The following is a 56,828-nucleotide window of genomic DNA, read 5'->3' as shown; positions in this document are numbered from 1 at the left end:
GCTGGCCGTGGTCGGCTATGTGTTTATCCCCAAGGGTTTCTTTCCGGTGCAGGACACCGGTTTTATTCTCGGCACCAGCGAGGCGGCGGCGGACGTGTCTTACCCGGACATGGTCGCCAAGCACAAGGCGCTGGCGCAAATCATGAAGGATGATCCGGCTGTGCGAGCGTTCTCCCACTCCGTCGGTGTAACCGGTAGCAACCAGACCATCGCCAACGGGCGCTTCTGGATTTCCCTCGTACCCCGAGGTGATCGGGATGTGTCCGCCAGCCAATTCATCGACCGCATCCGACCCAAGCTGGCCAAGGTGCCGGGCATCGTGTTGTACCTGCGCGCGGGCCAGGACATCAACCTCAGCTCCGGCCCAAGTCGTAGTCAATATCAGTACGTGCTCAAGAGTAACGACGGCGCGACGCTGAACACCTGGACCCAACGCCTGACCGAAAAACTGCGTTCCATTCCGGCGTTCCGCGACATCTCCAATGACCTGCAACTGGGCGGCAGCATCACCCACATCACCATCGATCGCCGCGCTGCCGCACGGTTCGGACTCACCGCCACCGACGTCGATCAAGCGCTGTATGACGCCTTCGGCCAGCGCCAGGTCAATGAGTTCCAGACCGAAATCAACCAATACCAAGTGGTACTGGAACTGGACACCCAACAGCGCGGCAAGGCCGAAAGCCTGAATTACTTCTACCTGCGTTCGCCGCTGACCAATGAAATGGTGCCGCTGTCGGCATTGGCCCGCGTCGAAGCGCCCACAGTTGGCCCACTGTCCATCAGCCACGATGGCATGTTCCCGGCCGCCAATCTGTCGTTCAACCTGGCGCCCGGTATTGCGTTGGGTGATGCGGTGATTCTGCTCAACCAGGCGAAAAACGAGATCGGCATGCCGGCTTCGATCATCGGCAATTTCCAGGGTGCGGCGCAGGCGTTCCAGAGTTCGCTGGCCAGCCAGCCGTGGCTGATCCTTGCGGCATTGGTGGCGGTCTATATCATTCTCGGCGTGCTGTATGAGAGCTTCGTGCACCCGCTGACGATCATCTCGACGTTGCCCTCGGCAGGCCTGGGTGCGCTGGTCATGCTGTGGCTGTTGGGCCAGGACTTCTCGATCATGGCGCTGATCGGCCTGGTGCTGTTGATCGGCATCGTCAAGAAGAACGGTATCCTGCTGATCGATTTCGCCCTGGACGCCCAGCGCACGCGTGGGCTGTCACCGCAGGATGCGATCTTCGAAGCCTGCATCACACGGTTCCGGCCGATCATCATGACGTCCTTGGCCGCACTGCTCGGCGCCCTGCCGCTGATGCTCGGCTATGGCGCCGGTGCGGAGCTGCGCCAGCCGCTGGGCATCTCGGTGGTCGGCGGGCTGCTGGTCAGCCAGGCGCTGACGCTGTTCACCACGCCGGTCATATACTTGTACCTTGAGAAGTTTTTCCACAGGCCCAAACCAACACCTGCGTTGGCGACCACACATTGAGGCTGGGGCCCCGCCCTAGAGCAAAAGGCTCATGCGCGTCCTGATTATTGAAGACGAAGAAAAAACCGCGGACTACCTGCACCGCGGCCTGACAGAACAGGGCTACACCGTCGATGTGGCCCGCGAAGGCGTCGAGGGTTTGCACCTGGCGTTGGAGAGTGACTACGCGGTGATTGTGCTCGACGTGATGCTGCCCGGCCTCGATGGCTTTGGTGTATTGCGTGCGCTGCGTGCGCGCAAACAAACGCCGGTGATCATGCTCACCGCCCGCGAACGCGTGGAAGATCGCATTCGTGGTCTGCGCGAAGGCGCTGACGATTACCTGGGCAAGCCGTTCTCTTTCCTGGAGCTGGTGGCACGTTTGCAAGCCTTGACCCGCCGCAGCGGTGGTCATGAGCCGGTGCAGGTAACCGTTGCCGACCTGTGGATCGACCTGATCAGCCGCAAGGCCAGCCGTAACGGCGTGCGCCTGGACCTGACCGCCAAGGAGTTCTCGCTGCTCAGCGTATTGGCGCGGCGCCAGGGCGAGATCCTGTCCAAGACAGCGATTGCAGAAATGGTCTGGGACATCAATTTCGACAGCGACGCCAACGTCGTGGAAGTGGCGATCAAGCGCCTGCGGGCCAAACTCGATGGGCCGTTCGATACCAAGCTGCTGCACACCATCCGTGGCATGGGGTATGTGCTGGAGAGTCGCAGTGTCAGCTAACTCCATTGCCCTGCGCCTGAGCGGCATGTTCACCCTGGTAGCGCTGGTGATCTTCCTGCTGATCGGCGGTGCGCTGTACCAGCAGGTGGATCGGGGGCTGGGCTTGTTGCCTGAGGCTGAACTGGATGCACGCTACAGCGTGTTGGAGTCGTCGGTGGGCCGCTTCGGGACGCCCGATCACTGGGCAAAGATTACCGCCAAGCTCAAGTTGCTCAGTGAAGAAGACAAGCGTATCCGCTTCTGGGTGGTCAGCGACGTCCCCTCCTATGAGTATGGCAACCCCGATGCCCAGATCCGCGCTTTTGCCAATGGGCACACCGGCAAACGCGATTTGCATCTACCGGGCCATCAACACCCGTTCAAGGCACTGGTGAGCCAGTTCCCGGCCAAGGACCAGCGCCCGCCGCTGCGCTTCATGATTGCCATCGACACAGAAAACTTCCACGCGACCCAGCACCAGTTGCTGGTGGCACTGGTGAGCCTGGCCTTTGTGGGTGTCATGCTCGCCGCGCTGCTGGGCTTCTGGGTAGCGCGCATCGGCCTCAAACCGCTGGGCAAACTGTCGGATGAAGCACAGAAACTTGCCCCGCCTAAGCTCTCCGGGCGCCTGCAGTTGTCGCCACTGCCGCCGGAGCTGAGCCAGTTCGTCAACTCGTTCAACGCCACTCTCGACCGCGTCGAGCAGGCCTATTCGCGCCTGGAGTCGTTCAACGCCGATGTAGCCCACGAGCTGCGTTCGCCACTGACCAACCTTATCGGCCAGACCCAGGTGGCGCTGACCCGCGGGCGTTCGGCCGAGCATTATTTCGAGGTACTGCAATCCAACCTTGAAGAGCTGGAGCGCCTGCGCTCGATCATCAATGACATGCTCTTCCTCGCCAGCGCCGACCAGGGCAGCAAGGCCACCAAGCTGATCGAAAGCTCCCTGGCCGATGAAGTGGCAACCACCCTCGATTACTTGGACTTCATTCTCGAAGACGCTCAGGTCGAAGTACAGGTAAGTGGCGATGCCACGGTGCAGATCGAAAAAGCCCACCTGCGCCGTGCGCTGATCAACTTGCTGAGCAACGCTGTGCAACACACCGCGCCTGGGCAGATCATCGTTGTGAACATCGAGGTGCACGAACATCAGGTGGCAATCGGCGTAACTAACCCCGGCGATGAAATTGCCAGCGAACATCTGCCGCGCCTGTTCGAACGCTTTTATCGGGTGGATGCGTCACGCAGCAACAGCGGCGCGAATCATGGACTGGGCCTGGCCATCGTCAAGGCGATTGCGCTGATGCACGGCGGCGATGTGTTTGTGCGCAGCGAGCACGGCGGCAATACCTTCGGCATCACCCTTCCCGTGTAGCCAACTCGCTCCCACAGTGTGTTCGATGTACACCAGAAAGATCAGGCAGTCCGACTGTTGCGGTTTGGGCAACAGTCCTTATCTTGTTACACTCTGTATCGTACCGCTCGCCTGCGTTAATTTGACGCATCGATGAGCGCGACGGCAAAGGCAGCTTCCGCTTACCCGAATTTCCCTCGACTTATTTCCAGGGCTCTACACTGGGAATCTGTCTTAAAGCCGCTGACTTCAGCGGCTTTTTTTTGCCGTAAAAAAGGCCAGGCACACCCCCACGACATTGGCCGTTCCAGATTGACCAAAGGAGCACCACCGGTGAAGAACTCGCTGACGTTCACCCCGTTATTCCTCGCGATTGCAACAACGATTGCCCCCCTTACCCATGCGGCAGACGCTCCCCCTGCCGATGGCTTTGTCGAAGGTTCCAGCCTCAAGCTAAACGCCCGCAATTACTACATGAACCGCGACCGTCGCGACATCCACACTGATGACAGCAAAGAATGGGGCCAGGGTTTCATTGGCACTTTTGAATCCGGCTACACCCAGGGCACTGTCGGCTTCGGCCTGGACGCTCACGCCATGCTTGGCCTCAAGCTCGACGGCGGTGGCGGCACTGATGGCTCCAGCATCCTTCCGTACGGCAGTGGCAACGGCAAGGCGCCCGGATCGTTTTCCACAGCCGGTGGCACCTTGAAAATGCGTGCGTTCGATACCGAGCTGAAAGCCGGCGACCTGTTTCTGAATAACCCGGTGATCGCCGGCGGCATGACCCGCATGCTGCCTCAGACCTTCCGTGGCGTGAGCCTGGCCAACCACAGCCTGGACGGCTGGATGTTCGAAGGGGGCCAGGCCAGCTTCACCAAACTTTACAACCAGAGCGGCCACCGGCGCATCGGCACCAGCTACGGCGCTCTGCCAAATAACGCGGACAGCCAGCACATGAACTGGGCAGGCATGTCGTTCAGCGGCATCGATGGGCTGACCAGCAACCTCTACGCCTCCGAACTCAAGGACGTGTGGAACCAGTACTACTACGACCTGGACTACACCTATGTGGTGAACGAGATGATCAGTCTCAACCCCGGTCTGCACTACTATCACACCCAGGACACCGGGCAGTCGCTGCTGGGAGATATCGATAACAATACCTACAGCCTGCATTTCACCGTGAACGCGGGTCATCACAGCGTCACCGCCGCCTACCAGCGAGTCAATGGCAACACGCCGTTCGACTACATTGCCCAGGGCGACAGTGTGTACCTGGACAACTCCCAGCAATACTCTGATTTCAACGGCCCCAATGAACGCTCGTGGAAGCTCAAGTACGCCTATGACTTCGGCGGCCTGGGCCTGCCCGGCCTGAGCACGGCCGTGTCCTATATCAGCGGCAAGACCGACCTGACCAAGGTCGATCCGCAAAGCCGTGGCTACAGCGCCTGGTACAGCGCTGACGGTAAGGACGCCAAGCACTGGGAACGGGATATCGATGTGAAATACGTGGTACAGGACGGCAAGGCCAAGGACTTGGCATTGCGCCTGCAATGGGCCGTCAACCGGGGCAGCAACGGTTACTCGGCGGTGGATCGGGATGTGGATGAATACCGGGTGATCGTCGACTATCCGATCAACGTGTTCTGACACCCTGATTTCTTTCGCGGCGATGATTTAATTTTCATCGGGTAGAACTAAACTGCCAGTATCTTCCCTGCTGAAGTCTGCGCGATGAGCCAACGCCGTACTCGTACCCCGCCTGCGCGCCCGGAGCTGTTACTGATTCTGGGCAGCGGTTTCACCGTGACCTTGATTGTGGTCATTGTCGCGGCGCTGTTGATTCGTGAACACGCCAGCACCTTGCAGGCCGCTCAACGCTCGACGAGCAACATCACACAACTGATCAACGCCGACGTGTTGCGTAATGTCGAACTCTATGACTTTGCCTTGCAGGGGTTGATCACTGCCAGGCAGCGTCAAGACTTGTCCCAGGCATCGGCGGACATCCAGCACCTGGTGCAGTTTGATCAATCCATCGCCGCGCCTTTCAAAGGCGAGGTCCTGCTGCTGAACGCCAATGGTTCAGTGATCGCAGACTCATCGACACTCACGCCGACACCGCGTAATTTCGCCAACCGTGACTATTTCCTGGCACACAAAAACGCTGTGCAAACGGGGTTGTTCATCAGTCGTCCATTCCGCATCCACTGTAACTGCGACCAAGTGTGGCGCATTGCATTCAGCCGTCGCGTATCAGGCCCCAATGGCGAGTTTGCCGGCGTAGCGGTAGCGACCATGCGCCTGGCTTACTTCGACCAGCTGTTCAGCCGCCTGACGATCGGCAACGGCAGCTCGGTCAACCTGCTCAACAACCGCGGCATTCTGTTAGCCCAGCAGCCACTGCTGGAGCGCGACATGATTGACAAGGACCTGAGCGACCGTCCCAACTTCAAACGCATACTCAATGAGGGCAGAGGAAGTTTTCAGGCCATCTCGGCCATCACCGGCAAGGAGCGCCTGTATACCTTTACCAATGTCGGGACATTGCCGCTGATCGTGGTGGTGGCGCTGTCCAGCGAAGACGTGCTCGCGCCATGGAATCGCGCCGCGCTGCTCACCAGTGGGGCCACCGGTATCCTGTGTGTTGGCCTGCTATGGCTGACTTGGATGCTGCGCCGGGAACTGCGGCGCCGTTATCGCGCTGAACGTGTACTGTCAGAACTGGCAGCCACCGATGCCCTGACCGGCCTGGCCAACCGCCGCATCCTCGACGAACGCCTGCGCCTGGAATGGGAGCGCGCCCAGCGCTCGGCCGAGCCACTGACGGTGGTGATGATCGACGTAGACCACTTCAAAGCCTTCAACGACCGCCACGGTCATCACGGTGGGGACGAAGCGTTGCGCACCGTGGCCCAAGTGATCGGTAGCAACATCCGTCGCCCCGCCGACCTGGCCGCGCGCTATGGTGGAGAAGAGTTTGCGGTGGTGCTGCCGCATACCGATGCCAAGGGTGCCAAGGTGATTGCCGAGCACATCCGCAGCAGCATCGAGCATTTGCCACGGGTGGCAGGGGATGAGCGGCCGATTACCGTGAGTATCGGCGTGAGCACATGGGACAAGCGCAGTCACATGTCGCTGGAAGCGCTGCTGCTGAGCGCGGATCGGGCGTTGTATGAGGCCAAGCATACGGGGCGGAATCGGGTTGTGGATGCCAGCACTTTGTAATGCCTGCGCCTGCCAGGCATCAGTTGATGCCAAGATATATCGCATCATCAACGCCACGCCCCGCTGCTACTAACCGCTGGCCTTATGCCTTGTCATCCTTTCTAACGGCTGCCTCCATATAGTTGTCCGAAAAGAAATGTTTAGCGACTTTTATCTCAGGACGATAGAGGCCATTAACAAGCTTATTGATTTCCACTTCCCCCCTACTTTCAAGCAAATTGTAATTTGACGTCGGTGAAAGTTTACGCAAATCCCGGATAATCGATAGCCCAATACCCGCCTTCATGTCACCCCTGGAAAAAACAGTTTCAAAGGGTTGAAGTTTCTGTTTTGAGAGCTTGCCATATTCAGTGCTGTCCAGGCCGTCTACATGCCTATCCAAATTAGGTGTCTGCGCAAAACGCATTTCAACCAAACTTAACCACGCGGCATCCTTGAAGGCAGGCGTGTCAAAATCGAAGCGATATGTCGTGCCACCAAAACGACTACTTGGTTTCTTCGGCTCCTTGCCTACCTCCAAAGCAAAGAATACAAAGTCATCATTTCCTAAAAGTTTTATATCTTCTTGAGGCGAATTTTGAGTATTAAAAATAATATGTCTATCGATCAATTTTTGACGCGAGAACAGTGCAACGCTGCCATCCTCTCGCTTTACGGGTGCGGCCGTACTATGGGTTGCATACAGGGGGACAGTAAAAAAATTGTCTAAAAAGCTACTTTCCTGCTCGGACAGCCTCCCCAGTTCTTTACGAAGCCCGTGAAGGTTGTTTCTCGACAGTTCATCAACGTGATTTCTCTCTGTACCGGCCGGTGCCCCCTTCCATATTGATCCGTTATGAATCATCCGCTCATGCGACTTTCCACTGATGAACCCCCGAAACGCCTTCACAATCTGTCGAGCCGCAACATCTTTGTAAAGCGCAGAGCCATTGCCCAGCGAGCCAGGCAGCCCCCCACCAAAGTGGCCTTTGGCATCACCGACTGTTACAAGGCGCTTTACACCGTTGCTTTCCAAAATGCCTGGAGCCTGTGCTTCGCGCAAAAGTGTTCCGGTACTGGGAATATGGGTTGGACTTATACTAGGCATGGTGACCTCTACGCAGGCTGTTGGCAGGTTGATAAGTGGGAGATGTCAGACCGATAAACGCTGCCCGTGATCTCATTGAAAACTGGTGGAACCATTCCAGCACCCATTCAATCAGCTCGTTCAATTCCGCGCAGAGCCGTGAAAGAGACAGCTCGTCATCAGCGATATGATTCATCGCGACCATTGCTCCCGACGCCGAGTTGAACCCGACGACAGGCGTGTCCTTATGCAAGAATTGAAATTGCGATTCAAACAGGAACTTTTGCCAGTCCTCGACCTCCCCACGACTCATTGAGCTGTCCGCAAGGTCACAGAGGATCGTCACACTTTTTCTGGTTCTATTATCATAAAGTGCTAACTTGAGACCCTCCACGTTCAACTGACAAACACGAGACGCATCAAACTTCAACCCGGGCAATCCGAGTTTCATTGCAAACGCCTGTAAAATATCATCCTCCCTGCTCATGTTCGAACACTCCCGGCATGGCCAATGAAGTACACATCGAACCCTTTACCCCACTCAACAATTTCCAACATAACAAGCACTCCGAAATTCGTGAAACCACAACTCAGAGCATCCATGCGGTAGATCGAAACACAGCGCTACATTACTCAGTCGCCTTGGGTAAAGAAAACAGCCTAACCATTACGAGAAAATTCACTACTTGGCTGCAGGAACTGAAAACCCCGTTTGACCACGAATAAAACTTCAACACACCATTCCATCGTGCAAAAAAACACTGATTAATTGAAATTAAAAGCAAAAAAAAGGCCACCCGAAGGCAGCCTTTCAAAACTAAAGAAAAGAGAGTTGTTACTTACACCGCCGCAACGGGACGCATGTAAGAGATCGGTGCGGTGCTGGCATCTTCGAAGGTCACGACTTCCCAAGCATCTGTCTGCTCAATCAACTTGCGCAGCAGCTGGTTGTTAAGGGCATGGCCCGACTTGAAGCCTTTGAACTCGCCTATCAGGCTATTGCCCAGCAGGTAGAGGTCACCGATTGCATCGAGGATCTTGTGCTTAACAAATTCGTCTTCGTAACGAAGGCCGTCTTCGTTCAGTACACCATCCGCGTCGACCACAATGGCGTTTTCAACGCTGCCGCCGAGTGCGAGGTTGTGCTTGCGCAGGTACTCGATGTCACTCATGAAACCAAAGGTACGGGCGCGGCTGACTTCTTTTACGAACGAAGTGCTGGAAAAATCCACGCTTGCACTTTGGGTGCGGTCACGGAATACCGGGTGATCGAAATCGATCTCAAAGCTCACTTTAAAGCCTTCGAACGGGACGAAGGTGGCGCGCTTGTCGCCGTCCTCTACTGTCACTTCCCGCAGAATGCGAATGAACTTCTTGGCTGCGTCCTGTTCTTCCAGGCCGGCAGATTGAATCAAGAATACGAAGGGTCCAGCGCTGCCATCCATGATCGGGACTTCGGACGCGGAGAGCTCGACGTAGGCGTTATCGATGCCCAGGCCAGCCATGGCCGAGAGCAAGTGCTCCACCGTGTCCACTTTGACGTCACCGTTGACCAATGTGGTCGACATCGTGGTTTCGCCAACGTTTTCCGCGCGAGCAGGAATCTGCACCACAGGGTCCAGGTCGGCACGAACAAACACGATGCCGGTGTCGACAGGTGCAGGTTTGAGGGTCAGGTATACCTTCTCCCCGGAGTGCAGACCTACACCTGTGGCACGGATAATATTCTTCAGGGTGCGTTGTTTAATCATGGCTTGGACCGCTTGAGCGCAAATTGCGAACTGGTATCAACAAAGGCTGGCGATAATAGCAGACCAGACCTTTGCTGAACACCAATCACCTTCATAGCCCTGATACATTCCATCAATCGGCCTGACGACGCAGGAAAGCCGGGATGTCCAGGTAGTCCAGATCATCTTGCGGATTCGGGCTACGGGACGCCGCAGCACCGGCCTGAGCCTGGTTGCGCATCACGGTCGGACGGTCCAGATCACGGTAGTTCACCGACGGCAGTTCCTGGCGCGAAGGCGCTGGAGCAGCAGCCGCTTGGCTGGCGTGGCTGTTGTGGCTGGTATGAACGGTATTGTCGATGACCTTGACAGGCTTCTCGATTTTAGCGCCAAGGCCGGTCGCAACCACAGTCACGTGCAGTTCATCACGCATGTCTGGATCGATAACGGTACCGACTTTGACCATCGCGTGCTCGGAAGCGAAGGCTTCGATGATGCTACCCACGTCGGAGTACTCACCCAGGGACAGATCAGGACCGGCGGTGATGTTCACCAGGATGCCGCGTGCGCCTTGCAGGTTCACGTCTTCCAGCAACGGGTTGCGGATGGCCGCTTCAGTGGCTTCACGTGCACGGTTCGGACCGCTGGCGCAGCCAGTGCCCATCATCGCCATGCCCATTTCGCTCATGACAGTACGTACGTCGGCAAAGTCGACGTTGATCATGCCTGGGCGCTTGATGATGTCGGAGATACCGCGAACGGCACCGGCCAGTACATCGTCAGCCTTGGCGAACGCGGACAGCAGGCTTGCGTCCTTGCCCAGGATAGTCAGCAGCTTCTCGTTGGGAATGGTGATCAACGAGTCGACGCTTTCAGACAGCAGACGGATGCCTTCGTCCGCGATCTGCATGCGCTTGCGACCTTCGAATGGGAACGGACGAGTGACGACAGCCACCGTCAGAATGCCCATTTCCTTGGCCACTTCGGCAATGATCGGCGCAGCACCGGTACCGGTACCGCCGCCCATGCCGGTGGTGATGAACACCATGTTGGTGCCTTGCAGCACTTCAGCAATACGCTCGCGGTCTTCCAGCGCGGCTTGACGGCCGACTTCCGGATTGGCGCCAGCGCCAAGGCCCTTGGTCACGGCTGTGCCCAATTGCAGGATGGTCCGCGCGCCGATGCTTTTCAGCGCCTGGGCATCAGTGTTGGCGCAGATGAATTCAACGCCTTCAATGTTGCTCTTGACCATATGGTTGACAGCGTTACCGCCGCCACCGCCGACACCGATCACTTTGATGACCGGGCTAGCGGGGATGTTGTCTACGAGTTCGAACATGTTCCCTCTCCTTTCATTTTCTCTAGTTTTTTCGCCTACTGCTTATTGCTGTGCTGCGGTGTCGCGGTAAATCTTTAAAAGTTGCCTTTGACCCATGCCTGCAAACGCTCGAACAACGGCGCTTTCGCCTCGTCGTCACTGCGGTAGCTGTCACGGTTGCTCGGGCCCGACAAGGAAATGCCGTCGGTCTGCTTTTGCAGCCCGTACAACAGCAAGCCCACACCGGTGGAATAAATCGGGTTGCGTACCACGTCGCCCAGGCCTTTGACGCCATGGGGCACGCCCAGGCGGACGGGCATGTGGAAGATTTCCTCGGCCAGCTCGACCGCGCCTTCCATCTTCGAGGTACCACCGGTCAGCACGATGCCGGCCGGGATCAAATCTTCGTAGCCGCTGCGGCGCAGTTCAGCCTGGATCAGGGTGAACAGTTCGTCGTAGCGCGGCTCGACCACTTCGGCCAGGGCCTGACGCGACAATTCGCGCGGTGGACGATCGCCCACGCTTGGCACTTTGATCGTCTCGCCGGCACCGGCCAGCTTGGCCAGGGCGCAGGCATAGCGGATCTTGATTTCTTCGGCGTACTGGGTCGGTGTACGCAACGCCATGGCGATGTCGTTGGTCACTTGGTCGCCAGCAATCGGGATCACGGCGGTGTGACGGATCGCACCCTCGGTGAAGATCGCGATGTCGGTGGTGCCGCCACCAATGTCGACCAGGCATACGCCGAGTTCTTTTTCGTCGTCGGTCAGTACCGAGTAGGCCGAGGCCAGTTGCTCGAGAATGATGTCGTCGATTTCCAGGCCGCAGCGGCGCACGCATTTCTCAATGTTCTGTGCAGCGTTGACCGCGCAGGTCACCACGTGGACCTTGGCTTCCAGGCGCACGCCCGACATGCCCAGAGGCTCGCGAACGCCTTCCTGGTTATCGATCACGTAGTCTTGCGGCAGCGTGTGCAGTACGCGCTGGTCAGCCGGGATCGCCACGGCCTGGGCAGCGTCGAGTACACGCTCAAGGTCAGCCGAGCTGACTTCGCGGTCGCGGATAGCCACGATGCCGTGGGAGTTCAGGCTGCGGATATGGTTGCCCGCCACGCCGACAAACGCCGAGTGGATCCGGCAACCGGCCATCAGCTGCGCTTCTTCGATAGCGCGCTGGATCGATTGCACGGTGGACTCGATGTTCACCACCACGCCCTTCTTCAGGCCACGGGACGGATGCGTGCCAATACCGACGATTTCGATCGTGCCGTCTTCCCCGACCTCGCCCACCAGCGCCACCACTTTGGAGGTGCCGATATCGAGACCGACGATCATTTTGCCGCTTTGCACGTTTGCCATGGGTCCTGCCTCTTCTTAATTCTTCGCGACAGCGGGTTGCGCTGCCGTGGGCGCAGCCGGTTCACGCCAGCCGACGGCAAGGCCGTTGGCGTAACGCAGGTCGACGCTCGCAATGTTCGTAATCTGTTCTTTCAAGGTCTTGTCATAGATGGCAATGAAACGGCGCATCTTTTCCACCAAGCGGTCGCGTCCCAGCAACAACTGGATGCCCGGGCCGGAACTGCCAGCCCCGGTCGTCAAAAACCAGCTGCCCCGTTCACGCAGTTCCAGGCGTGCAATGGAGAAGCCCAGTGGCCGCAGCATCTGGCTCAAGGCCTGGTACTGCTGCATCACTTGCTGCTGCGCCCGCTGCGGCCCGAACAACTGCGGCAGGTGCTCGTAGTTGGCCAGCTCACGCGGGGTGAACGCCTGGCCCTGGTTGTTCAACAGCGCTTCATCGCCCCAACGGGCCACGGGCAGTTGTTCTTCCAGTCGGATCGTGACCTGGTCCGGCCATACACGGCGGACTTCGGCGTGGGCGATCCACGGCATCTGTTCCAGCTCCGCGCGCATACCGGCCAGGTCGATGGTGAAGAAACTCGACGCCAGGAACGGGCTGATACGCTGCTGCACCGCCTGCTGGCTGATGTAGCTCAAGTCGCCCTGCACACTGATCTTGGTGATCGGCCGGTCGGCGTACGGCAGTAGACGCTGTGCGCCCTCGTAAGTGCCAAAACCCAACACCACTAGCAGCACCGGCCAGAACAGCGCCTTGAGGAAACCAAAATTGGCTTTCGGCAGGCGCGAAGACATCGGCTCTTTAGCCACCATTCGGCTGGCACCCCGAGGCACCGGCTTGCGGCTCGGTGCTTGTGGGGGCTGATGACGAAGCGATGCGCCTTTCATGTCTTAGCCTCTGGGCTCAATGCTTGCCGCGAGGATCGCCAGCACCAACTGCTGAAAATCCAGACCGGCTGCGCGAGCGGCCATGGGTACCAGGCTGTGATCGGTCATGCCCGGAGCGGTATTGACTTCAAGGAACCAGAAATTCCCTTGGTCATCCTGCATCACGTCTGCCCGCGCCCAACCGGCGATACCCAGCGCCTCACAGGCTTTCGCCGTGAGGTCCATCAATTCCTGTTCTTTGGTTGCATCAAGGCCGCACGGGATCCGGTACTGGGTATCGGAAGCCACGTACTTGGCGTCGTAGTCGTAAAAGGTGTGGGGCGTGCCCAATGCGATGGGCGGCAATACCTGGCCACGCAGGGTGGCGATGGTGTACTCGGGACCCTGGATCCACTGTTCAACCAATACTTGCGAATCGTAGGTGCTTGCCGCTTTCCATGCGTCGATCAATTCGGCGGCCGAGTTCACTTTGGCCATGCCGATACTGGAGCCTTCATGGGCTGGTTTGACGATCAAAGGCAGGCCCAGTTCCTTGGCTGCAGAAATACAATCGTCTTCGCTGCACAGCACGCTGTGACGCGGGGTCGGAATGCCCAGGCTGTGCCACACCTGCTTGGTGCGCAGCTTGTCCATGGCCAATGCCGACGCGAGGATGCCGCTGCCGGTATAAGGAATGCCAGCGCACTCCAGCAGGCCTTGCATACTGCCGTCTTCACCGCCACGGCCGTGCAGGATGATGAAGGCGCGGTCGATTTTCTCGGCCTGCAGGCGGGCGAGGAAGTCGTCGCCTACGTCGATACCAAACGCGTTCACACCAGCGCCTTGCAAGGCTTCAAGCACGGCGTTGCCGGACTTGAGCGACACTTCGCGTTCAGCGCTTTTGCCGCCGAACAACACCGCTACGCGACCGAAGTCGGCAGGCGTGATAGTGGAGAACAGGGAGCCGTAGCCAGTGGTCATTTCGACTTCCCCTTAGCGGCCGCAAACAGCGGGCTCGCGAGCAATTTAGGGGCGAGCCCGCCAATGTCACCGGCACCCTGGCACAGCAGAATGTCGCCAGCACGCAGCAGCGGCTTGACGATTGGCGCCAGGTCCACACCGCGCTCAATGTAGATCGGGTCCAACTGGCCACGCTGACGGATGCTGTTACACAGCTTGCGGCTGTCGGCGCCCGGGATCGGTTCTTCACCGGCCGGGTAGACTTCCATCAACAACAGCACGTTGGCGTCGGCCAGTACATTGACGAAATCGTCGTACAAATCCCGGGTACGGCTGTAGCGGTGCGGCTGGTAGACCATCACCAGGCGACGCTCCGGCCAGCCACCACGCACGGCCTTGATCACGGCGGCCACTTCGGTCGGGTGGTGACCATAGTCGTCCACCAGCATCACGTCGCCGCCTTCTACTGGCAGTTGGCCGTAGACCTGGAAGCGACGCCCCACGCCGGCAAAGCGCGACAGACCTTCGACGATGGCTTCATCGCTGACGCCCTCGTCGCTTGCAATGCAGATAGTCGCCAGGGAGTTCAAGACGTTGTGGTTGCCCGGCATGTTCACCGAGACATCCAGCGGCTCACGATCCGGGCGCAGCACGGTGAAGTAGGTTTGCATGCCTTCCTGGCGCACATTGATCGCGCGCACGTCGGCGTCTTCGCTGAAACCGTAGGTCACGGTTGGGCGTTTCACCGATGGAAGGATTTCGCGCACTACCGGGTCGTCCAGGCACACCACGGCCAGACCGTAGAACGGCAGGTTGTGCAGGAACTCGACGAAGGTTTTCTTCAACTTGTTGAAGTCACCGTCGTACGTCGCCATGTGGTCTTCGTCAATGTTGGTGACGACGGCGACCAGCGGCTGCAGGTGCAGGAAGCTCGCATCACTTTCATCGGCTTCGGCGATCAGGTAACGGCTGGTGCCGAGCTGGGCATTGGTGCCGGCTGCATTCAGCCGGCCGCCGATCACGAACGTCGGGTCCAGGCCACCGGCAGCGAACACCGAGGCGATCAGGCTGGTGGTGGTGGTTTTGCCATGAGTACCGGCAACGGCGATGCCGTGGCGATAGCGCATCAGCTCGGCGAGCATCTCGGCGCGTGGCACCACCGGAATACGGCGCTCAAGGGCCGTGGCCACTTCCGGGTTGGAGGTGTTCACGGCGCTGGACACTACCAATACGTCAGCTTCGGCGGCGTTCTCGGAACGGTGGCCGATGAAGATCTGCGCGCCAAACGTCTTAAGGCGATCGGTGACCGGCGACTCTTTCAAGTCAGAGCCGGACACCTGGTAGCCCAGGTTCAGCAATACTTCGGCAATGCCGCACATGCCCACACCGCCGATACCGACGAAGTGGATGCGACGGATGCGGCGCATTTCCGGCTGGGGCATGGCTTTCTGATTCTCAACCATGGGCCACCTCCAGGCAGATATCGACCACGGTGCGGGTTGCGTCAGGTTTGGCCAGGCGGCTTGCGGTGCTCGCCATGCTATTGAGTCGTTCCGGTTGCATCAAAACCTCGGTCAGGCGTGCGGCCAAATCGGCGGCGCCAGTCGTTCTTTGCGGCAGCAGGAAGGCAGCGCCCTCCCCGGCCAAATATTCGGCGTTGCGGGTCTGGTGATCGTCAATCGCGTGGGGCAGAGGCACCAGCAAGGACGGCAGACCGGCGGCGGCCAGTTCACTGACGGTCAGCGCACCAGCGCGACAAACCACCAGGTCGGCCCAGCCATAGGCTTGGGCCATGTCTTTGATGAAGGGCTGTACGTTCGCCTCTACACCGGCTTCGCGGTAGCGCGTCGCGGTGACTTCATCGTGATGCTTGCCGGCCTGATGGAAGATCTCCGGGCGCACGTCCACAGGGAGTTGCGCCACGGCTTCCGGCAGCAATTTGTTCAGCGGCTCGGCGCCCAGGCTGCCGCCCAGGATCAGTAGATGCGCCTTGCGCCCGGCCAATGCTTCGCGGGCGATGTCCATAAACAGTTCGGTGCGCACCGGGTTACCGGTAGTGCGGCGCTTGTCCGACGCTGCAAACGTATTCGGGAACGCTTCACACACCCGTGCAGCCAAGGGCACCAGCAGCCGGTTGGCAGTACCGGCGACGGCGTTCTGTTCGTGCACGATCACCGGCACGCCGGCAAGCTTGGCCGCGACGCCACCTGGGCCGGTCACGTAACCGCCAAAGCCGAGCACGCACACCGGTTTCAATTCGCGAATGACCTTGCGCGCTTGCCATACCGCCTTGAGCAACACGAACGGCGCCTTGAGCAAGGACAATTTGCCCTTGCCACGCAGGCCGGTGACGTTGATCAGGTGCAGCGGCAAGCCGGCATTCGGCACCAATTCGTTTTCGATGCCACGCGGTGTTCCCAACCAGTGCACGGTATAGCCACGGTTCTGGAATTCGCGCGCGCAGGCCAGGGCCGGGAACACATGGCCCCCGGTGCCGCCCGCCATGATCAGCACGTTAGCGCCCATGGGTCGGCTCCTCAGCGAAGTCGCTTTCGCTGAACTCCATCTCTTCGCTGCCCAAGTGGGTTCGACTCTCCCACTCGATACGCAACAACAAGCCCAGGCAGATGCAGCAAATCACCAATGAGCTGCCGCCGTAGCTGAGGAACGGCAGGGTCAGGCCCTTGGTCGGCAGCCGTCCGATATTCACCCCGACGTTAATCAGGAATTGGCCGATCCATAGGAATGCCAACCCATAGGCAACGTAGGCGGCAAAGTACTGCTTGGCTTTCTCGGCCCACAGGCCTATGTACATGGCGCGCACACAGACAAATACAAACAGCGCAACAGTGCACAGCGAACCCACTACACCCAGCTCTTCCGCCAGTACCGAGAACACGAAGTCGGTGTGGGCTTCCGGCAGGTAAAACTGTTTCTGCACGCTGTTCCCCAACCCCACGCCAAACCACCCGCCTCGGCCAAAGGCGATCAGCGCCTGGGTCAACTGGTAACCCGCGCCAAACTGATCGGACCATGGGTCGGTAAAGGTAATCAGGCGGGCCATCCGATAGGGTTGCGCCAGGACCAGAAGGTAGACCGCAACCACCGCCAGCACGACCATCAAGGCGAAACGTACGAGCCCAACGCCACCGAGGAATAGCATCGCCGCCGCCGCGCCCATCATGACGACGGTGGCACCGAAGTCGGGCTCCATCAGCAACAGGCCGGCCATGGGCAGCAGCACGATGAATGGCTTGAAGAAGCCCATCCAGCTTTCGCGCACTTCTTTCTGGCGACGTACCAGGTAGCCGGCGAGGTAGATCACCACGAATACCTTGGCGATTTCCGACGGCTGCACGTTGAACGCACCGAAGCCGATCCAGCGCATCGAACCGTTCACCTCGCGGCCGATGCCGGGCAGGATCACCATGATCAGCAAGCCAAACGCACCGATCAGCATCAGCCAACCCAGGCGTTGCCAGGTTGCGATCGGGATCATCATGGTCACAACGCAGGCACCGAGGCCGATCACCAGGTACACCAAGTGACGGATCATCATGTACAGGGTGTTGCCAGACTGCACGGCGGCCACTTCGGAGGACGCCGACGTGATCATCACCAGGCCCAGGCCCAGCAGCGCCAGGCAACCGGCGAGCATTGGGAAATCCAGGTCGATACCGCGCCCGGTAATAATCGGCGACGGGTACGGCTTGATGATGTTTCTGAAGTCGATACTCATGCCAAGGCCTCCACGGCGCGGGCGAACAGCTGGCCGCGCTCTTCGTAGTTCTTGAACATGTCGAAACTGGCGCATGCCGGCGACAGCAGCACCGCATCGCCCGGCTGGGCCAGGGCTTTGCAGTGGGCGATGGCGTCGTCCAGCGACGTGGCGCGTACTTGCGGCACGGCATCGCTCAGGGCGGCGGCGATCAAGTCAGAATCGCGCCCGATCAGCACCACGGCACGGCAATGCGCGGCCACTGGGCCTTTAAGGTCCTTGAAGTCGGCGCCCTTGCCGTCGCCACCGGCGATCAGCACCAGCTTGCCTTCGATATCGGCGCCAAGGCCCTCGATGGCAGCCAGCGCCGCACCGACGTTGGTGGCCTTGGAATCGTTGTAATAGCTGACGCCATCCAGGTCGCGGACCCACTGGCAGCGATGCTCAAGACCGCCGAAGGTGCGCAGGGCCGACAACATAGCGTCGAACGGCAGGCCCACGGCATGGCCGAGCGCCAAGGCCGCCAGGGCGTTGGACTGGTTATGTGCGCCACGGATTTTCAGCTCACGCACCGGCATCAGGTTCTGGAATTCGAAGGCCAGGTACTTCTCGCCGTGCTCTTCGCGGATGCCGAAGGCTTTGAAATCGGGTTTGCTCAGGCCGAAGGTCCAGCACGGCAGGCCCTCGCCCATCAGCGGACGGCTCAGCGCATCCTGGCGGTTGACCACCACTTGCTTGGCGCCGCGGAAGATTCGGTGCTTGGCCAGGTGATAGGCCGGCAGGCCGCTGTAGCGGTCCATGTGATCTTCGCTGACGTTCAAGACGGTGGCGACTTCGGCGCCAAGGTCGTGAGTCGTTTCCAGCTGGAAGCTCGACAGCTCCATCACGTACAACTCGATGTCGTCGCTGAGCAGGTCCAGCGCCGGCGTACCGAGGTTGCCGCCCACGGCCAAGCGCTTGCCGGCCGCAGCCGCCATCTCGCCAACCAGAGTGGTCACGGTGCTTTTCGCGTTCGAGCCGCTGATGGCGATGATCGGTGCCTTCGCGTTGCGTGCAAACAGGTCAATGTCGCCGGACAGCTTCACGCCACGCGCCGCTGCCGCTTGCAGGGCCGGTGTCGCCAACGCCAGGCCGGGGCTCACGTAGAGCTCATCGGCGCGGCACAGAAACTCGACATCCAGCTCGCCACAACGCACTTCCACGTGCGGGTAGTCACGGCGCAGCGTGACCAGCTCCGGTGGATTTTCCCGCGTGTCGGCCACGGCAAACGACGTGCCCCGGTTCGCCAGGAAGCGAACCAGGGACATGCCGCTCTTGCCGAGGCCGACAACGATGCGGAAGTGGTCTGAAGCGATCAGGGACACTCGTTTCTACCTCAGTTTCAGGGTGGCAAGGCCGACCAGGACCAGAATCACGGTGATGATCCAGAAACGGACAATCACACGCGGCTCGGGCCAGCCCTTGAGTTCAAAGTGGTGATGAATCGGCGCCATGCGGAACACACGACGCCCGGTCAATTTGAAGGAGGCCACCTGGATGACCACCGACAGGGTTTCCATCACGAACACACCGCCCATGATGAACAGCACGATTTCCTGGCGAACGATCACCGCGATGGTGCCCAGGGCCGCGCCCAGCGCCAGTGCGCCGACGTCGCCCATGAAGACTTGCGCCGGGTAGGTGTTGAACCACAGGAACCCCAGGCCGGCGCCGATCAGCGCGCCGCAGAACACGATCAACTCACCCGCGCCCGGTACGTAAGGAATCAGCAGGTATTCAGCGAATTTCACGTTACCCGACAGGTAGCAGAAGATGCCGAGCGCACCGCCGACCATCACTGTCGGCATGATCGCCAGGCCGTCGAGGCCGTCAGTCAAGTTCACCGCGTTGCTCGAGCCAACGATCACGAAATAGGTCAGCACCACAAAGCCGATGCCCAGTGGAATGCTGGCGTCCTTGAGCATTGGGATGATCAAGGTGGTCTCGACGGCGCTCGGCGCCGTCATGAACAGGAAAATTGCCGCGCCCAGGCCGAACACCGATTGCCAGAAATACTTCCAGCGGCTTGGCAGCCCCTTGGAGTTCTTCTCGATCACTTTGCGATAGTCATCCACCCAGCCGATGGCGCCGAACAACAGGGTCACCAACAGCACCGTCCAGACATAACGGTTGTGCAGGTCAGCCCACAGCAAGGTGCTGATACCGATAGACGACAGGATCAGCGCGCCGCCCATGGTCGGAGTGCCGGATTTGGACAGGTGCGACTGCGGGCCGTCATTGCGAACCGATTGACCAATTTGCAGGTTCTGCAGGGTGCGGATCATCCACGGCCCCAAAAACAGCGACAGAGACAGCGCGGTCAGCACACCCAGGATCCCGCGCAGGGTCAGGTACTGAAAGACCGCGAAGCCTTTGTGGAACTGTTGCAGATACTCAGCCAGCAGCAGCAGCATTAATGTTTCTCCGTACTTGAGCCACACAAGGCCGCGACGACGTTTTCCATCAGCGCGCTGCGCGATCCCTTGATCAAAATGGTTGTGTGTTTGTCTTGTTCAGCCGCCGTCAGCGCCTGGATCAGCTCGGCCTGGGTCGCGAAATGCCGCGCGCCGGAACCAAAGCTGTTTACCGCGTGAGCCATGTTCGGGCCGACGGCGTAGAGCGCGTCAACCTTGCCTGCGGCATACGCACCGACTTCACGGTGCGACTGTTCGGCCCACTCGCCCAGTTCGGCGATATCACCCAGCACCAGTACCTTGCGGCCATCAAAGCCTTTGAGCAGGTCAATGGCGGCGCAGACCGAGGACTGATTGGCGTTGTACGTGTCATCAATCACGCGCATGCCGTTGGTGGCCAACTGCGCCACAGTGCGGCCCTTGACCGGCTGCACCGCGCCCAAACCGGTGGCGATACCGAACAACGACACGCCCAGGGCGTAAGCAGCAGCGGCGGCGGCCAAGGCATTGGCGACGTTGTGGTTGCCCAGCAGGTTCAACTGCACGTGCTCACTGCCTTGCGGAGTGTGCAAGGTAAAGGACGGGCATCCACGCGCATCGACCGTGATGTTGGAGGCATGGAAATCGGCCGCTGCATTCAGCACGGCAAACGTCAGGACCTTGCGCCCGGCAGCGCGTACGCGCCAGGTTTCGAAAGCCTTGTCGTCAAGATTCAGAACAGCAGTGCCCGACGCATCCAGGCCTTCAAGGATTTCACCTTTGGCTTGGACGATTTTTTCCGGGCCACCGAACTCGCCGACGTGGGCGGTACCGGCGTTGTTGATGATGGCCACGTGGGGCTTGGTCAAGGCCACGGTGTAGGCAATTTCACCGACGCGCGAAGCGCCCAGTTCGATCACGGCCGCGGTGTGTTCCGGGGCCAGTTCGAGCAGGGTCAGCGGAGCGCCGAAATCATTGTTCAGGTTGCCACGTGTGGCAAGGACCGGCCCGCGCGTGCGCAGCACACCGGCAAGCAGTTCCTTGACCGTGGTCTTACCGCTGGAGCCGGTGATGGCGGCAACCGGCTTATCAAAGGCGGCGCGGTTCAACGCGCCCAACTGGCCCAGGGCCAGACGGGTATCAGCGACCAGCAATTGCGGCAAAGTGGAATCCGCGACTTCGTGCTGAACCAACGCGCCGACTGCGCCTTTGGCGGCGACGTCATTCAGGTAGTCATGACCGTCGAAACGCGGCCCCGTCAGCGCAACAAACAGTTGCCCCGGCTTGATGGCGCGACTGTCGATACTGACGCCGTCGAAACTGCAATCGCTCGACAACACGCGGGCCGACAGCGCCTGGGCGAGTTCGCTGAACTTCATCGCTTTAAGCATGAGCAACCTCCCAGGCCGTCAAGGCATCGTCAGCCTCGACCAGATCGGAGAAGGCATGCCGCTCGCCGTTGATTTCCTGATAGTCCTCGTGACCTTTACCGGCCAGCACGACCACGTCGTCAGCACTGGCGCTGGCGATCAGTTGGGCGATAGCCGCGCCGCGACCGGCGACGAAAGTGACCTTGGACGCCTCTTTGAAGCCAACACGGATGTCGTCAAAAATCTGGCTCGGGTCTTCGCTGCGTGGGTTGTCGTCGGTGACGAGCACGCCATCAGCCAGGCGTTCGACAATGTCGGCCATCAGCGGGCGTTTGCCGCGATCGCGATCGCCGCCGCAACCAAACAGGCACAGCAATTTGCCCTTGGCGTGTGGACGCAGGGCCATCAGTACTTTTTCCAAAGCGTCTGGCGTGTGGGCGTAATCGACCACCACCAACGGCTGTGTGCCGCCACCCAGGCGCTGCATGCGACCGGCTGGGCCTTCCAGCTTGGGCAGTACGCGCAGGATTTCGTCCAGGGCGTAATCCAGGCCGAGCAACGCGCCGATAGCGGCGAGTACGTTGCTCAGGTTGAAACGACCGAGCAAGGTGCTTCGCAAATGGTGTTCGCCTTGCGGCGTAACCAAGGTGGCGCGCACGCCTTCGTCATTGAATTGGGCTTCGCGGCAATACAGGTAAGCGCTGGAGTCTTCCAGGCTGTAGCTGATCAGGCGCGATTCACGGTCTTCGGCTGCCAGTTGGCGACCGAACGCGTCGTCCAGGTTCACAACCCGGCACTTGAGGTCATTCCAGGCAAACAGCTTGGCCTTGGCCGCCGCGTAGGCTTCCATGGTGCCGTGGTAGTCCAGGTGATCACGGGACAGGTTGGTCATCACCGCCACGTCGAACGCCAGCGCGGTGACGCGTCCCTGGTCCAGGCCATGGGACGACACTTCCATGGCAACCGCTTTGGCACCGGCCTTTTTCAGGTCGGCCAGGGTCGCTTGCACGGCGATCGGGTTTGGCGTGGTGTGCAGGCCGCTGTGCAGCGCGCCGTAGAAACCGGTGCCCAAGGTGCCAACAATGCCGCAGTGCTGGCCAAGCAGGTCAAGGGCCTGGGCGACCAATTGGGTCACGCTGGTCTTGCCGTTGGTACCGGTGACGCCGACCAGATTGAGCTGGCGGCTCGGGTCGCCATAGAAGCGCCCGGCAATGTCAGACAGTTGTGCGGCCAGGCCCTTGACCGGAATCAATGGCACGTCGGTGATCGGCAGCACGGTAGCGCCTTCCACTTCGTAAGCCACGGCGGCAGCACCACGCTGCAACGCGTCTGCGATATGCGCGCGGCCATCGAATTTACCGCCAGGCACGGCCAGGAACAGGTCACCGGCACGCACATTACGGCTGTCCAGGCTCAACTCGCGAATCAACAGGTCGCGACCAGCGTGGGCAAAAATCTTGTTCAGGCTAAGAGACATCAGCCGCGCCCTCCATTGGCTTTTACAGCAGCGGCCGGTGGTCCGGCGTTCGCTTGTTGAGTCGGCGGCAGGTTGTCCGGTGTGATGTTCATCAGGCGCAGGGTGCCGGACATCACTTTGCTGAACACCGGCGCCGATACCAGGCCACCGAAGTAGCCCGCTTTACTCGGTTCATCGATCACGACGACGATGGCGTAGCGTGGGTCGCTCATCGGACCGAAGCCGGCGAACAACGAACGGTAGGAGTTTTCGGCGTAGCCCTTGGTGCCAACCGATGTCTTACGCGCGGTACCCGACTTGCCAGCCACGTGATACGCCGGCACCTGGGCACGGAATACGCCGCGCGGTGCTTCGATCACTTGTTGCAGCATGCCCTGCATGGTCTTGGCGACGTTTTCCGGGATAACCTGGGTGGCTTTCGGCGCTTCGTCGATGTGGATCAGGCTCAGTGGAACCATCCGGCCATTATTTGCCAATACAGAGAAAGCATGGGCCAGTTGGATCGCCGTCACCGACAGGCCATACCCGTAGGAAAGCGTGGCGGTCTCGGCCTTTTTCCAGTCGCGGTAGTTCGGCAGGTTGCCCACACGCTCGCCAGGGAAATCCAGGCCGGTGGGTTGGCCCAAACCGATCTTCTGCGCCAGGTGGTAAATGGTTTCGCCGCCGATATCGAAGGCGACCTTACTCATGCCCACGTTACTGGAGTTGATCAGGATACCTGTCAAATCCAGCACCGGACCTTCGGTGCGAGACACGTCACGAATGGTGTATTTGCCCAGCTGCAAGGTGCCTGGGTACACCTCGACCTTGTCGCTGGGTTTCCAGCGTCCGGTTTCCAGGGCGGCACTCATCGAGATGGCTTTCATGGTCGAACCCGGTTCGAACACGTCGATCATCGCGCGGTTGCGCATCATCGCCGGCTGCAGGTTGCGACGGTTGTTGGGGTTGTAGGTCGGCTGGTTGACCATGGCGAGGATCTCGCCGGTCTTCACGTCCATGATCACCAGGCTGCCGGCCTTGGCGCCGTTCTCGATGATCGCGTTACGCAGCTCACGGTTGGCCAGGTATTGCAGGCGCAAGTCAATCGACAACGCCAAGGGCTTACCGGCCTTGGCGTTTTTAGTGACTTGAACATCCTTGATCAACCTGCCGCGCCGATCCTTGATGACTTGTCGTTTGCCGGGAACTCCGGCGAGCCATTCATCGTAGGCGAGCTCCACACCTTCGCGGCCGTGGTCATCGATGTCGGTAAAACCCACCATGTGCGCGGTGGTTTCACCCGCCGGGTAGAAACGACGGAATTCCTCGATGCCGTAGACACCGGGGACTTTAAGATCGAGCACTTGCTGGCCCTGTTCGGGGGTGAGGCCGCGAACCAGGTAGATGAATTCTTTGTTGGCTTGCGCTTCCAGACGCTCGGCCAAGGCTTTCGGGTCTTGGCCGAGGGCAGCGGCAAGCGCTGGCCAACGGTCCTTGGCCACCTGCAGTTCCTTGGCGTTGGCCCACAGGGTCGTCACCGGAGTACTGACGGCCAAAGGCTCGCCGTTACGATCTGTGATCAGGCCGCGGTGCGCAGGAATCGGAATATGCCGCAGGCTACGTGCATCGCCCTGGCCGATCAGGAACTCACGGTCGACCACTTGCAGATCAATGATCCGCCAGGCGATCGCACCCACCATCAACGCCAGCAGCCCCACCATCAGGCGGAAGCGCCATGGGTAGAGTGCGCCTTCGAGCTTCATCATGGCGCCACCATGCGGACTTCGGCCGCGCCGGGGATGTGCATTTTCAGCTGTTCGGTGGCCAGCACTTCGATACGGCTATGGGCGGTCCAGGTGCTTTGCTCCAGGATCAGCCGCCCCCACTCCGCTTGCGCCTTGTCGCGCACACTCAACTCCCCGTACAGGGTGTTGAGCAGTTGACGGTTGTAGTGGGCGCTGTAGGACACCGCAATCGCGGAAATCAGCACGCCGACAAACAGCAGCAACATAAAGAAGCTGCCGCCCGGGAGGGGCTTGGCGAAAAGCTTGCTCACCGCAACTTCTCCGCAACGCGCATGACGGCGCTACGGGAACGTGGGTTGGCCTTGAGTTCAGCTTCGGAAGCGAACTGCGCTTTGCCATGGACTTTGATTTTCGGCACAAAGGCTTCGAAACGTACCGGCAGGTTGCGCGGCAGGTTGTCGGACTCACCCTTGACCAGGCGACGCATGAACAGTTTGACGATACGGTCTTCCAGGGAGTGGAAGCTGATCACAACAAGCCGACCGCCCACTTCCAGCGCCTCGAGGGCAGCTTCGAGGCCGGCCTCCAGGTCGCCCAATTCGTTATTGACGTGAATACGCAGGCCCTGGAACGCACGGGTCGCCGGGTTCTTGCCTTTTTCCCACGCGGGGTTGGCGACTTTCAGCACTTCGGCGAGATCAGCAGTGCGCTCGAATGGCTGGATTTCGCGGCGCTCGACCACGGCACGCGCCATGCGACCGGCGAAGCGTTCTTCACCGTATTCCTTGAACACACGGGCGATTTCTTCCACGGGTGCGGTGGCGATGAACTGTGCAGCACTGACGCCACGCGTCGGGTCCATGCGCATGTCGAGCGGGCCGTCATTCATGAAACTGAAGCCGCGCTCCGGGTCGTCGAGCTGTGGCGAAGACACGCCGAGGTCGAGCAAAACCCCGGCCACCTTGCCCGCCATGCCGCGCTCGGCGACTTCAGCGCCCAGCTCGGCAAAGCTCCGCTGCACAACGACAAAGCGGCCGTCTTCGGCCGCTAGCGCTTGCCCGGTGGCAATCGCTTGGGGGTCTTTGTCAAACCCGAGGAGTTTACCGTCCGACCCAAGCTGGCTGAGGATCAACCGGCTGTGCCCGCCCCTGCCGAAAGTGCCATCCAAATAGCAGCCATCCGCGCGTACGGCGAGAGCCTCAACGGCTTCGTCAAGCAGTACGGTGATGTGGTTAAAGCCGCTATCAATAGTCACAGGATCAAATCACGCAGTTCATCAGGCATGGCGCCCGGTTGTTGAATAGCAGCCAGGTCTGCTGCAGAAACAGCATCCCAGGCATCTTCGTCCCACAATTGGAACTTGTTCAGTTGGCCGACCAGCATTGCGCGCTTATCCAGCTTGGCGTACTCGCGCAAACGCGGAGGCACCAGGAAGCGACCGCTGCCATCGAGCTCGAGGTCGACGGCATTACCAATCAGCAAACGCTGCAGGCGGCGGTTTTCTTCACGCAATGAAGGCAGGGCGCGCAATTTGGTTTCAATCAACTCCCACTCATCGAGCGGGTAAACACATAAACAAGGGTCAACGGCATCGATGGTGATGATCAACTGCCCGGAACTTCGCGAAATCAGCTCGTCACGATACCGGCTCGGCATAGCGAGACGGCCTTTTGCATCGAGACTGATTGCATTAGCTCCGCGAAACACAGATGCGTTTCTCCAAATTTTAGCGTTTTACGTTCAAAAAACCCACTTTGTGCCACTTTCCGCCACTTGCGCACACTATAGGAATGCGCCCACCACACCGTCAAGGCGCGGATTCAAGGAAAAGCCTTACAGAACGGAGATTTAGGAGCGTAAACGGAGGAGAAACCAGAGTTCGTCGGTATTTTTGGCTCAACAAGCGCAGATAGCTCAAAGAGCTATGGCTTAAAGTTAAAGTGATTTATTAAGAGTAAGATTTTTTTGGTATTACGAAGATGCATCTGCCAATGATTTGGCAGGGAGGGATTCTTGCGTTACTACCGGTTTTCTGCCCGAGATTCAGACAGAAGGAAAAAGGTGGAGAGTCGATCTGTAAGCCGGGTTCTGTCTTGAACAGTCATTCGTCTACGATGGCCATCACTGGACACCTTTAGCAACCTACCCGGTCCCAGCGCGGGCCACGCCTTGGGACCCTATTTGGTCTTGCTCCAAGTGGGGTTTACCTAGCCACGAACTGTTGCCAGTCGTGCGGTGCGCTCTTACCGCACCTTTTCACCCTTACCGGCACCGAAGCGCTTAGGCGGTTATTTTCTGTGGCACTTTCCGTAGGCTCACGCCTCCCAGGCATTACCTGGCACTTCGCCCTATGGAGCCCGGACTTTCCTCCCCCTCCTAATTTTCATAGAAGGCAGCGACTGTCCAATCGACTCTCCGCCGCGCAGGTTAACGGCACGGCGGACTTAGGACAAGTAATAAAAGTTCAGAATTACCATCACGCTCAGACGGAATACAGGTTTATCCCGGAACTATTCGGCTTTCTGTTTATCCAGCGCAGCCTGGTACAAGAGGTTCTTGCGAACGCCGGTAATTTCCGCCGCCAGGGCCGCAGCACGCTTGAGGGGCATTTCCTTGAGCAGCAGGTCGAGTATGCGCATCGCCTCGCTGCCCAAGGCGTCTTCATCCTCCGGCGCCGTCCAGCCCGCCACCAGCACCACGCACTCGCCGCGCTGTTGATTGCTGTCGCCTTCGACAAACCCGCGCAACTCTTCCAAAGGCAGGCCCTTGAGTGTTTCAAAGGTCTTGGTCAGCTCACGGGCCAGCAGTGCCAGGCGTTCGCCGCCAAACACCAGCTCCATGTCTTGCAGGCATTCAAGGATGCGATGCGGGGCCTCGTAAAAGATCAGGGTGCGCGGTTCTTCCTTCAACGCCTGAAGACGCGCGCGACGACCCACGGCCTTGGCCGGCAGAAAACCTTCGAAGATAAAACGGTCGGAGGGCAAGCCTGCCGCCGACAATGCGGCGATCAGTGCGCACGCCCCCGGAACAGGCACTACATTGATACCAGCAGCCCGTGCCTGGCGCACCAGATGGTAGCCTGGGTCGGAAATCAGCGGGGTGCCCGCGTCGGAGATCAGCGCCACATCGTCGCCGGCCAGCAGACGCACGATAAAACGACTGCCCTCTTCGCGTTCGTTATGTTCGTGGCAGGCCGCCAGTGGGGTGCTGATACCAAAATGCTGCATTAATCGCTGGGAGTGCCGCGTGTCTTCAGCCGCAACCAATTTGACGTCGCGCAACACCTTAAGCGCCCGAGCGCTGATGTCGTCCAGGTTGCCAATGGGCGTCGCCACGACAAAAAGCGAGCCTGCAGTGGAATTCAAAGGACCTGGAGCAGTCAAAACGCACACCTCGATGGTTGGCAAAAGCGACATTGTAACGCGTAGGCGCCTTGAAAATATGCCATCACGGTAGATGCCGTTTCAGCCGTTAGTAGCTAATAGCAACATTTGCACGATCTAAATCGACAGTTTCACGCCACTGACATCGCGCCTGAGCCAGTGCTTGGGTACAATTCCACGCTAATTTGATCGGTATCAGGAACACTTACATGATCGCTTGCCTGCGGCTGCTCTCCGCCCTCTGCCTCGCTGCCTTGTTGGCCGCTTGCGCCAGCTCGCCCTCGTCCAGCCTTGGCGACCTTCCACGGACTCCGGACGCCAGTATCGAGCAACTGCTCGAACAGGCCACGACCGCCAACACGCCAGAAAAGGCCGCCATGCTGCGCCTGAGTGCGGCAGACATGGCCTACAAACAGAACAACCCAGGCCGCTCAGCGCAGATTCTTGCGCAGGTGCCCCTGGATGTCCTCAAGCCAGCCCCGCAGGTTTTTGCGAGCACCCTGGCCGCCGAATTGGCCATGGCACGCAACCAGCCCAAGGCCGCGCTGACCGCCCTGAACCACCCGAGCCTGCAAAGCCTGAAGGACCTGCCGCCTGAACAGCAGATCCGCACCGGCAGCGTGCACGCCCGTGCTTATGAAGCCGACGGCCAGACCCTGGCTGCTGCGCGTGAGCGTGTTGCCATGGCCCCGCTGCTCACTGGCGATGCCGCTAACAGCAACCACGAAGCTATCTGGGCACTGATTGCCGCCCTGCCGGCCGAACAGCTGCAAGCCAGCGGCAACCCAGTGCTGGACGGCTGGATCACCCTCGCACAGTCGGTCAAGGGCGCCGGGACGCTGGAGCAACAACAAGCCGCGATCGACACTTGGCGTGCACAGAACCCGGGCCACCCAGCCGCCGTGCAACTGCCGTCGCCGCTGACCAAACTCAAGGAGCTGGCCAGCCAGCCCCTGACCAAGATTGCCCTGCTGCTGCCACAAGACGGCCCGCTGGCCGCCGTCGGCAAAGCACTGCGCGAGGGCTTCATGGCTGCGCACTACCAGGCTGAACAAGCCGGGCAGAAGCCGCCGGTCATCGAGTTCTATGACAGCTCGCGCCTGACGTCCATTGATGAGTTCTACGCCAAGGCCCAGGCCGCCGGCGTACAACTGGTGGTCGGCCCGCTGGAAAAACCACTGGTCAAACAACTCAGCGCACGTGCGCAGTTACCGATTACCACCCTGGCGCTGAACTACAGCGAGACTGACCAAGGCCCGCCGCAGCTGTTCCAGTTTGGCCTGGCTGCTGAAGACGAAGCCCGCGAAGTGTCGCGCCGCGCACGGGCCGACGGCCTGCATCGCGCTGCGGCGATGGTGCCGCGTGGTGAGTGGGGCGAACGTGTCTACAAGGCCTTCCGCCAGGATTGGGAAGCCAATGGCGGCACGGTGATGGGTGTCGAGTATGTCGACCAGCCAGTCGCCCTCGCCCAGCAAATTGCCGACCTGTTCCAACTGCGTAAAAGCGAAGGCCGCGCCAAGAGCCTGCAAAGCACCGTCGGCACCGACGTCGCCGCGCAACCCTCGCGTCGCCAGGACATCGAGTTCATCTTCCTGGCCGTGCCCCCCCAGTTGGCCCAGCAGATCAAGCCGACCCTGAACTTCCAATACGCCGGTGATGTGCCGGTGTACGCCACGTCCCATGTGTTCAGTGCCAGCGGCGACAAGAACCAGTACCTGGACATGACTAACGTGATGTTCTGCGAAACCCCTTGGCTGCTTAACACCACCGATCCGCTGCGCAACCAGGTTGCTGCCCAATGGCCGCAAGCCAATGGCAGCCTGGGTCGCCTGTACGCGATGGGCGTCGATGCCTACCGCCTGGCGCCGCGCCTGGGCCAGCTCAAGGCACTGCCGGATACCCGTATTGACGGCCTTTCGGGCAACCTGGGCATCAGCACCAACCAGCGCGTTGATCGTCAGATGCCATGGGCCAAGTTCGTCGGTGGCGAGATCCAGCGCCTGCCGGACACCCCGCGCTGATGCCCGAGCGGTCCAGCGCACAAAGCGGCAAGGACGCCGAACTTCAAGCACTGAAACACTTGCAACAGCAGGGTCTGCGCCTCCTGGCGCAGAACTGGTTGTGCAAACGCGGCGAGCTTGATCTGGTCATGCTTGACGGCGATACAGTAGTATTCGTCGAAGTCCGCTACAGAAAACACGCACAATGGGGTGGCGCACTCGCCAGTATCGACGGGCGCAAGCGTCAGAAACTGATACTCGCAGCGCAGTTTTTCCTGCAAAAAGAGCATCGCTGGGCCGACGCCCCCTGCCGTTTCGATGTGGTTGCCATAGAAAGCACGCCGTCTGGTCAGGCTGATCTGAACTGGCTTAAAAATGCCTTCGACAGTTGATTCGCCGGACATCTTCACCACACACTTTTGCTCTTTGCTTTGCGGGCTACACATTCCTGTGCCAAACAGCCGCGCTACTTAAGGTCACACAGATGGACATGCAATCCCGAATTCGCCAGCTTTTCCAGGCCAGCATCGACACCAAGCAACAGGCGATGGACGTACTTGCACCGCACATCGAGCAAGCCAGTCAGGTCATGGTCAATGCCCTGCTCAACGAGGGCAAAATGCTTTCGTGCGGCAACGGCGGTTCGGCCGGCGATGCCCAGCATTTTTCGTCCGAGCTGCTCAACCGTTTCGAACGTGAGCGCCCGAGCCTGCCGGCCATTGCCTTGACCACCGACTCGTCGACGATCACCTCGATCGCCAACGATTACAGCTACAACGAAATTTTCTCCAAGCAGATCCGCGCCCTGGGCCAACCCGGTGACGTGCTGCTGGCGATTTCCACCAGCGGCAACTCGGCGAATATTATTCAAGCGATCCAGGCCGCACATGATCGCGAAATGATTGTCGTAGCATTGACCGGACGCGATGGTGGCGGCATGGCCTCGCTGCTGCTGCCGGAAGACGTGGAGATTCGCGTCCCGGCCAATGTCACTGCACGTATCCAGGAAGTCCACCTGCTGGCGATCCACTGCCTGTGCGATCTGATCGACAGCCAACTGTTTGGGAGTGAAGAATGACCGTTAACCGCCTCAGCCTTTTGGCCATTACCCTGTGCCTCGCTATCAGCGGCTGCAGCACGGCCATCACCGCAACACGCGACACCCCTATTCAGGACGACAAGGGCACCCGTACCTTCGGCAGCAAGATCGATGACTCGCTGATCGAAACCAAGGTCGAAGTCAACGTCGCCAAGGCCGCGACCGATCTGGGCAACGGCGCATCGCGCATTGTTGTGACCAGCTTCAACGGCGTCGTGCTGCTAGCAGGCCAGACGCCACGCGCCGACCTCAAGGCCCAGGCCGAACAAGCTGCTGCCGCTGTGCAGCGCGTGAAGAAGGTGCACAACGAGTTGCAGGTGATGGAACCGATCACTCTGCTCGCCATCAGCAATGACGCCCTGCTGACCACCAAAATCAAGGCGCAGATGCTCACTGATAACGCGATCCCTGGTTCGCGCATCAAGGTCGTCACCGACAACGGCATCGTTTACCTGATGGGCCTGCTGACCCAGGCTGAAGCAACCCGTGCATCCAATCTGGTGCAGGGTGTGTCCGGCGTGCAGAAAATCGTCAAGGTCTTCGAGTACATCGATTGATGTAATCACGCAGCCACAAAAAAGGGCGCCGCATGGCGCCCTTTTTTGTTGACGATTGTTTATTGGTATTGAGAGTACGGATTGCCCTGGAACTGGTTGTTCTGCTGTGGCGCCTGTTGCTGGGCACCTGGTTGGCCATACTGCTGGCCTGGGATTGGACCGAGGTTCACTTCCACGCGACGGTTCTGGGCGCGGCCGTTGACGTCGGCGTTGCTGGCAATCGGGTTATCCGGGCCGGCACCGCGTGCAGTCAGGTTGGCACCATTGACACCCTGGGACGTCAGGTAGTTGGCCACGCTCTGCGCCCGACGCTGGGACAGGTCCATGTTCAACTGGCGGCTGCCGGTGCTGTCGGTGTAACCAACGATCTGAATGGTATTCTGGTTGAACTGCTTGAGCGAGTTGGCCAGGTTGTTCAGCGGCTGATAGAAGCTGCTGGAGATCGCATCCGAGTTGGTCGCGAAGGTGATGTTGCCCGGCATGATCAGCTTGATCTGGTCGCCCTGGCGCTGAACTTCAACACCGGTGTTGGCCATGCTTTCACGCAGTTTCTTTTCCTGTTGGTCGGCGTAGTAGCCGTAGCCCGCAGCACCGGCACCCGCAACCACGGCACCGATCAGTGCGCCCTTGCCACGGTTGTTATGGTCGATGGCCGCACCCGCCAATGCGCCCGCCAGGGCACCCAGGCCACCGTACTTGGCGGTCTTGCTCATACCGCCGGATTCGTTACTCGCCTGTCCCTGGCTGCTGCCGTCATAAGGGTTAGGGGATGCGCAGCCGGACAACAAGGCTACGGCGGTAGCAACAACAAGCAGACGACGCGAAGTGAACATGAAGGGAGCTCCTACTTTTGCATTCTGAGGTGCAAAGGACATTGGCAATGGACCTGTGCCGAGTTTGGAACGCGACAAACGGTAAAAATTCCGTGGCTACAAAAACCGTAGCAGACGCACGCTGAACACGACCTGAGTTTTTGCTACAAGGCGTGCCCGCTATAGAACAGCACCTGCGTGGCAACTATTCCGTTACGCCCGCACAAAAGGGTTCTCGCGCATTTCATCCCCCAACCGGGTATCGGGGCCGTGACCGGTTACCACCGTTGCGCCCTCATCCAAGGTATACAAGCGCTGCTTGATCGAACGCACAATGGTCGCCTGGTCCCCGCCCCACAAATCTGTACGCCCGATACCGCGACGAAATAGCGTGTCACCCGCAATCAGCAGCTTGGCATCGGCAAACCAGAAGCTCATCGACCCCGGCGTATGCCCCGGTGTGTGCAACGCCACACCGCAGCCGCAGGCCAATTCCTCATCATCTTCCAGCCAGCGATCAGGCGAAGGCACCGGGGTGTAGGGAACGCGAAACATCTGGCATTGCATTTCCAGATTGTCCCAGAGGAATTGATCCTCCTTGTGCAAGTGCAGTGTGGCGCCGGTCTTCTCTTTCAACTGCCCGGACGCCAGGAAGTGATCGAGATGGGCATGGGTGTGGATAATGCTCACGACCTTGAGGCCCAATGCATCAAGGCGCGCCAGGATCAGCTCATGGTTGCCACCCGGGTCGACCACGATGGCTTTTTTGCTGATCGGGTCGCCGATGATGGTGCAGTTGCACTGCAGCGGGCCGACGGGAAAGGTCTCGCGGATGAGTGCGGCGTGTTCAATATTCATCGGTGCTCCAGCAGGCTCTATGGCATATTCGGCACAGAGTATGGTTGACGATACCCCTGACCCGAAAGGGAGCATTGCGTCCCGAGTACCAACGGCTAAGCTTTCCAAGCGCCATTGAAGAACAATCCAAGACCGCAACCGCGCCGCGCTGGAGCGAGCCCCATGGCGAATCAGCTGATCATCTGCGAGCACTGCGACTGTGTGTACGAAAAAGTCACGCTCGCCAAACATCAAAAAGCCCATTGCGTGCGCTGCGCGGGCGTACTCCAGCGTTACAACGGCCTGTCAGTCCAACAGCGTCTTGCCCTGACGCTGACCGCCGCCGTGTTATGGACTTTCGCCAATTTCTATCCGGTGATGAGCATCAGCCTGCAAGGACTGAAAAACAGCGCCACCCTGTGGGATTCAGTGGTTGCGCTGAGTCTGGGGCCGATTACCTTTATCGCCTTGGTGGCCGCTATTTCCATCATCATCGCACCGGTGTTTCAGCTATTGCTGCTGACCTGGGTGCTGAGTTTTGCCCTCTCGGGCAGACGTTCGCCCGCCTTCAAGCTATGCATGCGCTGGCTGGAAGCGCTCAGACCTTGGAGCATGCTGGAAGTGTGCCTGCTTGGTGCGATGGTGGCCGTGTTCAAGCTGGCCGGTATGCTGGATGTGATCCCCGGCACCGGGCTTTTTGCCCTGGCGGCGCTCAGCCTGTTGCTGATCCGCATTGCCGGTCGTGACGTGCGCGACCTGTGGGACGCCGTATGAACCCGCCACCGACTGCCAGCGAGCTTAACCTGTGCCTGTGCCACAGTTGCGGCCTGTCTGCCGACATCAGCACCGGCGCGCCGGAATGCCAGCGCTGTGACGCCCCCCTGCACCGGCGCAAAGTCAACTCGCTGACCCGTACCTGGGCCTGTATGCTGACGGCGCTGGCGTTTTATGTGCCGGCCAACCTGCTGCCGGTGATGAACACCACCATGCTCGGTTCAGGCGCAGACAGCACCATCATGAGCGGCGTGCTGGAGTTCTGGCAGCATGGCGCGTGGGACATTGCGCTGATTATTTTCATCGCCAGCATCGCGGTGCCGGGCATCAAGTTTGTGTCGTTGACGCTGCTGCTGGTCACCGTGCAGCGCAACAGCCGCTGGGCGCGCAAGGAGCGCTCGAAGCTGTTTCGGTTTGTCGAACTGATCGGCTACTGGTCCATGCTCGACGTGATCGTGGTTGCGCTGGTGGCCGCGTTGGTCAAGTTCCAGGCCCTGGGCACTATCGAGCCACGCCTGGGCATTCTGTTTTTCGGCCTGGTGGTGGTGTTTACCATGCTGGCCGCCATGAGCTTCGACCCGAGGCTGATCTGGGAACCCCCACACACCAAGGATACCTCGGATGACGTCACCCACCCCTGACACCCCGCAATCCCCAGGCTCGCCGGCCGTCAAGACTCGGCGTTTCAGCGTTTCGCTGGTTTGGATCGTACCGATCGTTGCGGTGTTGGTGGGGATTTCGCTGGTGGTTCACAGCGTGCTTCAGCAAGGCCCGACCATCATCCTTAACTTCAAGACCGGCAGTGGCCTGACCGCGAATAAAACCGAGGTCAAATACCGCAACGTGGTGATCGGCCAAGTGACCGAAGTGGCCTTGAGTGACGACCAGAAAAGCGTCAACGCCACCGTGAAGCTGGCCAAGCAGGCCGACAGCTTTACCCGCGCCGACTCGCAGTTCTGGGTGGTACGCCCGCGCATCGGCGCCGGCGGCGTCTCCGGCATCGACACCCTGCTCTCTGGCGACTACATCGGCGCCGACATTGGTCAGTCTGAGACCCGCGCCAAACAGTTCACCGGCCTGGAAAACCCGCCGCCCATCACTTACGGCGAACCGGGCAAGCGCTTCACCCTGCACACGCAGAACCTGGGTTCGCTGGATATCGGCTCGCCGGTGTATTACCGCAAAATCGAGGTCGGCCAGGTCGTGGCGTACAAGCTGGATGCCGAAGGCAAGGGCGTCGATATCGAGGTGTTCGTGCACGCGCCCAACGATGTCTACGTCACCGAAAACACGCGGTTCTGGAACGCCAGCGGCATCGACCTGAGTGTGGGCGCCAATGGCTTCGCGCTGAAAACCGAATCGCTGTCGTCCATGCTGGTCGGCGGTATCGCTTTCCTCGCACCGCCTTACAGCCCCAACGACAAGCCGGCCGGTGAAGAACGCACGTTTGAACTGTTCGACGATCAGCTCGCCGCCCTCGCCCCGCCCAACGGCCAGGGGCAATACATGAGCCTGCGCTTCGACCAGGCTCTGCGCGGGCTCAAGGTCGGCGCACCGGTGGAATTCCTCGGCGTCGAGTTTGGCAAGGTGGTGTCGATCAACCTGGATTTCGACGCGAAGAAGCGCAGCTTTCCGCTCAACGTCGGCATCGTGATCTACCCGCAATTGCTCGGTCAGGCCCATACCAAGTTGCTCAAGACGATGAACCATGACCCCAATGATGAAGCCGCCGGTGTGCGCCTGATCGGCTCGTTTATCGAAAACGGCCTGAGGGCCCAGGCGCGCAGCGGCAATTTGCTGACCGGCCAGTTATACATCGCCCTGGACTTCTACCCGAAAGCCGAGAAGGTGGCGTTTGATCCCAAGGCGCGTCCGGTCAGCATTCCCACGATTCCTGGCAACCTGGAACAGTTGCAGGAAAAACTCGAAAACATCGTCAACAAGATCAACCAGCTACCGATCGAACGTATCGCCGGCAACCTCGACAGCAACCTCGTGGAACTGCGCAAAGGACTGACCCAGTTCAACGCCAAGACCTTGCCCAGCGTCCAGAACACCCTGGCTGACGTGAGCAAGACGTTGCAATCGGCCAGCTCGACCCTGGCCGAAGACTCACCGCAACGCGAGCAACTGACCCAGACCCTGGATGAGCTAGGTCGCATGTCGCGTTCCTTGCGCGAGCTGTCGGACTACCTGGGCCGACACCCGGAATCACTGATTCGCGGCCGCCCAGACAACGCCGCCCCATTGGACCTGCAAGGACCGCCGCGCAAATGAACCGTGGAGCAAGCGCCATGACGTTACCGTTGAAAATCACCCTGCTCAGCGCATTGCTCGCGCTGGGGGCATGCAGCAGTACACCGATTACTTTTCATACCCTGACCCCGGCGCAGTGGAGCAACACCACCGGGGCCGACGCGGGTGGGATAAAAATCGAAAGTATCAGTGTGCCACCACAAGTCGACCGCCCGCAGATTGTGGTTCGCCAAGGCAACAGCGGCGTCGCGATCCTGGACACCCAGTGGTGGGCTGCCAGCCTGGTGGATGAGTTGAGGAGCGCGCTGGTGGACCAATTGGCTAACAGCAACCCTCGACAACCCATGCTGTTGCGCCTTGAGGTGCAGCGCTTTGACTCCGTGCCCGGCCAGTACGCACTGCTCGACGTCAAATGGCGTCTGCGGCCGGCCAGCGGCAGTGATCGCGTGCCGCTGACCTGCCGCACCACCTTGCAGTCGCCGGCCGGCGCGAGCATTGACGACTTGGTGCTCGCCCACCAGAACAATCTCAAACGCTTCGCGGCGCAGATTCGCCAGGCAGTCGACAGGCCGTCCAACCAGTGCCCAAGCGCGCCATAGACTTCGGAGGGTCTACGCCAGCAGTCCCATTGCCTTGGCACGGGCCACCGCCTGGGTCCGCCGCTCCACCCCTAACTTGCTGTTGATGTGGCTGGCGTGGGTCTTCACGGTGTGCAGTGAGATGAACAGCTGGTTACTGATTTCCTGGTTCGAGCAGCCTTGGGCAATCAGTTTCAGCACTGCCAACTCACGCGCGCTCAAGGTTTCGTGAGCCGGCGCTACCTCGGGTGTCACCACCGTCGGCAGAAGCACCAGCAAACTCTGGTTCAGCAGGCCATGCGCATCCTTGCCCAATTGCTCGCGCATCCAGCCAGGGTGCCCTTCCAACAAGCGCTGGAAAGGTTGCAGCGCGCCCCCGGCGCCGGCCTCAAGGGCCTGGACCAGAACCGCGCGCGCCTTGGCTTCCTGGCCACTTTCCAAGAGCAACTGGGCCTGCTGCGTCAGCGCCATCAGGGCAATCATCTGGCGGCCGCTGTTGTGCGCCTGCTGCGCCAACGCTTCAAGCCGTTGCAATGCGGCAACAGGTTGATGGCGAGTGGCATCCAGCGCCGCTTGTTGAAGCTCGATATGTTGTGGCAGGTGCGGGTGAAATTCCGGCGCGGCGGCGGCCTGCTCACCGTTGTAGGTCTGCCCCAGGCGGGTCAGCCAGGCGTCGGCCAGATCTGTACGGCCCTGGGCCAGCCACAGTTCGCATTTGATCAGGGTGATCATTGCCAGGTAGTAGATCGGCGGCACGTCCCAGATATGCATCAGGCGCTCGGCCTCGGCGAGTTCAGCAAAGGCTTTGCCGAAGTCACCACGGCGGCCTTCGAAATTGGCGATCACGCAATGCCCGATCAACACACTGATGTCGCGGCAGGCACGGGCTTCGACGAGCCCGGCGCGTAAGCGGGCGAGTCCGGCTTCGGGTTGTAGCCGCACCAGCAGCAAAAAACCTTCGTAGAGTGACAACCGCGCGCGCACCGCGTACAACCGCTGCGGCGCTAAGCCCTGCAGGCGTTGCAGGCCCTGATGCACTTCATCCAGGGAACGCAGGATTTCACCGCGGGCCTGCAACACACGCGCACGGTCGTAATGGGCCAGGGCCTCGAACAATGGGTTGCCGACGCGCTGCGCCAACTCCAGGGATTCGCGATTCAAGCCACGCGCACGCCACAGGTCGGCATCGACAATGGCCAGGTTGGAAAGGGTCGACAGGCACATCAACCGCTGGCCGTAACGCCGTTGCGGCAGGCTTTCCAGCGCCTCGCTGCAATAGCGCTGGGTCAGCTCGCGATCGCCCCGGCCCCGGGCGATGATCCCGCTCAGCGCCAGCCACTGTGCCAGCATCGATTTTTGCGCCGTGGCCGACGGTGCTGGCAGGAAGCGGCTGAGGTAGCTGGATAATTCTTCCGCCGCATCCAACTGGCAGGCCAGGCCCAAGGCCCAGCTGTAGAGAACAATCAGGCGCGGCGTACTGATCAGCAAGCTGTCGGGCAAGTCCATTTTCCAACGCAGCAGCATGCCCACGTTCTGCTCGGCCAGCAGTTGCTCCTCGGACAGGTTCTGAACCAGGTTGGCGGCGACATCCAGATGGCCGGCGCGCAACGCTTGCTCCACGGCCTCATCGATCAAGCCCTGGGCATTGAACCAGCGGCACGCGCGCAGGTACAGGCTGGCCGGCGGCAGCACATTGCTGCTGGCGCGGCGGGTGCGCAGCAGGTCTGAAAACAAATGGTGATAACGGTACCAGTGGCCCTGCTCGTCCAGAGGCACCAGGAACACTTGGTGGGCTTGCAGGTAACGCAGGATTTCAGCGCTGTCATGGGCTTCGCGCACCGCGTCGCAGAGTTCGCTGCAAAACCGATCCTGAGGGGCTGTGTCGTACAAAAACGCCTGCACTTCGGCGGGCAGGCAGTCGATCACCTCTTCAAGCAAATAATCGCCGATCAGCCCTTCGCCGCCGTGCAAGCTCTGCGGCAATGCCCCGTCGTTGCCGGCCTCGGAGGCGGCGAGCAACCAGAAACGCAGCCCGGCAACCCAGCCTTCGCTGCGGCGGATCAGGTTGTCGAGGGCTTCGCCGCGCAAGGAACTGCTGTGGCGATCCAGCACCGCCAGGGATTCGCTGTGCGTCAGGCGCAAATCCTGTTCGTGCAACTCCAGCAGGTGGCGCGATAAACGCAGCCGCGCCAGATGCCAGTCCGGGCGCTGACGGCTGGTGACCAGCACCACCAGGCCATCGGGCAAATGGTTGAGGAAAAACTGCAGGCACCGGTCGAGCACCGGCCCCTGGGCCAGATGGTAGTCATCCAATACCAATAACAACGGCGCGCGCGGGGACAGGTGCACGGTCAGCTCATCGAGCAGTCCGTCCAGCCATTCTTCAAAGGCAAAGGGTTGGTGACGCTGGCGCATTTTCAGCAGGCCCAGGGATTGGGCGCCGAGTTGCGGGAAAAATTGCTGTAAACCGTCGAGCAGGCGCTCAAGGAAACGGCCGGGGTCGTTATCCCGTGGGCTCAGGCCCAGCCACAGGCTTTGCCAATGGGCCGGCAGGCTCTGGCAGAACTCCACCGCCAACGAACTCTTGCCGAACCCTGCCGGTGCACTGACCAGCAGCAGCCGCCCTTGCAGGCCAGCACTCAGGCGTTCGCACAGGCGCGGACGCAGCACGTAGCCGTCAGGCAGCGGTGGCCTGTAGAAGCGACCTTCCAGGGTGGGAATTACCGCACTGGCAGGCCCTTGGATTCGGGACAAATCAGTCATCGCCGGGCTCTTGTAGAAGGCTGTTGTCGGCATTGCAGATGTCCGCAGACTAGCGGTAAAAGCAGCAGGTTTGTAGATCTTTGCAACATTTGTCTGAAAAAGAACTGCGACAAAAAAATTCGCCACATAAAAAAGCCCCGAACGGGTCGGGGCTTTTTTCCGAGGATGCGGCCTCGGTTAACTCAGCTTAGCGCACGCCATCCTGGCGCAGGGCCGCTGGGGTGAAGTCGCTGGTGGTGGCGGTGAAACCGAAGTCATACGCCTGTTTCTCTTCGTTCTTCATGCCCAGTGCAAGGTAGCGGCCGGACTGCAGGTCGTAGAGGGTTTCCAGGGCGTACCACGGCACTTGCTTGTCGTAGTAGTTCTCGGCATGCGCTTCAGCCACGCGCCACAGTTGGCCACGGCCGTCGTAGTGGTCGATGACCGCTGCTTGCCAGGTGTCTTCGTCGATGAAGAAATCACGTTTGGCGTAGATGTGGCGCTGACCTTCTTTCAAGGTGGCGACTACATGCCAGACGCGGCGCAGCTCGTAGCGAGCCAGGTCCTGGTTGATGTGGCCGGCCTTGATGATGTCGGCGTACTTGAGCTTCGGATCGTCGATCTTGTAGCTGTTGGAGGCGATGTAGATTTCTTTCTTGCCTTCCAACTTCCAGTCGTAGCGGTCCGGTGCGCCGTTGTACATGTCGAGGTTGTCGGAGGTACGCAGGCCGTCAGCGGCGGTACCTGGGCCGTCATAGGACACTTGCGGCGCCCGGCGCACACGGCGCTGGCCGGCGTTGTAGACCCAGGCCGAACGAGGCTCCTTCACCTGGTCCAGGGTTTCGTGCACCAGCAGCACACCACCGGCCAGACGGGCCGGCGCGGTCACTTGCTGCTTGAAGTAGAACAGCACGTTGCCCGGGTTTTTCGGGTCGAAGTCTTTCATCTTGTCACGGAACACAAACTGGTCGCGGAAGTACACCAGGCTGTAGGAACCGTTGGTTTGTGGCGTAGCCTGGGTTACCAGGCGGGTCACGCTGCCACCGCGATAACGGGTGATGTGGTTCCAGATGACTTCAACGCCGCTTTTTGGAATCGGGAACGGCACGGCGGTTTCGAAGTTTTCCAGGCCGTTGCCGCCGGACACCAGGTTGGTGGTGGTGGCGTTCTTCTTGATAGCGGCGAACACATCAGCCGGCACGGTAGCGCCGCGATGGGTCGGGTAGACCGGCATCTTGAAGGTCTCGGGGTAGCGCTTGAACATCGCGTACTGACCCGGCGCCAGCTTGTCTTTGTACTGCTCGACGTTTTGCGCGGTGATGGTGAATTGCGGTTGTTCACTCGCGTAAGGGTTGGCCAGGAACCCACGGGCGTCGACGGCACCGGCGTTGGTAGGCAGCGGCGACCACTTAGGAATGGTGCCTGCAGCGTTACCGGCCATCTCGGCGCCCATCGGGGTCAGACTCGTGCCCAGCTTGGCGGCTTCATCCGCCGACACTGCCGCCATGACGTTGCTCGCCAGGATCGACAGCCCAAGCACACCCACGTGCAACAGACTTTTGGTTATTTTCATGTTCTGGTCTTCCTGAAATGCAGTGTGCTTAGAAGTTCGCGCCGAAGCTCAAAGCGACAAAGTCGCGGTCATTCACTGTGCTGAAATCGCCGCCGAAGAAGTTCGTGTAGTTCAGGCTGGCGGTGTAGGTGTTCTGGTACTCGGCGTCCAGACCCAGGCTGACAGCCTTGCGACCTTCTTCGAAGTTAGCGCCAGGACCAGGGGAGTAACCCTTGACGTCATGGGACCACGCCACGTTTGGCTTAAGGTTGACGCCGGCGAAGACATCCGGGTATTCCCAGATTGCCCGAGCGCGGTAGCCCCAGGAAGTGGCCGTGGTAAAGCCATCGTTGTTGCAGTTGGTATTCAGCCCATTGGCATTACCCAGGCCGGCACCTACGGCGGTCGAGTTATTGAGCGTATTGCAGAAACCACCGGGCAACGTACCTGGACCAAATACCGGGTCGCGGCCATAACGAGCCTCTGATTTGCTCTCCAGGCCGCCCACGTGAGTCACCCCAATCTCGCCCACCGTGGTCAAGCGGCTCGCGCCCATCACCTGATCAAAGAAGTGCGTGAATGTGGTCTGGAACTGCGTGACTTCCTTGCGGTTGTAACCATGCAGGTCTTGACCAGGCGAGCCTTTGAGCACCGAAGCGTTGCCAAAGCCGGTAATAGGCGTGACGCCCGCATAGAGTATGTCGGTGGTGCTCAGTTGCACCGGTGCGTTTGGCCGGTAGCTCAACTCACCGCTCCATGCGGTACCGGTAGGCAGCGTGGTGGAAAAGCTCAAGCCGTAAAGACGGATGTCTTCCGGGTATTCGACGAAGTAGTTGGAGCTACCCGCCACAATCACCGGGCGTAGCGCCGCCAGCCCACCCAGAGGACGGTTGTACGCTGACGCTGGCGCACCTTGTGCACTGAAAATCGGCGCACGGCTGTGATAGTTCATGAAGTAAGCGCCGAACTCGGTGTCCAACGGCTCGAAGTTGTAGTGCATGGCAACGCCAAACTGACCGCTGTCGCGAGCATCACGGTCAGGACCACGGCGCACCAATACGCCCTCTTCGTTCACATCAACACCCAAAGTATTGAGGGTTGGATAAGCAAGAGGCGAGATGCGAGAGCGCTTGTTCAACACCCGTAGGTTGTTGTCGCAACCATCAGAGATGACGTCCGGCTGAGAGAAGAATGTCCCGCAGTTATCGGTAACCGTCTGGTCCCATTCCAACTGATAGAACGCTTCCGCCGACAAGTTATCGGTCAGCGTCTGCGACACATAGAACATGTTGACCGGAATCAAGCCTTCCTTGACCTCAGCCCCCGGACGACGGAACGCAGACACGTCGATCGGGTTGATGGAGTTGATGCCCCCACCGATGAAGGTACTTTCACCCCAGCTCACCACTTGCTTACCGAGCCGCACGCTGCCGGGCTGATCAGCAATCGAGTAGTTGTGGTAAACGAAAGCATCGAGAATTTGCCCGCCGGAGGACTTGGCGCCCTCTTTGCGATTGCTGTTGCTGATGTCCTTGAACTCGCGACTCTCGTCCTGGAGTTCGAAGTCATACCAGTACTTGCCACGCACAAATACGCCGGTGTCGCCGTATTTCAGCTCTAGATCATGGATGCCCTTGAAGATTTTCGAGAACGTCTCGCCACGCTTGAAGTTCAGGTGGCCGTCATCGGACGTCTGGGACAGGCCATTGCCACCGTTGTTAACACCGATCAGATCCTGATTGGGCTTGGCCGTCGACCAGCTCGCCCCCACGGAAAGAGACGAGTCAAAACTCCCTTCGATTTCACCGATATTGAAACTGACGCCGAATGCGGGCCCGGCGAGCGTAGAGGCGAGACTGACGGCCAGGGGCAATTTAGCCCGGCGCCAGAACTGGTTTACTGAGGTCATCGACGCTACTCCATGTGCATTATTGTTATGGCAGTGAGTTCGTTCTGTGATGCTTGTAACGGCCGGAATACAACGATTCCAATGCCGGACTGCAACTGAACCTCCATGGTCCGCAGCACCGCATCCTTGAAAAACTCTGGAAGGGACTATAGCCAGCAGGGGGTAGTGCTTGATCCCTCTAAAGTGTGATTTGCATCAGCAACCCGTCTGCCACGACCCTTTCGCCACGTCGACGAAGGCCGACGCGGGAAGGATGGCTGAAAATTGGCAAATCACAAGTGAAGGCGCGAGATAGAGCATCGCCGTGCAACAAGGGCACGGCGAATCAGCTCAGAGGGTGGACAGGAACGTGCTGTTGTTGGCCTGCCATTCGATGATGTCAATGCGGATACGTTTTTTGTCGAGCTTGCCGACGCTGGTCTTGGGAATTTCAGTAACAACAGCGATCTGGCTTGGAATCGCCCACTTGCTCAAGTGGCCCAGCTCCACGAACGGCTTGAGGTGTTCCTTGAGCTCGCGGGCCCCTATCACATGGCCATCATGCACCACCAACAACGCAAACGGGCGTTCCCCCCACTGCGGGTCGGCGATGCCCACCACCGCTACTTCGCGTACCGCCGGGTGACGGCTGACCAGGTCTTCGAGGGCCAGGGAAGAGATCCACTCGCCGCCGGTCTTGATCACATCCTTGATGCGGTCGCGAATATCGATCACGCCAAAGGCATCCAGCGTCGCCACGTCGCCGGTGTGCATCCAGCCGCCCGCCCACAGCTCGGCGCCCTTCTGCGGCTCGTTGTAATAACCTTCGGTCAGCCACGGTGCACGCAATACCAGTTCGCCCTGGGACTCACCGTCGGCGGGCAGGAAATGGCCGTCGCTGTCGATGATCGCGGCTTCCACCAAGGGCCCTGGCACGCCGGCCTTGATGCGGTAGGTGGTGCGCTCATCCTCGGTGCCCGCCATCAGCTCTTCGTTGAGGTGCGCGCAGGACACCAGCGGCCCGGTCTCAGACATGCCATAGGCTGCGGTCAGTTGAATGCCACGGGCCTTGGATGCTTCATACAGGGTGCGGTTGAGCGCGCTGCCGCCAATGACGATTTTCCAACCGCCAAAATCCACGTCCTGGGCGGCTTTTGCATTGAGCACCATTTGCAGGATGGTCGGCACGCAATGGGAGAAAGTGACCTTTTCCTTGCGCCACAGCTCCACCAGGTATTCCGGGTCGTAGCGGCCGGGGTAGACCTGCTTCAAACCGAGCATGGTCGCCACGTACGGCAGGCCCCAGGCGTGCACGTGGAACATCGGCGTGATCGGCATGTACACGTCATTGGTGCCGAGCAGGCGCACGCTGTCGACACTGCCCATGATGGTCGCCACGCCAATGGTGTGCAGCACCAATTGGCGATGAGTGAAGTACACGCCCTTGGGGTTGCCGGTGGTGCCAGTGGTGTAGAAGGTGGTGGCGACGGAGTGTTCGTCGAAGTCCTGGAAGTCGTACTTCGGGCTGGCAGCGGCCAGCAGGGTTTCGTACTCGCCTACCAGGTTTGGCAGCTCGGCGGTCTTGGCCTCGCCATCGGTGAGCAACAACGTCTTGTCAACGGTAGTGAGTTGCCCGGCAATGGCCTGGTAGAGACCCACGAACTCGCTGTTGACCAGCACGAAGCGGTCCTCGGCATGGTTCATGGTGTACAGGATCTGTTCCGGCGACAGGCGCACGTTGATGGTGTGGATCACCGCACCAATCATCGGAATGGCGAACATACATTCCAGGTAGCGATGGCTGTCCCAGTCCATCACCGCCACCGTGTCACCGGCCTTGACCCCGGCTTCTGTCAGCACATTGGCCAGGCGCGCGACCCGTTCGATCAGGGTTGGATAGGTGTAGCGCAATTTATCGCGGTAGACGATTTCCCGGGTTTTCTCGTAACGGGTCCCGGACATCAGCAGGCGCTTGATCAGCAGCGGGTATTGGTACGCACCTTCGGCGGGCGGAATGACACGGGTCTGCAACATACGAATCCCTTTTATGACTGCACGGTCTTGGCTTGAAGACCTGCACTTTAGAGACCTTATGTTTCAGCCAAATCAGCCAAAGGAATGATTTGCAGCGCCCAATGAATGCTAGCTTTGCGCCAGCATCGGGGACATGCAGCGCTCCAAGGTGGGAGCTGGCTTGCCTGCGATAGCAACGCCTCGGTACATCGGAAATACCGAGGCGCCTGCATCGCGGGCAAGCCCGGCTCACACATGGACCGTGCCCACTTGCATTCGGTCTTACTTATCCAGCCTTACTTCATGCTGGTAAACGCCAGCTTCACCCCAATCGCAATCAACACCGCACCCATGGTCCGATCGAACCAATGTCCCATCCGCGCAAACCCGGCGCGCACGCGTTGCTGGCTGAACAGCATCGCCACCAGGCAGAACCACAGCGCCGTGGCCACCGCCAGGTACACGCCGTAACCGGCCTGGACCGCCAGTGGCGTGTGCGGGTTGATCACCACGGTGAACAACGACAAGAAGAACAACGTGGCCTTGGGGTTCAAGCCATTGGTCACAAAACCTGCGGTAAACGCGCCACGGGGCGTGCGTTCGCCCGCTTCGCGATGCAACTCACCCTCGGCCGCAGGCTTGGCCGGCTGCGCGCGCAAAGCCTTGAAGCCGATGTACAGCAGGTAGGCCGCCGCCGCCCATTTCAGCGCGTTGAACAGCACGATGGACTGGGAGACGATCAAGCCGATACCGAGCAACGAATACCCCACGTGCAGGAAAATAGCCGACCCCACGCCCAACGCGGTCCAGGTCCCTGCACGGCGGCCGTGGGTCACACTTTCACGCACCACCACCGCGAAATCCGGGCCGGGGCTGGCCACCGCCAATAAGTGAATCAGCGCTACGGTCAAAAACTCGGCGACGTACATACGCACTCCATTAAGTAACTGATTATTTCATCTGATAGGCTCGGCAGATTACGCCTTCGAACCCTGTCGCACAAAGGTACAGTTGATGACGAACAATCGCCGCGCCGTCTTCCTTGATCACCCGTCCCTGGACTTGGGGGACCTCGACCTCAGCGAACTGCGCAACAGCTTCAGCGACCTGCACTTGTTCAGCGACACCACGCCGCTGAACGTGATCGAACACCTGCAAGGCGCCCAGGTTGCGATCAGCAACAAGATCGCCCTCAACAGCGAAACCCTGGCGGCCTGCCCGGCGCTCAAGCTGATCCTGGTGTCTGCCACCGGCACCAACAACGTTGACCTCGAAGCCGCCCGTGCCCGTGGCATTACCGTGAGCAACTGCCAGGGCTACGGCACGCCGTCGGTGGCGCAGCACACGATCATGTTGTTGCTCAACCTGGCGACGCGCTTGAAGGATTATCAACGGGATGTGCGCGCCGGCAAGTGGCAGGAAGCCAAACAGTTCTGCCTGCTGGACCATCCGATTGTCGAGCTGGAAGGTAAAACCCTTGGTTTGCTCGGCCACGGCGAATTGGGCAGCGCAGTCGCGCGCCTGGCTGAAGCCTTTGGCATGCGCGTGTTACTGGGCGCCATTCCGGGCCGCCCTGCCCGCGCTGATCGCGTGCCGCTGGATGAACTGTTGGCGCAGGTTGACGCGCTCACCTTGCACTGCCCGCTCAACGACCACACCCGCGACTTTATCGGCGCCCGCGAATTGGCGCTGCTCAAGCCCGGCGCGTTTGTGGTCAACACCGCGCGCGGCGGATTGATCAACGAGCAAGCCCTGGCCGATGCATTGCGCAACGGCCACCTGGGCGGCGCGGCGACCGATGTGCTGAGCGTTGAGCCGCCGGTGAACGGCAACCCGCTGCTGGCCGGCGATATCCCCCGGCTGATCGTCACCCCGCACAATGCCTGGGGCAGTCGCGAGGCGCGCCAGCGCATTGTTGGTCAGTTGGCGGAAAACGCCCGGGGCTTTTTCAGCGGCGCCCCGCTGCGCGTCGTGAGTTGATAAACTGCGCCCCTTTTCAAGGAGCAGACCATGGATCCGCGCAGTGAAGTACTGCTTCGTCAGGCCGAACTTTTTCAAGGCAACCTGCTGTTGGTAGGTTTGCCCGCCGACGACCTGCTCGGTCGCCTGCCCAACGCGCGCGGCTGGTGCTGGCATGCCGGCGACCAGGCCGCGCTGGACGCACGCTTCCCCGAGCGCAGCCAATTTGGCGTGAATGTGCCAGAGCGCGAATTCGAGGCGGCGGTCATCTTCCTGCCCAAGTCCAAGGACCTCACCGACTACCTGCTCAACGCCGTAGCCGCGCGCTTGCCCGGCGCTGAGGTGTATCTGGTAGGGGAGAAAAAAGGCGGTATCGAGAGCGCCGCCAAGCAGATGATCCCCTTCGGCAAACCGCGCAAGCTCGACAACGCGCGGCATTGCCAACTGTGGCAAGTCACCGTGGCCAATGCCCCGCAAGCGGTCGAGCTGGAGAGCCTGGCTCAGGTGTTCGATGTGCCTTTGGCTGAGGGGCCACTCAAGGTGGTGAGCTTGCCCGGTGTGTTCAGCCATGGTCGCCTGGATCGCGGTACCGAGCTGTTGCTGGAGCACCTGGATAAACTGCCGAGCGGCCATCTGCTGGACTTCGGTTGCGGTGCAGGTGTGCTGGGTGCTGCGGTAAAACGCCGCTACCCACACAACACCGTTACGATGCTCGACGTGGACGCGTTTGCCGCCGCCAGCAGCCGTCTTACTCTGGCCGCCAACGGCCTGGAAGCCGAGGTGCTGACCGGTGATGGCATTGACGCAGCGCCGATGGGTTTGAACGCGATTCTGACCAACCCGCCGTTCCATGTCGGCGTGCACACCGATTACTTCGCCACAGAAAACCTGCTGCGAAAAGCCGGCAAACATTTGGCAAAAGGCGGCGAACTTCGCGTAGTCGCAAACAGTTTCCTCAAGTACCAACCCTTGATTGAAGAGCATCTGGGTATTTGTGCGGTCAAGGCTGAAGGCAATGGTTTTCGCATCTACCGTGCCAAGCGCGGCTGACGGGCGTTTGAAAAAGAAGGCTTGCCGAATGGAATTTGCCTAGGCAGAATCCGCTCCGTCCTAGGGGAGTAGTCTCCCACGAGCGCCACGCTCGTCCGGCATACGTCAACATACTTGGTCAACAGACCATGGCGTATGCGACCCAGGAGTCCGCACAGACGGACCGGGGTTTGACAAGACCTATGACACGCACACCTTACCCGGGGCGGGAAGGCTGTACGTGTCATAGCCGTGTCGACCCGCCCCTGGAAACCTACCTGATGCTGGATTCATTACTCGTTCCTACCGCAATCGTTGCCTTGGCCGAAATCGGCGACAAGACGCAACTGCTCGCGCTCATCCTTGCTGCTCGCTTTCGCAAGCCCTGGCCGATCATCGCCGGCATTGTTGCCGCGACCCTGGCCAACCACGCGGCCGCCGGTGCCGTTGGCGCCTGGTTCGGGAGCTTCTTCTCCGACGCGGTATTGCACTGGATCCTGGCGGCAAGCTTCTGCGCCACGGCCTTGTGGACCCTGGTGCCGGACAAACTCGACGATGACGAAGCCAGCACCACGCGCAAATTCGGACCGTTCCTGACCACGCTGATTGCGTTCTTCCTCGCCGAAATCGGTGACAAGACGCAGATCGCCACGGTCATGCTGGCGGCGCAGTATCCGGAACTCTGGCTGGTGATTATCGGGACGACCGTGGGCATGCTGATTGCCAACGTGCCGGTGGTATTGGCGGGTAATTTTGCGGCGGAGAAACTGCCGTTGACCTTGATTCGCCGGTTGGCAGCTACGGCGTTTTTCATCCTGGCTATCGTGGCGGTGTACAAGGCCATGCAAAGCAGCGGCTGGATCTAAGGCTGCAAACCCGATCTCTGTGGGAGCTGGCTTGCCTGCGATGGCATCAACCCGGTGCAGCTGAGAGACCGAGTTGCCTGCATCGCGGGCAAGCCCGGCTCCCACATTGATCTGCGTTAACTCAGGATTTTTTGGCCTGCTGGTAAAGCGGCATCACCTTCGGAATCGCCGCCTGCAACGAGGCAATCCGGCTGTCGGAAGCCGGGTGAGTACTCATGAACTCCGGCGGTGCGCCTTCCGAAGCCTTGGCCATTTTGTTCCACAGCGTGATGGCCGCGTTCGGGTTGTAGCCGGCGCGGGCCGACAGTTCCAGGCCGATCAAGTCCGCTTCGTTTTCATTGCTGCGGCTGTTGGGCAAGGTCATGCCGTAGTTGGCCACCGTATCGGCCAGTGCCAGGCTGTCCTGGCCGAGGCCGAACAACGCACCGGCGCCCTGCTTGGCCATCTCGATCCCGTAGGCCTTGGACATGGCTTCGCGGCCATGCTCACGCAAGGCGTGGGCGATTTCATGGCCCATCACGGCGGCCAGTTCGTCATCCGTGAGCTTGAGGTTATCGATCAACGCGCTGTACACGAAGATCTTGCCGCCAGGCCCACAGTTGGCGTTCATCTCGTCGCTCTTGATCAGGTTCACTTCCCACTTCCACTGCGCAGCATCGGGGCGGAAGGTCGGCGCCTGGGCAATCAAACGCTTGGCAATGGCCTGCACGCGCTTGGCGTTGGCACTGGTCTTGTCCAACTGGCCTTTGCTGCTGGCTTCGCCCAACGTCTGCTGGTAGGACTGGGCATACATCTGGTCGACTTCCTGGCTCGACAGCATGCTGAACATGTACTGCTTGCGCTCCACTCCAACGGCGCCGCCGCTGGTGGTATTGACCGACTGACACCCGGCCAGCAGCATCGCTGCAACCAAACCACTTATAACCAATGACTTCTTCATGAACACTCTCCCTGAAAATACGCCCTGAAATATGGCGCGTATCGTAGGCGCACATTTGTATCTGCGCCAGATACAGCAGACGTGTAACTCACGATTTTCGGATACATCTCACCTATCCCATCAACGGCGGCGGGCATTCCATTCGCGACACCCCTGACATTTTTGTCGGAAAAACGCTCATGCCCACCGCGGCCGTGGCCGATACAAAAAGGCGGACCCTCCCCTCTGTGCCCGGAGTTCTCATGAAATTCAAGTCGATTCAGTTTTCTGTCGCGGCACTGGCTGGCGCTATTGTTCTGAGTGTGGTCGCTGTGCTGGTGCTTTACGCCTTGTTTGCCGGCGCGCGAACCCAGGCGATGGTGCAGGAGCGCACCCAGGCTCAGTTCGAGCAGATTGTCGAGCAACGCCTCACCGCCCTGGCGCACACCCAGGCCACGTTGATCCAGCGTGAGCTGGAAGCCCCGCTGGTGACCGCCAAGAGCCTGGCCACCGCCAACGCCCTGCTCGGCATGAAAGACGCCAAGGGCGAACCTGCCCTGCAGGTCGGCCGCGAACAATTGATCAACCTGCTGCATGAAACCGTGGTGCGCAACCCGAAGATCCTCGGTGCCTACATTGGCTGGGAGCCCAATGCCATTGATCACAACGACACGGCCTACGTGAACAGCTCCATTCTTGGCATGGGTGCCGACGGACGTTTCCTACCGTGGTGGTACCGCAACGCGGATGGCAGCCTGGGCCTGGATAAACTCGCCGACGTGGCCGACCAGAAAATCCTCTCCACCGGGGTGCGTGCCAGCGAGTACTACCTGTGCTCCAGGGAAAGCAAAAAAGCCTGTGTCATCGACCCGGCCCCTTACAAGGTGGGCAATGCGATGGTGATGCTGGCTTCTTTTATCGAGCCGATCCTGATCGACGGCACCTTCCAGGGCATCGTCGGTGCCGATCTCTCGGTCAATTTCATCCAGGACATGCTCACCAGCGCCGATCAGAAACTCTACGACGGTGCCGGTGAACTGGCGCTGATCTCCAGTAACGGACGCCTTGTGGCCTATACCAAGGACGCCAGCAAGCTCGGTGAAAAAGCCAGCGACTTGCTCGACGGCAACGAACTGGCCAACCTCGGCCAACTCAAAACCGGTGAAGTGCGCTACGACATCGACCGGGAACACGGGCATATCGAGCTGTTCCTGCCCTTCAGCATCGGCCAGACCGACGCGCGCTGGACCCTGATGATGCAGTTGCCCCTGGGCGCAGTGATGGCCGACTCGCAGAAATTGCAAAGTGACCTGGAAGCCCAGCGCAAGACCGATATCTTCGGCATGACCATTGCCGGCCTATTGATCGCCGGTGCCGGCTTGCTGGTGATCTGGCTGGTAGGCCACGGCATCGCCCGTCCGCTCAAGCAAATGGTGGCCATGCTCAATGACATCGCCCAGGGCGAAGGCGACCTGACGCGGCGCCTGACCAGCGATCGCGCCGATGAACTGGGCGCGATCGCCAACGGCTTCAACACCTTCCTGATCAAGCTGCAAGGCATGATCACCCAGGTGGTGAGTTCAGTGCAGAAGGTCAGTGACTCGTCGGAGCACACGGCTGATATTGCGATTCGCACCAACCAGGGCGTGCATAAACAAATGGTGGAAATCGACCAAGTGGCCACCGCCGTGCATGAGATGACCGCCACTGCGCAAGACGTTGCGCGCAACGCTACCCAGGCCGCGCAAGCCGCCAGCCATGCCGATCAGGCCGCGAGCCAGGGCATGCGGATTGTGCGCGACACATCCACCTCGATTGGCGCGTTGGCCGCAGAAATTGGCAAGGCCGTGGGCGTGGTGCAAACCCTCGCCAAGGACAGCGAGAACATCAACGCCATCCTTACGGCAATTCGCGGTATCGCCGAGCAGACCAACCTACTGGCGCTCAATGCTGCAATCGAGGCGGCGCGTGCCGGCGAGCAAGGCCGGGGTTTCGCCGTCGTCGCTGACGAAGTGCGCAACCTGGCGCAGAAGACTCAAAAAGCCACTGAAGAAATCCAGACCATGATCCAGCAGTTGCAACAAGGCACGCGGGACGTGGTACGGGTGATGGAGGACAGCCAAAGCCGCACCGATGAAAGCGTGCAACACGCGGCGAAGGCGGCCGAAGCGCTGGAAACCATCACCCAGGCGGTGTCGGTGATCAACGACATGAACACCCAGATCGCCAGTGCGGCCGAAGAGCAGAGCGCGGTAGCCGAGGACATCAATCGTAACGTGATCAACATCGGCCAGGTGGCCAATGAAGTGGCGGGAGGCGCGGATGAATCCAGCGCGGCCAGTGCGGATTTGACCAAGCTGGCGGAGCAGCAGCGGCGCTTGATCAATCAGTTCAAAGTTTAAGCTTTCGGGGATCTTGAGGACCCCATCGCAGGCAAGCCAATACACACCTTACGGGATCACGCCGGGGTCAAGCACTCCGGCCCATTGAGCTTCGGATCATTGACCATGTTGGCCAGCACCCGCTCGCGCAACGCGGTGGGTTCACTTGCCAATAGCCCTTGCAACACGTGCAACGGTGTTTCGGGATTGAGCCAGGCCGCCTGCCCCGCCGCATCCAGGATCAGCGGCCGACGCTGGCTCTGCGCAGCCTGGGTCACCACCGCCGTGCTCAGCCACACCTGTTCCTGCACCGGATACGCTTCCCAGATCGCGGCAAAAAACAAGGTGGAACCCTCTCCTGGCGTCAGCCAGTACGGACGTTTGCGCTGGGTGCCGCGCCATTCGTAGAACCCATTGGCCGGCAGCAGGCAACGGCGCAGGCGGAACGCTTCGCGAAACATCGGTTGTTCGGCCAGGGTTTCGGCGCGGGCATGGGCCGGCGTGCGCGAAAGGTCGGTCAGCCAGGGCGGTGTCAGGCCCCAGCGGGCCCGCGCCAGGGTGAGCTGGCCGTCGGTGGTGCGCTGGATCAGCACCGAATCGTTCGGGGAGATGTTCCACTGGGCCTGCTGGTCGGCCGGGAAACCCGGCAAGGCAGCAAAAGCGGGGTTCCAGCGAAACAGGGCATAACGTCCACACATGGGGCAACATGACTCTTGGGTAAACCGACCGACAGCCTAACAGACCAGAACGCCGGGGAAGCTGTCAGGTTCATCACCCGGCAGGGGTTGCGCGCCGATGTAGGCGGTGATCAGTTCACGCGCATCCACGGCCCGGTCGTTGTCCACCTCCAGGCCCAGCAAGCCGAAGATGGGCAGTTCGCCGGTGCCGCCGAGCAAATGGCGGCCCACCAGGTGGGCCTCGATACCTTCGCTGGCGAGCATCTGTTGCAGCAACTCGCCTTCCATCAGGTTTTCCGGTTCGTAGATTCGCTGCATGGGCGTACCTGTTATTCGTTTTCGCTACGGGTTTCGAGCATCCACTCGTCGCCATGCACCTGTAGATTGAAACTGATTGGCCGGCAACACACCTGACAGTCTTCTATATACGTCTGATCGCCGCCGGACAAATCCACCGTTGTCTCGACCTCTTCACCACAATAAGGACAATCGTACGTCGCAGTTTCCAGCATCGCAGCCTCCAAGGTGACTTGTGCGTATAATCGCCGGTCTATTTACAGGGTTATATTTCGGCTGAGCCCATTACTCAGGCCGCACCCTGGTATTTCCTTTACTTACCCTAGCCGTTTCTAACAAGAGAGCATGATGGGCGAATTCGATACCATCCGACCTTACAACGACAGCGAAGTCCCGGCAGTGCTGGCACGCCTGTTCAGTGACAAGGCCTTTCTGGACATCCTGACCCACTTCCGCTTCCCGCGCTTTGCCGGCGCCCTGGGCTGGCTGCTCAAGCCGATGATCGCCCGCAAACTGCGCCGTGAATTCGCCGGCGTCACCACCGTTGCGACCTTGCAGGACAAAGTCGAGTACTACGTCGACCACACCATTGACCGCGCGACCGACGGCGTGACCTACACCGGCGTCGAGCAGCTCAAGTCCGGCACCGCCTACCTGTTCCTCGCCAACCACCGCGATATCGTGATGGACCCGGCCTTCGTCAACTACGCCGTGTACCACGCCGGCCTGCCGACGCCGCGCATCGCCATCGGCGACAACCTGCTGCAAAAGCCGTTTGTCAGCGACCTGATGCGACTGAACAAGAGCTTTATCGTGCACCGCTCGATCACCGGGCGAAAGGAAAAGATGGCGGCCTTCAACCTGCTGTCAGCCTACATCAACCATTCGATCCGCAACGACTGCCAATCGATCTGGATTGCCCAGGCCGAAGGGCGCGCCAAGGATGGGGATGATCGCACCGAATCGGCGATCCTCAAGATGTTCCACGTCAGCCGCAAGGATGAGCCGTTTGCCGAGGTCATCCAGTCGTTGAACCTGACGCCGGTGTCGATCAGCTACGAGTACGACCCGTGCGATACCGCCAAGGCTCGCGAGCTGTACATCCGCGCCACCACCGGCACCTACAGCAAGGCGCCGGGCGAGGATGACGTGAGCATCGCCCTTGGCATCACGGGCTACAAGGGGCGGGTGCACATCAACTTTGCGCCGCCGATCACCGAGCGTTTCGAAGATACCAAACTGTTGGCGGTGGAAATGGATCGGCAGATTCTCGGCGGTTACCGACTGTTCCCGGTGCATTACCTGGCGTATGCCCAATGGAGCGACGCCGACCCGCAATTGCAGGTGCCGACGGCGGCCGAGGTATTCCCGGCCGACGAACTGGCCAAGGCGAAGGCAGAATGGGAGCGGCGCTTGAACGAGTGCCCGGCCGAGCACCGACCGTTCCTGGTGGTGCAATACGCTACGCCGGTGCGTAATCAGTATCGGGTCAAGGCCGGCATACCGCTCTGACGCTATGAGCGCTGGCTTGTGTGGGAGCTGGCTTGCCTGCGATGCAGACACCTCGGTGGATCAGTCACACCTCGGTGATGCTATCGCAGGCAAGCCAGCTCCCACATTTGTTTTATGGCGTTTTTAGAGGTGGGTACTGAACCAGGAAATAGCCAACGCCAACCCCAGGCAGGCAAACCCAATACGGTAAGCCACCCGGTGCGCGCGCTCGGTGCGCACATCCAGAAACAACATCGGTTGATCGATCGCACGGTCTTCGCCTTGCGCGGCCAGGTCGGCCATCGCGCGTTGTTCGCGCAGGCGCGTAATGAACAGCAGCGCTGCACCCGGGCACGCTACCGCTAACGCTACAACATTGATCAGTAGTGCGGACAGCGCCATTGCAAACCTCAGTGGAACAGTGTCTTGGTATCAGCTCAGCTACCAACCTGAACGATAGTGGCGTCCGGCACCGAAACGGCTCCCTTCCCCATTGACGGTTAATGTATCCAGTAATTTAGAGCGTCACCTGAACGTCACCTTAACAGTCCACTCTGTTGCCCTTTGACGCCTCAGGAGCTTGTCATGTTGCACGCGCAAAACCAGGATCGGCTGTATCTGGTCGCCCAAAGCGATGAGCAGGAAGCGCTGATCGGCGGCCTGGCTTTCAACGTCCAGGATCGCCACTGGCTGGTGTATTGCGCCCTTGGCGGGCACCAGCATGCGGACCTTCCGGAGACCGATCTGTTAACGGGGGTGAGCCTGCTGGACTTCTGTATCGACACCGCCGCGTGAAACAGGAGGCGAAAAAAAACCGGACTCAACCGAGCCCGGTTTTTTAACAATCGTTTATTGCGCGCTGAGCAACGAACCGATGCTTGGGTCTTTGAACAGTCGGGTCAAGGCGTCACTCAGGACGTCGCTGACCAACTTGGTATTGGTTTCCTGGTTCGGCGACATGCCGAAACGCTGGTTCAGGGAGGCGCCGTAGCGACCGCTGTAGCGACGGGTACCCGCGGTGACGTCGGACTTGAACGTCGCGCCGATGGAAGCTTCGGTCACGTACAGGCCGTCCTTAGGCGATTGATACTTCAATTCAGCCAGGGTGATCGTCAATTGCGGAGCGCCCGGTGCATTGGCGCTCGGGGTGAAACCCAGCAAGCGCACGGCGGCTTCAGCCTGGGCCTGCAGCTTGGGCAGCACGTCTTGAGCGTTCACCGAGATCAGAGCGGTTTCCGGGTACAGGCCGCCGCGCGAGCCGAGCGTAGGCGATGGACGACCATCCACCACCCGCACCGACACCGCCTGGCCGTGGCCCACCGGGGCCAACTGCGTGGTGAGTTTCGGTTCCGGGGTCAGTTGTTGCGGGCTGTTGGCGCAGCCCACCAGGGTCAAGCTGGTCACAGTGATCAAACCGAACAACAGGCGTTGCAACATGCGCTTCTCTCCAGAAATCATGATCCGACAGGCCGGCAGTATAGCGGGGCGCCACTGCGGGGAACTAGCATCAGTTACAACCTGTGACCCCACGTGTGGAGCGCGGTTCGCTGTCACCGAGATGTCACACCCGTTACATGGGCTCGTCATCCAGCGCAGGCATGCTTGGCCTCAATCTCAGGAGGTCAATCGTCATGCAGTTTCTTTGGTCATTGTTTACGCGCAAGCCGGCCCTTCGTCAGTTCGCCCTGCTCGATGCACAAGGTCGTTGCCAGGCATTCAAAGAATGCTGCCAGCCGCCCGTGGGCGACGGTTGGGTAGAAATCGATGAGATTCGCCTGAGCTGGATGCACCACCCACTGCCCGCTCGCGCCCGCGTCAGCCCACGTCCAGCGCGGTCGTCACGGCATCAGCCGTTGGCTGCCTGACCGAACGCCTAATAAAAGTCATAAAACACGCCCATTTCCCCAGCGTTCTTCGCTACAATCTCCCCCCGATTATAAGG

General features: G+C 60.0%; 52 protein-coding genes, 1 other RNA gene, 1 pseudogene and 1 riboswitch (1 of these 55 cut by a window edge). Of the genes and pseudogenes, 21 read left to right on the top strand and 33 right to left on the bottom strand.

Annotation, left to right across the window (positions count from 1 at the left end; all coding sequences use genetic code 11):
• The 5 genes from JBO08_RS01430 to JBO08_RS01410 form a co-directional block, all read left to right on the top strand.
• Positions 1–1,483: the 3' end of a multidrug efflux RND transporter permease subunit gene (locus JBO08_RS01430; protein ID WP_065910579.1), read on the top strand. The gene continues 1,616 nt to the left of window position 1, outside the view; only the last 1,483 of its 3,099 coding nucleotides appear in the window; the start codon falls outside the window, past its left edge; its stop codon occupies positions 1,481–1,483.
• 31 nt (positions 1,484–1,514) lie between these two features.
• Entirely contained in the window at positions 1,515–2,192 is a 678-nt protein-coding gene (locus tag JBO08_RS01425; protein ID WP_065879592.1) for a heavy metal response regulator transcription factor, read from the top strand.
• Positions 2,182–3,546 (top strand): heavy metal sensor histidine kinase, encoded by a 1,365-nt coding sequence (locus JBO08_RS01420; protein ID WP_065879593.1) that lies wholly within the window; start codon positions 2,182–2,184, stop codon positions 3,544–3,546. Before JBO08_RS01425 ends, JBO08_RS01420 begins: the two co-directional genes overlap by 11 nt.
• Before the next feature lie 312 nt (positions 3,547–3,858).
• The gene (locus JBO08_RS01415) at positions 3,859–5,181 is read left to right on the top strand and encodes an OprD family porin (protein ID WP_220074583.1); all 1,323 of its coding nucleotides are present in this window, start codon (positions 3,859–3,861) and stop codon (positions 5,179–5,181) included.
• An 84-nt stretch (positions 5,182–5,265) separates the two neighbouring features.
• Positions 5,266–6,759 carry a sensor domain-containing diguanylate cyclase gene (locus JBO08_RS01410; RefSeq protein WP_220074584.1) on the top strand — a complete coding sequence of 498 codons (1,494 nt, stop codon included), beginning with the start codon at positions 5,266–5,268 and terminating at the stop codon, positions 6,757–6,759.
• A gap of 82 nt (positions 6,760–6,841) precedes the next feature.
• On the opposite strand, the gene JBO08_RS01405 is transcribed toward JBO08_RS01410, so the two are convergent.
• The 20 genes from JBO08_RS01405 to rsmI all read right to left on the bottom strand — a co-directional run bounded on the left by JBO08_RS01405 (position 6,842) and on the right by rsmI (position 28,192).
• A complete protein-coding gene (locus JBO08_RS01405) occupies positions 6,842–7,801 on the bottom strand; it encodes a hypothetical protein (RefSeq protein ID WP_220074585.1) in 960 nt (319 codons plus the stop codon).
• A gap of 37 nt (positions 7,802–7,838) precedes the next feature.
• Entirely contained in the window at positions 7,839–8,312 is a 474-nt protein-coding gene (locus JBO08_RS01400; RefSeq protein WP_065875043.1) for a CesT family type III secretion system chaperone, read from the bottom strand.
• Between the two features lie 352 nt (positions 8,313–8,664).
• A complete protein-coding gene (lpxC, locus tag JBO08_RS01395) occupies positions 8,665–9,576 on the bottom strand; it encodes a UDP-3-O-acyl-N-acetylglucosamine deacetylase (protein ID WP_003171886.1) in 912 nt (303 codons plus the stop codon).
• 112 nt (positions 9,577–9,688) lie between these two features.
• Positions 9,689–10,894 (bottom strand): cell division protein FtsZ, encoded by a 1,206-nt coding sequence (ftsZ, locus tag JBO08_RS01390; protein ID WP_065875044.1) that lies wholly within the window; start codon positions 10,892–10,894, stop codon positions 9,689–9,691.
• 74 nt (positions 10,895–10,968) lie between these two features.
• Complete coding sequence (ftsA, locus tag JBO08_RS01385; protein ID WP_025855584.1) at positions 10,969–12,231, bottom strand: cell division protein FtsA; 1,263 nt, start codon at positions 12,229–12,231, stop codon at positions 10,969–10,971.
• A 15-nt stretch (positions 12,232–12,246) separates the two neighbouring features.
• A complete protein-coding gene (locus JBO08_RS01380) occupies positions 12,247–13,116 on the bottom strand; it encodes a cell division protein FtsQ/DivIB (RefSeq protein ID WP_065875046.1) in 870 nt (289 codons plus the stop codon).
• 3 nt (positions 13,117–13,119) lie between these two features.
• Complete coding sequence (locus JBO08_RS01375; RefSeq protein ID WP_065875047.1) at positions 13,120–14,076, bottom strand: D-alanine--D-alanine ligase; 957 nt, start codon at positions 14,074–14,076, stop codon at positions 13,120–13,122.
• Complete coding sequence (gene murC, locus JBO08_RS01370; protein WP_065875048.1) at positions 14,073–15,518, bottom strand: UDP-N-acetylmuramate--L-alanine ligase; 1,446 nt, start codon at positions 15,516–15,518, stop codon at positions 14,073–14,075. Before murC ends, JBO08_RS01375 begins: the two co-directional genes overlap by 4 nt.
• Positions 15,511–16,581, bottom strand: a complete 1,071-nt coding sequence (gene murG, locus JBO08_RS01365; RefSeq protein ID WP_065875049.1) for an undecaprenyldiphospho-muramoylpentapeptide beta-N-acetylglucosaminyltransferase — start codon at positions 16,579–16,581, stop codon at positions 15,511–15,513. The genes murC and murG overlap by 8 nt, the downstream gene beginning before the upstream one ends.
• Complete coding sequence (gene ftsW, locus JBO08_RS01360; protein WP_065875050.1) at positions 16,571–17,794, bottom strand: putative lipid II flippase FtsW; 1,224 nt, start codon at positions 17,792–17,794, stop codon at positions 16,571–16,573. Before ftsW ends, murG begins: the two co-directional genes overlap by 11 nt.
• Positions 17,791–19,137: a UDP-N-acetylmuramoyl-L-alanine--D-glutamate ligase gene (murD, locus tag JBO08_RS01355; RefSeq protein WP_220074586.1), complete on the bottom strand. Its 1,347-nt coding sequence runs from the start codon at positions 19,135–19,137 to the stop codon at positions 17,791–17,793. The genes ftsW and murD overlap by 4 nt, the downstream gene beginning before the upstream one ends.
• A 6-nt stretch (positions 19,138–19,143) precedes the next feature.
• Entirely contained in the window at positions 19,144–20,226 is a 1,083-nt protein-coding gene (gene mraY / locus JBO08_RS01350; protein ID WP_065875052.1) for a phospho-N-acetylmuramoyl-pentapeptide-transferase, read from the bottom strand.
• A complete protein-coding gene (gene murF, locus JBO08_RS01345; RefSeq protein ID WP_220074587.1) occupies positions 20,226–21,596 on the bottom strand; it encodes a UDP-N-acetylmuramoyl-tripeptide--D-alanyl-D-alanine ligase in 1,371 nt (456 codons plus the stop codon). Before murF ends, mraY begins: the two co-directional genes overlap by 1 nt.
• Positions 21,589–23,052 carry a UDP-N-acetylmuramoyl-L-alanyl-D-glutamate--2,6-diaminopimelate ligase gene (locus JBO08_RS01340; RefSeq protein WP_220074588.1) on the bottom strand — a complete coding sequence of 488 codons (1,464 nt, stop codon included), beginning with the start codon at positions 23,050–23,052 and terminating at the stop codon, positions 21,589–21,591. Before JBO08_RS01340 ends, murF begins: the two co-directional genes overlap by 8 nt.
• Positions 23,052–24,794, bottom strand: a complete 1,743-nt coding sequence (locus JBO08_RS01335) for a penicillin-binding protein 2 (RefSeq protein ID WP_167345855.1) — start codon at positions 24,792–24,794, stop codon at positions 23,052–23,054. The genes JBO08_RS01340 and JBO08_RS01335 overlap by 1 nt, the downstream gene beginning before the upstream one ends.
• On the bottom strand, positions 24,794–25,087 hold the full coding sequence (gene ftsL, locus JBO08_RS01330) for a cell division protein FtsL (RefSeq protein WP_010213047.1): 294 nt from the start codon (positions 25,085–25,087) through the stop codon (positions 24,794–24,796). Before ftsL ends, JBO08_RS01335 begins: the two co-directional genes overlap by 1 nt.
• Positions 25,084–26,031 (bottom strand): 16S rRNA (cytosine(1402)-N(4))-methyltransferase RsmH, encoded by a 948-nt coding sequence (gene rsmH / locus JBO08_RS01325; protein WP_065875055.1) that lies wholly within the window; start codon positions 26,029–26,031, stop codon positions 25,084–25,086. The genes ftsL and rsmH overlap by 4 nt, the downstream gene beginning before the upstream one ends.
• The gene (mraZ, locus tag JBO08_RS01320; protein WP_003171868.1) at positions 26,028–26,483 is read right to left on the bottom strand and encodes a division/cell wall cluster transcriptional repressor MraZ; all 456 of its coding nucleotides are present in this window, start codon (positions 26,481–26,483) and stop codon (positions 26,028–26,030) included. Before mraZ ends, rsmH begins: the two co-directional genes overlap by 4 nt.
• Positions 26,484–26,837: 354 nt before the next feature.
• An RNA gene (gene rnpB / locus JBO08_RS01315) (RNase P RNA component class A) lies at positions 26,838–27,191 on the bottom strand.
• Between the two features lie 95 nt (positions 27,192–27,286).
• Positions 27,287–28,192, bottom strand: a complete 906-nt coding sequence (gene rsmI / locus JBO08_RS01310) for a 16S rRNA (cytidine(1402)-2'-O)-methyltransferase (protein ID WP_220074589.1) — start codon at positions 28,190–28,192, stop codon at positions 27,287–27,289.
• A gap of 176 nt (positions 28,193–28,368) precedes the next feature.
• On the opposite strand from rsmI, the gene JBO08_RS01305 reads away from it, so the two are divergent.
• The 4 genes from JBO08_RS01305 to JBO08_RS01290 all read left to right on the top strand — a co-directional run bounded on the left by JBO08_RS01305 (position 28,369) and on the right by JBO08_RS01290 (position 31,815).
• On the top strand, positions 28,369–30,180 hold the full coding sequence (locus tag JBO08_RS01305) for a penicillin-binding protein activator (protein WP_065910586.1): 1,812 nt from the start codon (positions 28,369–28,371) through the stop codon (positions 30,178–30,180).
• The gene (locus JBO08_RS01300; RefSeq protein WP_061435353.1) at positions 30,180–30,551 is read left to right on the top strand and encodes a YraN family protein; all 372 of its coding nucleotides are present in this window, start codon (positions 30,180–30,182) and stop codon (positions 30,549–30,551) included. The genes JBO08_RS01305 and JBO08_RS01300 overlap by 1 nt, the downstream gene beginning before the upstream one ends.
• A 92-nt stretch (positions 30,552–30,643) precedes the next feature.
• Entirely contained in the window at positions 30,644–31,237 is a 594-nt protein-coding gene (locus JBO08_RS01295) for a phosphoheptose isomerase (protein ID WP_007904374.1), read from the top strand.
• Complete coding sequence (locus tag JBO08_RS01290) at positions 31,234–31,815, top strand: BON domain-containing protein (protein WP_065875057.1); 582 nt, start codon at positions 31,234–31,236, stop codon at positions 31,813–31,815. Before JBO08_RS01295 ends, JBO08_RS01290 begins: the two co-directional genes overlap by 4 nt.
• A 59-nt stretch (positions 31,816–31,874) precedes the next feature.
• On the opposite strand, the gene JBO08_RS01285 is transcribed toward JBO08_RS01290, so the two are convergent.
• Together JBO08_RS01285 and JBO08_RS01280 are read right to left on the bottom strand one after the other, a co-directional pair.
• Positions 31,875–32,648 carry an OmpA family protein gene (locus JBO08_RS01285; protein ID WP_065875058.1) on the bottom strand — a complete coding sequence of 258 codons (774 nt, stop codon included), beginning with the start codon at positions 32,646–32,648 and terminating at the stop codon, positions 31,875–31,877.
• Between the two features lie 192 nt (positions 32,649–32,840).
• Positions 32,841–33,485 (bottom strand): MBL fold metallo-hydrolase, encoded by a 645-nt coding sequence (locus JBO08_RS01280; protein ID WP_012722282.1) that lies wholly within the window; start codon positions 33,483–33,485, stop codon positions 32,841–32,843.
• Positions 33,486–33,647: 162 nt separating this feature from the next.
• On the opposite strand from JBO08_RS01280, the gene JBO08_RS01275 reads away from it, so the two are divergent.
• From JBO08_RS01275 to JBO08_RS01260, 4 genes are read left to right on the top strand one after another with little or no spacing between them, the layout of a single operon-like run.
• On the top strand, positions 33,648–34,238 hold the full coding sequence (locus tag JBO08_RS01275; RefSeq protein WP_012722281.1) for a paraquat-inducible protein A: 591 nt from the start codon (positions 33,648–33,650) through the stop codon (positions 34,236–34,238).
• Positions 34,235–34,879, top strand: a complete 645-nt coding sequence (locus tag JBO08_RS01270) for a paraquat-inducible protein A (protein WP_220074590.1) — start codon at positions 34,235–34,237, stop codon at positions 34,877–34,879. The genes JBO08_RS01275 and JBO08_RS01270 overlap by 4 nt, the downstream gene beginning before the upstream one ends.
• Positions 34,860–36,515 carry an intermembrane transport protein PqiB gene (locus JBO08_RS01265; RefSeq protein WP_065875060.1) on the top strand — a complete coding sequence of 552 codons (1,656 nt, stop codon included), beginning with the start codon at positions 34,860–34,862 and terminating at the stop codon, positions 36,513–36,515. The genes JBO08_RS01270 and JBO08_RS01265 overlap by 20 nt, the downstream gene beginning before the upstream one ends.
• A 17-nt stretch (positions 36,516–36,532) precedes the next feature.
• Positions 36,533–37,093: a membrane integrity-associated transporter subunit PqiC gene (locus tag JBO08_RS01260; RefSeq protein WP_065875061.1), complete on the top strand. Its 561-nt coding sequence runs from the start codon at positions 36,533–36,535 to the stop codon at positions 37,091–37,093.
• 12 nt (positions 37,094–37,105) lie between these two features.
• Here JBO08_RS01260 and JBO08_RS01255 read toward each other — a convergent pair whose 3' ends face one another.
• The 5 genes from JBO08_RS01255 to JBO08_RS01235 all read right to left on the bottom strand — a co-directional run bounded on the left by JBO08_RS01255 (position 37,106) and on the right by JBO08_RS01235 (position 46,196).
• The gene (locus JBO08_RS01255) at positions 37,106–39,835 is read right to left on the bottom strand and encodes a LuxR C-terminal-related transcriptional regulator (protein ID WP_065910590.1); all 2,730 of its coding nucleotides are present in this window, start codon (positions 39,833–39,835) and stop codon (positions 37,106–37,108) included.
• A 187-nt stretch (positions 39,836–40,022) separates the two neighbouring features.
• On the bottom strand, positions 40,023–41,387 hold the full coding sequence (locus JBO08_RS01250; protein WP_065875063.1) for a DUF1329 domain-containing protein: 1,365 nt from the start codon (positions 41,385–41,387) through the stop codon (positions 40,023–40,025).
• 28 nt (positions 41,388–41,415) lie between these two features.
• On the bottom strand, positions 41,416–43,275 hold the full coding sequence (locus tag JBO08_RS01245) for a DUF1302 domain-containing protein (protein WP_065875064.1): 1,860 nt from the start codon (positions 43,273–43,275) through the stop codon (positions 41,416–41,418).
• A gap of 330 nt (positions 43,276–43,605) precedes the next feature.
• Positions 43,606–45,288 carry a fatty acid--CoA ligase gene (locus JBO08_RS01240; protein WP_065879598.1) on the bottom strand — a complete coding sequence of 561 codons (1,683 nt, stop codon included), beginning with the start codon at positions 45,286–45,288 and terminating at the stop codon, positions 43,606–43,608.
• Positions 45,289–45,563: 275 nt separating this feature from the next.
• Positions 45,564–46,196 (bottom strand): LysE family translocator, encoded by a 633-nt coding sequence (locus JBO08_RS01235; RefSeq protein WP_003188636.1) that lies wholly within the window; start codon positions 46,194–46,196, stop codon positions 45,564–45,566.
• A gap of 85 nt (positions 46,197–46,281) precedes the next feature.
• Here JBO08_RS01235 and JBO08_RS01230 point away from each other — a divergent pair, with 85 nt between their 5' ends.
• The 3 genes from JBO08_RS01230 to JBO08_RS01220 all read left to right on the top strand — a co-directional run bounded on the left by JBO08_RS01230 (position 46,282) and on the right by JBO08_RS01220 (position 49,121).
• Entirely contained in the window at positions 46,282–47,247 is a 966-nt protein-coding gene (locus JBO08_RS01230; protein ID WP_065879599.1) for a 2-hydroxyacid dehydrogenase, read from the top strand.
• Positions 47,248–47,277: 30 nt separating this feature from the next.
• Positions 47,278–48,276 (top strand): class I SAM-dependent methyltransferase, encoded by a 999-nt coding sequence (locus JBO08_RS01225; protein WP_220074591.1) that lies wholly within the window; start codon positions 47,278–47,280, stop codon positions 48,274–48,276.
• Positions 48,277–48,327: 51 nt separating this feature from the next.
• Positions 48,328–48,447: riboswitch (yybP-ykoY riboswitch) on the top strand.
• 89 nt (positions 48,448–48,536) lie between these two features.
• Positions 48,537–49,121 (top strand): TMEM165/GDT1 family protein, encoded by a 585-nt coding sequence (locus JBO08_RS01220; protein ID WP_049709951.1) that lies wholly within the window; start codon positions 48,537–48,539, stop codon positions 49,119–49,121.
• A 121-nt stretch (positions 49,122–49,242) separates the two neighbouring features.
• On the opposite strand, the gene JBO08_RS01215 is transcribed toward JBO08_RS01220, so the two are convergent.
• The gene (locus JBO08_RS01215; protein WP_065879601.1) at positions 49,243–50,061 is read right to left on the bottom strand and encodes a M48 family metallopeptidase; all 819 of its coding nucleotides are present in this window, start codon (positions 50,059–50,061) and stop codon (positions 49,243–49,245) included.
• A 179-nt stretch (positions 50,062–50,240) separates the two neighbouring features.
• On the opposite strand from JBO08_RS01215, the pseudogene JBO08_RS28365 reads away from it, so the two are divergent.
• Positions 50,241–51,584, top strand: a pseudogene (locus tag JBO08_RS28365) (HAMP domain-containing protein); the annotation flags it as partial.
• 15 nt (positions 51,585–51,599) lie between these two features.
• Complete coding sequence (locus tag JBO08_RS28360) at positions 51,600–52,442, top strand: methyl-accepting chemotaxis protein (RefSeq protein ID WP_405045950.1); 843 nt, start codon at positions 51,600–51,602, stop codon at positions 52,440–52,442.
• Positions 52,443–52,498: 56 nt separating this feature from the next.
• Here the strand turns inward: JBO08_RS28360 and JBO08_RS01205 are convergent, their stop codons facing one another.
• From JBO08_RS01205 to JBO08_RS01195, 3 genes are read right to left on the bottom strand one after another with little or no spacing between them, the layout of a single operon-like run.
• Entirely contained in the window at positions 52,499–53,119 is a 621-nt protein-coding gene (locus JBO08_RS01205) for an SOS response-associated peptidase (protein ID WP_065875070.1), read from the bottom strand.
• Between the two features lie 36 nt (positions 53,120–53,155).
• Positions 53,156–53,416, bottom strand: a complete 261-nt coding sequence (locus tag JBO08_RS01200) for a putative signal transducing protein (RefSeq protein ID WP_065875071.1) — start codon at positions 53,414–53,416, stop codon at positions 53,156–53,158.
• Between the two features lie 11 nt (positions 53,417–53,427).
• Positions 53,428–53,610, bottom strand: a complete 183-nt coding sequence (locus JBO08_RS01195) for a CPXCG motif-containing cysteine-rich protein (protein ID WP_065875072.1) — start codon at positions 53,608–53,610, stop codon at positions 53,428–53,430.
• A 133-nt stretch (positions 53,611–53,743) separates the two neighbouring features.
• Between JBO08_RS01195 and JBO08_RS01190 the strand changes: the two genes are divergently transcribed.
• On the top strand, positions 53,744–54,907 hold the full coding sequence (locus JBO08_RS01190; protein WP_175402970.1) for a 1-acyl-sn-glycerol-3-phosphate acyltransferase: 1,164 nt from the start codon (positions 53,744–53,746) through the stop codon (positions 54,905–54,907).
• A 123-nt stretch (positions 54,908–55,030) separates the two neighbouring features.
• Here JBO08_RS01190 and JBO08_RS01185 read toward each other — a convergent pair whose 3' ends face one another.
• Positions 55,031–55,288, bottom strand: coding sequence for a hypothetical protein (locus JBO08_RS01185; RefSeq protein WP_065875074.1), 258 nt, complete (start codon positions 55,286–55,288; stop codon positions 55,031–55,033).
• 183 nt (positions 55,289–55,471) lie between these two features.
• Here JBO08_RS01185 and JBO08_RS01180 point away from each other — a divergent pair, with 183 nt between their 5' ends.
• Complete coding sequence (locus JBO08_RS01180) at positions 55,472–55,681, top strand: hypothetical protein (protein WP_049709958.1); 210 nt, start codon at positions 55,472–55,474, stop codon at positions 55,679–55,681.
• A 54-nt stretch (positions 55,682–55,735) separates the two neighbouring features.
• On the opposite strand, the gene JBO08_RS01175 is transcribed toward JBO08_RS01180, so the two are convergent.
• Positions 55,736–56,323 (bottom strand): YajG family lipoprotein, encoded by a 588-nt coding sequence (locus JBO08_RS01175; RefSeq protein WP_065875075.1) that lies wholly within the window; start codon positions 56,321–56,323, stop codon positions 55,736–55,738.
• 194 nt (positions 56,324–56,517) lie between these two features.
• Between JBO08_RS01175 and JBO08_RS01170 the strand changes: the two genes are divergently transcribed.
• Entirely contained in the window at positions 56,518–56,751 is a 234-nt protein-coding gene (locus JBO08_RS01170) for a hypothetical protein (protein WP_065875076.1), read from the top strand.
• Positions 56,752–56,828 lie beyond the last annotated feature (77 nt).

Origin of the sequence: Pseudomonas sp. LAP_36 (assembly GCF_019456785.1) — a bacterium.
In the GTDB taxonomy this organism is placed as follows: Bacteria; Pseudomonadota; Gammaproteobacteria; order Pseudomonadales; family Pseudomonadaceae; genus Aquipseudomonas; species Aquipseudomonas tritici.
Note: the sequence above shows the minus strand (reverse complement) of the source record. Positions and strands in the feature narration are given on the sequence as shown.

What these genes read in the sequence shown, in the direction of transcription:
- JBO08_RS01200 (WP_065875071.1), bottom strand. Translation starts at nt 53,416, where the DNA reads ATGCAGCGAATCTACGAACCGGAAAACCTGATGGAAGGCGAGTTGCTG.
- JBO08_RS01175 (WP_065875075.1), bottom strand. Translation starts at nt 56,323, where the DNA reads ATGTTGCAACGCCTGTTGTTCGGTTTGATCACTGTGACCAGCTTGACC.
- JBO08_RS01340 (WP_220074588.1), bottom strand. Translation starts at nt 23,052, where the DNA reads ATGTCTCTTAGCCTGAACAAGATTTTTGCCCACGCTGGTCGCGACCTG.
- rsmI (WP_220074589.1), bottom strand. Translation starts at nt 28,192, where the DNA reads ATGTCGCTTTTGCCAACCATCGAGGTGTGCGTTTTGACTGCTCCAGGT.
- JBO08_RS01170 (WP_065875076.1), top strand. Translation starts at nt 56,518, where the DNA reads ATGCAGTTTCTTTGGTCATTGTTTACGCGCAAGCCGGCCCTTCGTCAG.
- JBO08_RS01250 (WP_065875063.1), bottom strand. Translation starts at nt 41,387, where the DNA reads ATGAAAATAACCAAAAGTCTGTTGCACGTGGGTGTGCTTGGGCTGTCG.
- JBO08_RS01280 (WP_012722282.1), bottom strand. Translation starts at nt 33,485, where the DNA reads ATGAATATTGAACACGCCGCACTCATCCGCGAGACCTTTCCCGTCGGC.
- JBO08_RS01285 (WP_065875058.1), bottom strand. Translation starts at nt 32,648, where the DNA reads ATGTTCACTTCGCGTCGTCTGCTTGTTGTTGCTACCGCCGTAGCCTTG.
- JBO08_RS01195 (WP_065875072.1), bottom strand. Translation starts at nt 53,610, where the DNA reads ATGCTGGAAACTGCGACGTACGATTGTCCTTATTGTGGTGAAGAGGTC.
- mraY (WP_065875052.1), bottom strand. Translation starts at nt 20,226, where the DNA reads ATGCTGCTGCTGCTGGCTGAGTATCTGCAACAGTTCCACAAAGGCTTC.
- JBO08_RS01230 (WP_065879599.1), top strand. Translation starts at nt 46,282, where the DNA reads ATGACGAACAATCGCCGCGCCGTCTTCCTTGATCACCCGTCCCTGGAC.
- JBO08_RS01240 (WP_065879598.1), bottom strand. Translation starts at nt 45,288, where the DNA reads ATGTTGCAGACCCGTGTCATTCCGCCCGCCGAAGGTGCGTACCAATAC.
- JBO08_RS01235 (WP_003188636.1), bottom strand. Translation starts at nt 46,196, where the DNA reads ATGTACGTCGCCGAGTTTTTGACCGTAGCGCTGATTCACTTATTGGCG.
- JBO08_RS01425 (WP_065879592.1), top strand. Translation starts at nt 1,515, where the DNA reads ATGCGCGTCCTGATTATTGAAGACGAAGAAAAAACCGCGGACTACCTG.
- ftsA (WP_025855584.1), bottom strand. Translation starts at nt 12,231, where the DNA reads ATGGCAAACGTGCAAAGCGGCAAAATGATCGTCGGTCTCGATATCGGC.
- JBO08_RS01275 (WP_012722281.1), top strand. Translation starts at nt 33,648, where the DNA reads ATGGCGAATCAGCTGATCATCTGCGAGCACTGCGACTGTGTGTACGAA.
- JBO08_RS01260 (WP_065875061.1), top strand. Translation starts at nt 36,533, where the DNA reads ATGACGTTACCGTTGAAAATCACCCTGCTCAGCGCATTGCTCGCGCTG.
- lpxC (WP_003171886.1), bottom strand. Translation starts at nt 9,576, where the DNA reads ATGATTAAACAACGCACCCTGAAGAATATTATCCGTGCCACAGGTGTA.
- JBO08_RS01400 (WP_065875043.1), bottom strand. Translation starts at nt 8,312, where the DNA reads ATGAGCAGGGAGGATGATATTTTACAGGCGTTTGCAATGAAACTCGGA.
- JBO08_RS01245 (WP_065875064.1), bottom strand. Translation starts at nt 43,275, where the DNA reads ATGACCTCAGTAAACCAGTTCTGGCGCCGGGCTAAATTGCCCCTGGCC.
- JBO08_RS01180 (WP_049709958.1), top strand. Translation starts at nt 55,472, where the DNA reads ATGTTGCACGCGCAAAACCAGGATCGGCTGTATCTGGTCGCCCAAAGC.
- JBO08_RS01295 (WP_007904374.1), top strand. Translation starts at nt 30,644, where the DNA reads ATGGACATGCAATCCCGAATTCGCCAGCTTTTCCAGGCCAGCATCGAC.
- JBO08_RS01255 (WP_065910590.1), bottom strand. Translation starts at nt 39,835, where the DNA reads ATGACTGATTTGTCCCGAATCCAAGGGCCTGCCAGTGCGGTAATTCCC.
- ftsZ (WP_065875044.1), bottom strand. Translation starts at nt 10,894, where the DNA reads ATGTTCGAACTCGTAGACAACATCCCCGCTAGCCCGGTCATCAAAGTG.
- JBO08_RS01335 (WP_167345855.1), bottom strand. Translation starts at nt 24,794, where the DNA reads ATGAAGCTCGAAGGCGCACTCTACCCATGGCGCTTCCGCCTGATGGTG.
- JBO08_RS01215 (WP_065879601.1), bottom strand. Translation starts at nt 50,061, where the DNA reads ATGAAGAAGTCATTGGTTATAAGTGGTTTGGTTGCAGCGATGCTGCTG.
- murG (WP_065875049.1), bottom strand. Translation starts at nt 16,581, where the DNA reads ATGGGCGCTAACGTGCTGATCATGGCGGGCGGCACCGGGGGCCATGTG.
- ftsW (WP_065875050.1), bottom strand. Translation starts at nt 17,794, where the DNA reads ATGAGTATCGACTTCAGAAACATCATCAAGCCGTACCCGTCGCCGATT.
- JBO08_RS01265 (WP_065875060.1), top strand. Translation starts at nt 34,860, where the DNA reads ATGACGTCACCCACCCCTGACACCCCGCAATCCCCAGGCTCGCCGGCC.
- JBO08_RS01205 (WP_065875070.1), bottom strand. Translation starts at nt 53,119, where the DNA reads ATGTGTGGACGTTATGCCCTGTTTCGCTGGAACCCCGCTTTTGCTGCC.
- JBO08_RS01375 (WP_065875047.1), bottom strand. Translation starts at nt 14,076, where the DNA reads ATGACCACTGGCTACGGCTCCCTGTTCTCCACTATCACGCCTGCCGAC.
- JBO08_RS01410 (WP_220074584.1), top strand. Translation starts at nt 5,266, where the DNA reads ATGAGCCAACGCCGTACTCGTACCCCGCCTGCGCGCCCGGAGCTGTTA.
- JBO08_RS01225 (WP_220074591.1), top strand. Translation starts at nt 47,278, where the DNA reads ATGGATCCGCGCAGTGAAGTACTGCTTCGTCAGGCCGAACTTTTTCAA.
- JBO08_RS01300 (WP_061435353.1), top strand. Translation starts at nt 30,180, where the DNA reads ATGCCCGAGCGGTCCAGCGCACAAAGCGGCAAGGACGCCGAACTTCAA.
- JBO08_RS01185 (WP_065875074.1), bottom strand. Translation starts at nt 55,288, where the DNA reads ATGGCGCTGTCCGCACTACTGATCAATGTTGTAGCGTTAGCGGTAGCG.
- JBO08_RS01270 (WP_220074590.1), top strand. Translation starts at nt 34,235, where the DNA reads ATGAACCCGCCACCGACTGCCAGCGAGCTTAACCTGTGCCTGTGCCAC.
- JBO08_RS28360 (WP_405045950.1), top strand. Translation starts at nt 51,600, where the DNA reads ATGATCACCCAGGTGGTGAGTTCAGTGCAGAAGGTCAGTGACTCGTCG.
- JBO08_RS01220 (WP_049709951.1), top strand. Translation starts at nt 48,537, where the DNA reads ATGCTGGATTCATTACTCGTTCCTACCGCAATCGTTGCCTTGGCCGAA.
- JBO08_RS01290 (WP_065875057.1), top strand. Translation starts at nt 31,234, where the DNA reads ATGACCGTTAACCGCCTCAGCCTTTTGGCCATTACCCTGTGCCTCGCT.
- JBO08_RS01190 (WP_175402970.1), top strand. Translation starts at nt 53,744, where the DNA reads ATGGGCGAATTCGATACCATCCGACCTTACAACGACAGCGAAGTCCCG.
- murC (WP_065875048.1), bottom strand. Translation starts at nt 15,518, where the DNA reads ATGGTTGAGAATCAGAAAGCCATGCCCCAGCCGGAAATGCGCCGCATC.
- murF (WP_220074587.1), bottom strand. Translation starts at nt 21,596, where the DNA reads ATGCTTAAAGCGATGAAGTTCAGCGAACTCGCCCAGGCGCTGTCGGCC.
- JBO08_RS01380 (WP_065875046.1), bottom strand. Translation starts at nt 13,116, where the DNA reads ATGAAAGGCGCATCGCTTCGTCATCAGCCCCCACAAGCACCGAGCCGC.
- JBO08_RS01305 (WP_065910586.1), top strand. Translation starts at nt 28,369, where the DNA reads ATGATCGCTTGCCTGCGGCTGCTCTCCGCCCTCTGCCTCGCTGCCTTG.